Below are 52612 nucleotides of genomic sequence, written 5' to 3' on the forward strand. Positions count from 1 at the left end.
GCCCATATCATCCCTATGAATGGAGAAAGCTATCGTCTCAAAGAGACGTACTCGAAATAACAAGAGGGTGGTCAACTTTTATATGAGCGACATGGTCAACTTTTGGGTTGACGATTACATTATAAATACTAAGGCGAAAAATGAGTTATTTTTCTATATACAATTTTATATATTGTAATTAGACTGGTATTGAGGTGAATATTTTGCACAAGACATTTCAGGTAGTCAAAAAAATCATAGGCTTGGTTTTAATAATACTAGTTACAATCTCGCTAATGATGGGAAAGTTTAATATTGCTTTATTCTTTTGTTATATAATTATCTCTATATACAATGGGATACTTGGTTATGAATACTTTAGAGCCAACTCTTACAAAAAAGCATCTTTACACTCAGTACTCTCGGTAGGTTTTCTATATATTTTCTTTTCTAATCTTTAATTGGTTTAAATACTCGGCTTAATATTTATTTAAAATTTAAGCCTTATAACACTAACCTGTCCCTTTTATGAAATAAAAAAATTCCCCTGGTTTGGAAGCTGATCTGAAACGTAAGCACCCGTTAGCTTAAGAGCATCCCTTCAGAACTATGAAATCGGCACAAAAAAAAGGCTGCGCAAGCAACCTAATATTAGGAATATAAAGTGCTCTTACGCAGCTGCAGTAGTCGCCGCAGGTACATCATATACTTATAGATAAGGGAACTCCCAGCTCTCCTTATTATTTTTCTCCTTCGGTATGAATTAATATTCTTCCATATTAAAAACGCCTTCTTCATAAAGGATGTCTTCAACAGATGGTCCTTCTTTGAAATAGTAAATTTTTTCTGGCTTAATATCTTCATTACATCCAACAGTAAAATGGGTATATGAATACTCATATCCTTCCCCCATTGTTGAACCAATTCCACCAGACTCGATGCACCTCTTAGGAATTTCTTCACGTTTTCCCTTTTCATCAACATAATAGTATAAGTCCTCAATCAAACCCTCGCTTGGCGGCAAAGCGGTTACAGCATATCCTTTATTGTTTACGCTGAACACATCATACACCCCTTCTGTTACTGTTTCTGGGGCATACTCAAACTCATGCAAAATTGTTACTTGGCCAACATATCCTTTCGGTATTAAATACAGATCATTTGTCTTTTCTTCCATTTCGGCTTTCTCCTGCATCCAGATAAGCCCCATCAGCAGCAAACCAGGCAATAGGAATGCAGTGGCATTTATTACAGCTATTTTTCCAACAGGCATTTGCCGATCCCATTTCCTCCACTCATCCACTATAAAGAAAAATACTGATGCCAAAACAGCAAATAAAGCAAAGCTATCCATTATAAGATAAGTTAACGCTCCAAAAAACGTATGTATAAGTCCCGCTTCGGCAAACCTCCATTTGGTTAAACTTTTTGTTAGATAGTCGGATAGCAGTGAAACAGGAACTCCATAAATCACATTTCCAAATAGACAGTATAGGAAAATTACCATACCAAAGGAAAATAAATTCTCCCCATCCTGAATCAATCCTAACACCCAGAAACCAATTGTAAAAATTAAAGAAGCATATAATGCAGTCTTAAACTTGAAAGTTAGCACAAAATAACCCCCCTTTTTTATGTGAATTACTTCACATAAATTATAGCATCAAAAGGAAATTTTGAGCATTAAAGATAGCCAAAAGGTGGCCATAATATGGGGCTGTTAATTTCCGTTCCAGGCACTTCGCTTTCCGCGGGGCGACGCTGAGCCTCCTCCCGCTGCGCGCTGCGGGGTCTCAGCATTGCCGCTGCTTTCCCGCTGGAGTCTGCGTGCCTTGCACTCCAATTAACAGGTTTTTTTTACTTTGTGTGCGGTTAACTTCGGTTAAAGAACTATTCCAGATAAAAATCACTTGTTCATTTAGATTATTTCATACGGAGTAATGAACTACTTAATCATTTTCCCAATACCATAAAAAGTAAATTTAAAGTAAGATTGGTTAGTAGGAAAAATAATCCACATAATAATGGAGAGTTTCAACAAGGCTGGTGATTGTATTTGGGAGAGCAATATAAGTTTAATGCATTATCCAACTCAGCGTTTGACTGGAGCTTTATGAAGGATTTGAAACAAGGTGTAAAGGCGTATGAATAAGAGAGTAAGCATAATAGTAATTGCTTTAGGGACTCAGTCCTTGCAATCGAGCATTGTTTTCTTAACACTAGCTTGGTATTTCACTAATATCACTAATTCTCCTTTGGTATTTGGATCACTCATGGCTTTCCGTTACATACCGGGCATTTTATTAACTACTTTAAGCGGAATTGCCATTGACCGTATGAAAAAAATACCTTTAGGACTGTGGTCAAGCATCTGGCATCTTTTTTCTCTTTTGCTTTTGCTGGTGGTGGGATGGTTAAAAATTGATCCATCTGGGGCTAATTATTGGATATATGCTGGAGTCGTAATATTCATAGGGATCTCATCCGCTGTTCTCACTCCCTTAGAAAGGACTCTGGTTCCGTTATTGTGCAATCCTGGGGAATTAAAGTCCGTAAATAGTGTGATAACTGTTGTCACACAAGTGACCAATTTACTGGGAATCAGCGCAGCCGGGATACTTCTTCTGACAGGCGGTTTTACCTTATCCATGATTGCGGCTGTGATCCTGTCATTTCTTTCTGTCCTTTGCTATATCGTTCTGTTAGTTAAAGTAAAGATTCCTCACACCTCGCATCAAAATAATAGTGTGATGACTGCCTTTAAGACAACTGTCAGAGATCTGAAAGAACAAAAATGGATTTTCATTGCTATTTCTTCAGCTGTATTTACGAATATGTCATTCGTTATGATCATGGATGTTCTTTTGCCAACTCTATTTTCTGATCTGAAAATTAATGGCTCAGCTGCTTTAGGATTGTGCTTCACTGCAATTGGCGCTGGCACCTTGATAGGGGCAGCTTTAACCTACAAATTTAAACACATAAATTTTAATACCTCTATATTTTTATACATAGGATCAGCACTAGCGGCCATCATGGGCGGCTATTTCTTAGACTCAATCGTATTCAGTTTAATAGCTTTCGGCCTATTTGGATTGCTCGCGGCACCCATAACGATCATCTTTCAAACAACTCTGCAGGAAGCGATACCAGTTAACATTTTGGGAAGCGCAATGGGGGTATTATCTTCAGAAGCAACTATAGCGCAGCCAATTGGTGTTTTATTGGGAGGAGTTCTTTTATTAAAATTCGAAGGAGCTACTGTACTCACAATCACATGCTCATTTTCCATTATTGCGGTTTCAATCGGATGGTGGAGGTTAAGAGTGCAGCAAATGTAATCGCAAGATCGTTCTGAGCATACCATACAGAAAGTGAACTCGCCTTCAGTGTAGGCGGGTTTATTTTTTTTGATTATATCAGTAAAGGAAGGATCAATTTAAATTAAGGTTGAGCAACAGCGTATTTATCAAAGTGTAATGATGCACGGTAACGTATCTCGCTCTGTTCCTTCACTGTTAGTCCATAAATGCTGTCAGGTGCTCAGTTGAATATAGCAGCTGACAGATCCTGTTCAATGACTGTCAACTCCATTGTTGTTAGGAAAAAGTTTTTGCCCCTCATCACTCATGAGTGGTCAGCAACAGCAGCGATTTTTGCTCTCAGGACTTCTTCAGAGATGCTGTTGTTGTTGTTTTTATTCTTTCTATTCTTTCTTTATTTCTTTTCTCTATTGTGTATTCAGGTTCGATTCACGAGTCCTTCATGACCGATTCACTTTCAGGCGAAAAAAAAGGGCTCTGTCTGTTTTTAAGCTGTTCCCCGGCTGTACTTGGCTCTTTCGTTTCAGCCAGCTTTTGACCATATACAAAGACTCCCCCACACCAGGGGACGTAAATAAAAAACCATGCGGAAACAGCTCCGCCGTAAACAGACCAGGCTTTTTCCGCAGCTTTATCGAATGCTGAATCCGTGCATGAATATATAGATCCATCTTCTTCAAGTAAAAAAACCACAGGTCCTCCCGTAATAATTGAATAGAACGGATAAACTGCTTAGAATTAAGCATAATCCCTCCGCAAGCCACTCCCTCCTTCAACATCGCATCACTCCTCAGCAGCATGTATAACCACAAGACCACCACATGATGATACACAACACTCCACCGAACCAGACTTTTGAACTGAGTCCACCCTTTGATCTGCATATGCATTCCTATTCACTCCTATATGTTTGTTCATCTCTTATATATGGATTTGAAGAGGAAATGGACATGGTGTGAGAAAAATCTTTCTTGCTCCACAGAGGCAGGTCCCCTAGCTAATCTCTATTTTAGGTTCATACTCACTTAAAATCTCGTAAATAATTTCTGACGTAACAAACATATGATTCTGAATATGCGGATACTCCTTACTTCCTGGACCAGGTAAGGTATCATACCACTGCAAAAAGTCGGAGTTCTCCACCGCTTTATACAATGACCAAGGAGATGTGCGGGAACCTAATCCCCTTTCTCTTGCATCTGCAGTAAGATGAGAAATGTCCCCTCTTGTAAAATCATCAGTAAAGCGGCTTGCCCAAACCACCCTTCCATTAATGTTTTGATCATATATAAACTTTATCTTAGTTCCTTTTATGTCCTCAAAGATTAATGTAAGATGATTAGATAAAATAATTTCGACGTACTCCATTTCACCCACTATATTATTATGAGGTCTCCATACTTCAAGTTTCATTTCTTTCAAGTTTATCACTCCAGATATCTAATTTAAGAATAGTACCTGGCCCCGAACACTTTAAAAATCTAAAGAAAGTGGGGTCAGGCACCTATTTTCTGAAAATAATGACCGGCTTTTATCTAACACTTACTAATATTACTTCTTGAGCAACAATTCTCTCACCTTCATATATTCTACACGTCATAGTGTGATCACCTCTGTATTTGGTGGTCTCCACTACCGATTTACCTTCTTTTTTATGGTACGTATCCGCTTCTGCTTCATCTCCATAATTGTGTACTACCCATTCTACCTTTGTATAAGGCACTCGAGGTTCAGCACTAAACCTTATTGTAGAACCTTTCGGTATTCTACCCCCAAATTCATTAAAAGGAACCACTACCCTATCGGTAATATAGACATTTATATTTAATCCAATCAACGGAGTATTCTTGGATTCCAACATAGCATATGCAGTAGATTTTTGAATATCCGTTCCCCAAAAAGAATGGTTGAAAAAGCCTTTCCAAGCGTTCATAGCATCTTCTTCATTGCAATCATCTTGGAAAAGAATTTGCAATTTATCTATTCCGGACTCAAGTCGTTTGTAAAGGTTGTTAACCTTCTGTTCATCCTTTTTGTTATAAAGGATTGATTGGCCCAGTGTCGGATTGCAGACATCTCTATAATAATTCAACCTATTCTTTATAGCTTTAATGGTTTCATAGAACATTTCATCCAACCGCTCACGATTTTGTACTTGTTCTGCAACCAGAATTGATTGTACTAAACCTCCAGGCATTAGCCAACCAGAATTTGACTTACAAAACATCTTTAAGATTCTCACAACCTTTCTAATATTGTTATTAGAATCATCGTTCCTTCCTTTGAACCAACTGTTTATTGCCCTTGGATCTCTTTCTCTCCATTCGCTACCGCAATGTTCATACACATTCCCACCATATAAGCCCGGTTTTCTTCTATATATAGCGAAGTCAATATGATAACCAGAAGCGTACTCAACCGTAACAGCATTTGTTTTTGCTTTTGGAGCAGCTTTAAATCTAGTGCATTTCCTTTGTAAAGCATCTTCTACAATAGCCTTTACGTCTCTGGGGTTTTCAGGAATATCTGTTGCCTCAAATACTACAGCTACATCAATGTCATACTCTTTCTTATCGTGCTGGGTAACGGTTCTCATTGCCACACTCCCCTGCTCGATATCTTCGACAATTCTATAGTTAGTGTTATGTTCCGAGTTATATTCCGATAAGCCTTCTTTTAACCTATCAACATTCAATCTTTTTTTCTCTCTAAGCGAGTAAATTTCAGCATCCGAAAGCTTTACACAATCTGTATAAAATGAATTAAATTTAGCTCTTAAATCGAACATAGTTAATGTGCTCATTCATTATACCCCCACTTAGCATTGTAGAAATGTTGTTCCTTGACTATTAAAAGAAATTCCCCAGTTATAACAAGGAGTTGAACCAATTACATAATTGTAATTAATAACTTCTTTCATATACGTATCCGTTGTTAAAATCTTTCCTAATTCAAAAACCAAGCTACTTTGGCATGACAACAATAAATGGATTCTTTTAATATTCGGTTTCGCGCTAAGTTCTATTAGTGTTTTGAAGATGACTGTTTTATAATCTTGAATCTGATCTTCGTAAATAATGGCATTTTGTTTTGGGGTAGCAATCGAAAGTTCTACAAACGGTGCATTAAATTGTTGGACCTGATTAGTTTTAACTTCCATAGTAATACTCACACCCAATACCACCTCTGATGCTGTATCAATATGGCTTATGGCCGTTAATTGTTGTTTAAGCTTTAACTCTTCATAAGCCCTTTTTTTAGAAAATATATGTTTCTTTGATTTTCCAAGTTTCATATATTTACTATTTAATTTATGGTATTCAAAGAAATCTGTAGTAGGTGAACCCTTATCACAATATCCGGCATACAGAGTAAGTGGAATAGGAGCTGTCCCGGTATATCCTTTTTTGACTTCTTTATTTTCAGCATAAAAAGATTGCATTTTAAGTTTGATCAGTTCAGTAGCTTCGTCGTACCTGCTCTGATTCATCTTTTTCACATATCTACCTAAATCAATTTCTCTTTCTTTAAACTCAAATTGATTAAATCCCACATCACTCCTGTGCTCCTCAATCCTTCTTTCTTTGACACCAAGCAAATTTAAAATGCTTAATTTGTTTTTGATGTACTGTCTCATCCAAAGTCCAATAAATATCAGAATAAACCCAGTAATTAATTGCAGGATATTATTGGTGACTGATTCCCCAGTTAATAAACCAAACACCATATCAAGGAATGTCCCAAAAGAACCTGTAATTAAAGCCATTCCTGTAGTAATGAAACTTATTGAAAACCCCGATTCAATTTGTTTGTTTTTATTTTTGGAAAAAAGAAAAACCAAACCTATTAACACAATAATTCCTGAAACTATCATCCAAAACAATAAAATCTCAACCTTCCATATACATTTTAATTAATGCTTTTTCAATTTAAAGAAAAAATTAACTAATATAAATTATTCACCCAAACCAAATTTTACCATAAAACATCTGTAGTATACCTTTTTTTCTTTTTTAATTTTTTAAAGCCTAGGAGCCGATGCCAACACAAAGCAAAACAACAAACAAAATCCACACAGTCTCAATCAATGTACGGCACTAATATGAATATTAGGCGTAATCGACTAGGAATCAATCAATCCCAACTGAGCTGGCATGCGGGTCACGAGCGGTTTTGAATACCGTTATGTATTTTCGGCAGGTCAAGACGCTCAATCAACCGGAAGAATGGTGCCTAATCCCACACATTTTAAAACTTTAATGGATGTGGGGTCAGACAATACCGTCAACTTTCGGAGATTTAAAAATGCCAAAAACATTATAGGAATCGGGACACAAAAAAATTGTAGAAATTTTTAGATTTAATTTGTAAAAATTTTCACCTAGCAATTAAATATAATAGTGTCCCAACTCTCTAACTACCTGTCATGCACTTATGATACATTTATCTAAAAGGAAAAGGATGGATAATAGAATATGGATTTGGATATGTTAAAAGGACTTTTAAGCGAAGTAATTAATGAGATTAAAAGAATTGAACATTCTACTTTTGAATTAGAATTAGTGGGAGAAGATATATAAGCATTGAATCATTTGGCACAAATGAAATAAATCTGCTTTCTATGTTAGAGCCATATCAATTCAAACAACCACTTTTACTTTACACGAGTTACCAATGCTAGCAAGAGTTATGTCCTTATCACATCAAGCTTTAAATAATATAGTTAATAATCTGAAACAAAAGGCTATTTAACTAATACAAAAAGTGGTAGAACCAACCTATATGATTTTGATAGTCTATTAGGGATTGGTGACAAAATAATCAATGACCGTAACTGCGAAATGGAAGATCACCATAAAATACAAGAGAATCAAAAGACATCAGAACTTATGAGACTCCGTATGTTCCATAATAGTTTTTGAAATGTGGTTTTTAAAGAATAACAATTAAATCCCTTTTTAAACAATTGTTGCAGTTAATAACTAAGGAGAAAATTTATAATGATTAGAAAAAAGAAAGTGCAAGATAAAAAAGTTTTAGTAGATAGCACAATAATAGAGCACTTAGCAGTTTTAGAAGTGAACCGTTTAATATTGCAACCTCCATTTCGTCTGATTAGCAATATTTCATTGAATGATAAGGGAGTTTCATACGATGGTGACATTGAGGTTTATAATCAATCAAAAATAGAAAAAGTTAATTTAGTTAATAAGGTTCCAGTTCAGGTTAAAGGTACAACAATTGAAAAAACAATTTTTCAAAAGGAGAAAATTAGTCATCCGGTGCAAAAGAAAGACATAGAAGTTTATTACAATGGTGGGGGAGTGTTATATTTTGTCGTAACAGTTAACCCTGTTACTTATGTCAGGCAAGCATATTATCATATATTGGCTCCTTTAGAACTAAAAGGTCTTTTATCTCAGCTGGCTGCCAAAAAGCAGGATTCTATCAGTCTGCATTTTAAAAAGTTAGAAAACGGTAATTTGGAAGGAATCTGTAGAACCTTTATTAACTTGGTGGAAAAACAGCCGAAACACTATATAGAAGCTTCAAGAGATAAGGAATTTACACAGTATAAAGTTAATTTTGTTGATGTAAAGGGAGACTCATTCAACTTATTCGAAGAAACAGCTTACATTTATGGAGTATCATCAGACCATATAGAAATGCCCATAGAGGCAGTTAAAATTTCCGAATTAAGAAAAAGAAAAACTGAAATTCTTAATATAAATGACGACAAAATAGAAGTTTATTACGAAGTCACCAATAGTCAGAAAGATATTACAATCGTAATTGAAAATACTTTAACTATTAAAATAGATACACATAAGAAAAAGGGTGATTTAAAACTTGGAAGAGTGAAAACATTAGGGTCCTACATTAAATGCTTACAAATAATAAGTTTTTTAATGGAATACAACAAGTTGCCTCTTGAAAGCCTACCAATTGAAGCAACAATAGACCAGATAAATAAATTTAAAGATATTGAAGAAGACATTAAATCATATCGAGAATTAATTGAGGTATGCCGCCAAATTGGTATAAGCGAGCATTATATTTTTAACGACGAAGAAGATATAAATTGCTTGTTCACAACAATAATCGATATATTCAAGTATAATAAGCATCATTTACTGAGTATGCCACTAAGTAAACTTGAAGGTAAAATGTTAGTACATGTAGAACTTTCGAAATTTGTTAATCTAAGGCTAGTGTACTTAGATGGAAAATTCAGTAACTTTTATAGCGAAACAGTATTGAAAACAGTTGGTGGATTAATTCCTAAGGTTGATGAGAAGGATAATTCTTTAGATAAGGAGATGCCTAAGGATTTCCCGAAGAATTGGGAGAAATACTACCAAAAAGTAAGTATTTTTTCATCACAAGATATCGAAAAAATTAAAAATGATACAAATTTTAATTTCGATATAGTTAAATTATCTTTCACAGATGCCTACCATGATATAGAAGCGGACCTGACAATTAATGTTTCATTGAACTATGTAAATTATTATGATTCAACTTTAGATGAAAAGTATTTAGATTTTGCTCTTGAACTGAATAAAAGATACTTAGAGAAGTTTCCGAAAAATGAGATTGCTAAGATTAATATTTTTCTAATAACCCTTAAAAGACAAGGGGAATTGTTAGAATCAGAACAATCTGAGGTAACGGACATTCAAGAGAGGGCAGAGAAAAATGAGGACATAAAATTACGATTTGCAACTGAAGTTTTGTTAAAAAATAAAATTAAAGCCCAGCGTGTATTTAATACTTTTAAAGAAAAAGATAAAGAGGAATTTTTAAAATTTCCAATCTATCATTTCTATAAAAGTTTATAACCCACTCCGATTTATTACAAAGGGAATTTTCTTTGTTATATTAGCCAATTTTAGCAAATCCCTTTACCTTGCCGCAAATGGCATTATTGAAAGGAAGCTAATAAGAAACGAGTTTGGACTCTATATCGGGTATTCAGCAAGAAACAATTTGATGTTGTCGAAGACCTTCCCATGCAAAGCAACAGCTTGTCGTGAGTATGCTAAAAAGCATAGTGATTGGAAAATAGAAAAAGAATAGTAGAAAAGGGAATATCTGCTTGGATAACTTCCGTACCCAAGAGGAAGGCTTTAATTGAAAACCAGGAGGCAGCATCTAATCAGGTGACTGCCCCTACTTACTCTAACTCAAAAAACCGCACAGTCCTACCACTGTACGGCACTAATATGTATATTATGGCGGGACCGCCTGGGAATCGAACCCAGCTGACCTGGCACGCAGGTCACGAGCGGTTTTGAAGACCGTGAGGGACACCAGTACCCCATTCAGCCCCGTGGATAAAAGCAGTAATGTGCTGCTTTTGCTATTTGGCAATAATGATATTATGCCGGATTTAAGCAGACTTATCAAGCCTTTAGCTCCAGCTGCCGGTTCCTTTGCCTTTATTATGCACTTGATCTTCTTCCGCAATCTTTTTCAGCAGCTTTTTATTGTTCTTATTGATTTCAAATTGCACCTTGTATACCCGGAAAAGCTGCACCATGAATCGGATCCATAGAAAAACAGCCAGTGCGGCGAGGACAAAGAAGATGATGGTTTCGACGGCTCCTTCAATAGGGCTGAAAAAGCTCATAAAGAGACCGTAGGCGATACCTGCTGCAACGAGAAGAGCGAAGCGCAGGAAAATCTGTAATAATAACCCATCCTTTTGTTTTTGGAGCTTTTCTTTTTCCTGCTGCAGACTGTTTCTGCTTTCCATTATGTCCCCTCCTCTTTTTCCTTATTGTACCATTAAACAAGTTTAAATGGCTTGGCCATTTCCCCTATGTTTCACTTTTTATGCAGGATTCGGCTTGTCTCCTTCCCGTCATATGCTTATAATAAAATTAAATAAGTTAATGTAATGTAGGTGAATAGAATGACAACAGAGCTTACTGGCTGGTTTTTAGTGTTTATTTTGTTTTGGGTGGTTGTGCTGGTATCACTGTTTGCGATCGGCGGCTTTTTTATGTTCCGGAAGTTTTTGAAGCGGATGCCGAAAGAGGATGGCAAGTCGATCCTTGATTGGGAAGAGCATTATGTGGATCAGACGCGGAGCTTGTGGGCCCAGGATCAAAAGGTGCTGCTGGAGGATTTGGTGAGCCCAGTGCCTGAGCTATTCCGCGATGTGGCGCGGCAGAAGATTGCCGGAAAGATCGGCGAGCTGGCTTTGAATGAAAAGGCGAAGCGCATTACTGAGGATCTTATCATCCGCGGTTATATTCAGGCGACTCCAAAGCGTGACCATAAATTCCTGCGCCGCAAACTGACTGAAAGACAAATTGATATGGCTCCTTATGAGCATTTATTCTAGAAACCATTCCGCTGTACGTGGAGTGGTTTTTTTTCATAAGAAAAGCGCAAGCGCCTTGGTCACCTTTAAGGAACGCAGTCTAAGAACGCCACGTCCTGTGGCAACGTCTGCATGACCCCCATCATGGGGGCCTCAAGACGATCCTCCCGGAAAGGCGTTCTTTGCCTTTTTGGGAGGATTGGCTTGTGACCTCGAGGGGGTAGGCGCTGGAGCTAGACAGTAATCGAAGATAAAAAATATACTTTCTTATTTTATAAAAAAAACACCGAAAACGAATTCGATGTTTTTCACTGTTTATACGGTTGTTTTTGTATTCAATGACGTGCCATTCAGCTCATTGTAAAGCTTTTTGTAGTTCAGGTACATGGCGATCCGCCAAGGGACGATCATGCCAAATGCGAGGATCCAGAACATGCCGCTCAGCTGGCCGACGTCAATGCTTGAGCTGAGGATCAGCTTGGCCACAATCCGGACGACAAGGAGGCCGACCAGGATAAAGGCAAAGGCCTTTGATCTTTTTAAAAAAATATCATTATCACGCACTTCAAATGCCGAGGTTTTGATCAACAGGATTGAAAACAGCATGCCGACGCCGGCAGCTTCTAATATCTCAAGCGGTGTGACGCGAAAGTACGGAAAGACGAACATCAGGGCGCCAGTGCTCATGAAAAGCGGCGGCAAGATGATCTTTTTGGCTGAAGCAGGTTTCTTGGCTGCCCGCATCCGGATGAACATGACAAAAACAGCCATGCAGATGGCTCCGATCGAAGAAGCTACAACCATGTTCATAGCATTCATCCTTTGTATGTTTAATATTTACCATTATATTATATCCTAAATTCCTCTGTTTAGAAAATATTTTTCGGGACTTTGGGCATCGGTGCAAAAAGAAAAGCCATTTAAGCGAGCTTAAATGGCTTTGGGTCAGCTGAGGACCCGGTTGACTGCGTCGAGCACGCGGCCTTCATCAAATGGCTTTACGATAAAGTCTTTGGCGCCGGCTTCGATGGCTTCGACCACCATCTTCTGCTGGCCCATCGCTGAACACATGACTACCTTGGCGTCAGGAAATTCCTGTTTGATTTCCTTCATGGCTTCAAGGCCGCTCATTTCCGGCATGGTGATATCCATGGTTACAAGCTCCGGCTTGAGCTCGCGGTAAAGGTCAATTGCTTCGCGGCCGTTTTCGGCCTCCCCGACGATTTCATGTTCGGCTTTCTTTAGGATGCCGGTTAAGGTAAGTCTCATGAATTTTGCGTCATCTACAATTAATATTCTTGCCATGCTGGTTCCCCCTCGACACTGCAACAGAAATCAATCTATTATTATGTATCTTTCTATATTTTCACACATCAAAAAACAGTTTTAGATAAAAGAGCACATATTTCAATATAACGGAATATGAGGGAGAATTCAATCCAAACAATCCGACAAATTTCGCTTTTTGTTCATTTTTCAAGTTGTAAATTATGGGAAAACAAAAGAAAACCCGGCATTTTCGCCGGGCCTTCCTTTAGAAACCTTTAAATCCGCCAAACATAGCTGTCATTATAGAAATGATCTGCGTCATCCAGTCGAAGAACAGCACAATACCCATTACAATCATCACATAGCCGCCGATCTTCATGATTTTCACGTTATTGCGGCGGATCCATTGCATTTTGCCGATGAAGAAAGATAGAACAAAGAATGGAATTGCAAATCCGAGTGAATAGGCAATCATATAGACAAGCCCTGAGCCCGGGTTTGAGGCAGCGAGCGCCCAAACGGACATGAGGATCGGACCTGTGCAGGGTGTCCATCCTGCTGCAAATGCAAGACCGATCAGGACAGAACCCAGGTAGCCGCCAGGCCTGTTCTTGAATTCCAGGCGCCTTTCCTTCATGAGCGCCTCCGGTTTGAAAACGCCGACGACCATCAAACCGAAAATGACGATGAAGATGGCGCCGATCTGCCTGATCAGATCATTATGATCGCTGAATATTCTTCCGATAAAAGATCCCCCAAAGCCGAGGGCAATAAAAATAATGCAGAACCCGAGCAGGAAGAAAAGAGTATGCAGCATGCTGCGCTTCTGCAGCATCGCGTTTTCTTCTTTCAGCTCGCCCACTGACATGCCGGTTATGTATGATAAGAATGCGGGATACAATGGCAGGCAGCACGGAGAAATAAAGCTCAGGAAGCCCGCTCCAAGGGCGATGAATATATTGACATCTGTCATGCAAGACACCTACTTTTCCTTTATTCTTTACCATTTTAACAAAATACGGGCAAGAATGATAATGGACACCCTGTGAACACTTTGTGACCTACTATAACTATATTAGAATCATGTAAAGGACATGTTATAATTTTGATAATGTTTTTGCTTATCCCGGAAAGTTTCTTTTGAATTAATTACCATTATTCGATATACTGTATGAGTAACTAACATTATTTGTTATAATCTTTCATGTTTTTACATGGATTTGATTTGGAAACATACATAATGACAATAATAAAATGGGGCCTCTTTTAAATCCACAGGAAAGGACTATCAGCCGTGGCAGGAAAACAAGAACTACTGTCTTTGATTGAGAATAAGCGGGCTGAACTAATCCAAGTCGCCATGAAAAATGGCCTGCATTCAACTGCTGCGATTAAGTACAGTCAGGAGCTTGACCATCTCTTGAACGAATATAACCGCATTTTTATAAAAAAGGTTCAGACGCAATAGAAAAACAGCTTGGAAGCTATGAAAGCCCAAGCTGTTTTTATTTTGTCTTTATGCATTGCCTACTGCATCTTCCACCCTCTCGACAGAGCCGTTCTGCAGCAGGTACATTTTATGGTACAAGCCTTTTAATGCCAGCAGCTCCTGGTGGGTGCCCCGCTCAACGATTTCCCCCTGGTGGAGGACAAGGATCAGCTCGGCATCCTGGATGGTGGAAAGCCTGTGGGCGATGGCAATGGTTGTGCGCCCCTTCCTCATCTTCTCCAGGGCCGTCTGGATGGCCTCCTCTGTCTCTGTGTCGATATTGGCGGTCGCTTCATCAAGCACAAGGATTTTCGGGTTGGCAGCAATCGTCCGCGCAAAGGCAATCAGCTGCCTTTGTCCGCTGGAGAATGTCGACCCCCTCTCAACCACCTTGTGGTCGTAGCGGTCATCAAGCTTCTCAATGAAGGTATGCGCCTGAACGAAATGGGCAGCTTCCTCTATTTCCTTATCAGTCATCTCTGCATCATGAAGGCGGATATTGTCCTTAACCGTTCCATAGAATAAGAACGGATCCTGGAGGACAAGGCCGAGCTTTTCCCTAAGCTCCTCTTTTGGATAAGACTTAATCGACTGCCCGTCAATCAGAATGTCGCCCCTTGAGAATTCGTAAAACCTCATCATCAGATTGATGATCGAGCTCTTGCCGCTTCCTGTATGGCCAACCAGAGCCACTGTTTCACCCGGCTTGGCAGTAAAGCTGATGTTCTTCAGCACATCCCGCTTCCCATCATAAGAGAAGCTGACATCCTTGAATTCAATCTGTCCGTCGCCGATTGTAAGTTTCTCTTCCTTCTGGGCGGGGGCGAGCTCTTCTTCATCCAGGAGCCTGAACACCCTGGATCCGGCAATGATGGCCTGCTGGTACATGGAAAGCCGCTGCATCATATTATTGACTGGCTCGAAAAAGCGGTCCAGATAGCTGACAAATGCGAATAAAACCCCAACTTCAATCGGATTGCTGAATGATGTGATCCCGAAAAAACCCAGGACTATCACGAGCGCAAGTGTGTAGACAAGATCGATTGCCGGCCTCAGGAGCAGCCCATCGACCTTGATGTTCCTCATCCCTGCATCATAATGCTTTTGGTTGATGTCTGCGAATTCCTTGCGCAGGCGCTTTTCCTGCCTGAACACCTGGATGATCCCCATTCCCTGGAGTGACTCACTGAGCTTTGCATTCAGCTGGCTTAGCCTTTCCCTCATATCCTGATAAAAACGCGAGCTGTATTTGCGGTACATCTGCATGATCATAAAGATGATAGGCAGGATCACCAGACAGAATAAGGCCAGCTGGACATTCAGGGCAAACATCGCGATGAATATCCCGATCAGCAGAAAGCCGCTCTGGATAAAGATGACCAGGACGCTGACAAACATATCCTTAATGGCTTCTGTATCATTCGTAACACGCGAGACAATGCTGCCGGCCGGCGTCTGATCGAAGTATTTCAGGCCGAGCGACTGCACCTTTGAAAAAACGTCAATCCTCAGCTGCTGAATGATTTTTAAAGCGATCTCCTGAAACTTCAGAAGCTGGAAATAAGAGATTAGGACATTCATGACCTGGATGCCGATATAGCCTGCCCCGAGCAGGAACAATGGTTCAAATGCCAGGTTCCTTGGGGTCAGATAATCATCAATGAATATTTTGACAAGGATCGGTCCCATGATATCGCCAATCGTTGTCAGCAATAACAGGCTGAAGGCGAGGATGATCGTTGCTTTATGCGGCTTTGTATAAGCAAGGAGCCGGTATAGGACGGTCCGCTGTTCTTTCTTATTGATATCCTGCTGGTTATGCTCCATGACTTCTGCCTCCGTGCTCTACAAGTTCTTCAAGCTGCTGGCGGAGATACATGCTCTTATACCAGCCTTCCTCTTCCATCAGCTCATCGTGTGTGCCTTTTTGAGCGATCCTGCCTTCATCCAGCACAAGGATCAGATTCGCATGCTGGATGGCACTCAGGCGGTGGGCGGTGATGATCGTCGTCTTGCCTGCCCTGTTCTTCCTGAGGCCGTTCAGGATAGCTTCCTCCGTCTTCGCATCGACCGCTGACAGCGAATCATCCAGGATCAGCACTTCCGGATCCATCATGAGCGCCCTGGCAATGGAAATCCGCTGCTTCTGCCCGCCTGACAAGGAAACGCCGCGCTCCCCGACCACTGTTTCATACCCTTCCGTAAACTGGAGGATATCGTCGTGGATATTGGCCAGCTTTGCTGCCTTGAATACTTCCTCCCGCTCTGATGCAGGGTTCGCAAAGGCGATATTCTCTGCAACCGTGGCTGAAAAAAGGAAATGGTCCTGCGGCACATAGCCAATGGCCTCATGCAGCTTTTCAAGCGTATAATCATTAACAGAATGGCCGCCGAACCGGACGTCACCCTCAAAGCCGTCAAATTCCCTGATCAACAGCTTAAGGAGAGTTGTTTTTCCGGCACCTGTCTTCCCGACGATCCCTAAGGTTTCTCCCCGCTTCAGCTGAAAGCGGATATCTTCAAGGACAGGCTTTTCCTCGTTCGGGTAATGGAATCGGCTGAGTTCATAAACAATATCCCCGCTCGGCACAGCTTCAAGTGCCCCCTCTTTATCAGCCACCTCTGCCTTTTCAGCGAGCAGGCTCATGATCCTGTCATTTGAGGCGCGCCCTCTTTCGACAATATTAAAGAGCCAGCCAAAGGCAAGCATCGGCCAAATCAAGAGTCCGAGATACGTTGTAAATGATACAAGCTCCCCGATCGTCAATTCACCTGAAATCACGTATCTGGCGCCAAAAGCGACAGACAGGAAGAACGAAATGCCTACGATGATGCTGATTGTTGGATCAAAGAGCGAATCCACCTTGGCGACTGATATATTTTTTTCCACCACATCATGTGATTGCTTCCGGAAATCCTCGATATCTTCTTTTTCCTGGCCAAAGGTCTTGATGACCTTGATGCCTGTAATGCTTTCCTGTGTTTTATCATTCAGGGAAGAAAAAGCTTCCTGTGCCCCATGGAACCGCTTATGAAGAAGCGTCCCATACCAGCTTGTCAGAATCGCCATGAAAGGCATCGGGATCAGGCAGATGAGTGTCAGCTTCCAGCTGATCGTCGCAGCCATGGCGATGATGACAAATCCCCCTGTGGCAAGCGAGTCGACAAGGGTCAACACTCCTGAACCGGCCGTCTGCTGGACAGCCTGCAGGTCATTCGTCGCATGAGCCATCAGATCCCCGACCCGCCTTCTTTGGTAAAAAGATTGCGGCATCTCTGTAAAATGCCGGTACAGCCTGTTCCTCAGCTGCCTGGACAGCTTGACGGCGGATCCGAAAATCATGATCCTCCAGTAATAGCGCAATATGTACATCATTAAAGCAGCTCCGATTAATATCAGAAGCCAATTGACAAGGAGGCCGCTGGTCAAAGTATCGTTCTTGATATGATCCACGACGATTCCAATGACTTTTGGCGGAATCAGCTGCAGGAATGCCACAAACAGCAGCAGGACAATCCCTGTCACATACGATTTCTTCTCTTGCTTAAAAAACCACATTAAATCTGCGAATACTTTCATGCATGCTTCCCCCGGGTCTCGAATTCCTTAATTTTCCTCATTTATGCTCCAAATAGTTTATCAAATATTTTAAAAATAAGAAAGATTTTTTAAAAAGGTCCGACTTGCAGGCTTATTCACCAATTCAGCAAAACCGTGATATTCGCAGGGACAAGTAAGGAGGTCCAAGCATTAAATATAGAGATAAAATTAGAAATGAGGTGTTTCTTTGTCTGATTCAAAATGTATTATGCCTTCCCTGCCAACGGTTGTGACAATTTGCTGGTTCCGCAATCTGTTAAATCCTTCATCGCCGAAGCGGATTTCCCAGGCGACAGTTTTGGGGAATGATGCTGATGACTGCCAGGATAAACTTGAAACAGGAGACCTGTTCTCCCCTGCAGCCGATTGTCTGCTGGATAACGGCTTCCAGCTGGTAACCAAGATGGATTTCGGCTTCTCCGGATTTTCCGTTTTTACAAAAAAACCAAAAAAACATTGTTAAAAGAGGACAAGGGTTCCCTGTCTGGCAGGGGTGCCTGTCCTCCATCAGTGTCCCTCATGCAGCCGTACAAAATGCTTGTTCAGCTCTGCTTCTGAAATCTGAATTCGATGCTCCAGATCTTTCGTGCGCAGGACAAATTCCTTAACGCCGATAAACTCAGACTCAGCAATCAGCCAGAATATCGTCCCACGCTTGAATCTGCCGTTGAAGCCGGTTTTCAATCTGTATTTTTTCATGCTTCCCTCTGCTTTTATTGCTCATCTATCTAAAAAGCCGCTTTTCCTGTCATAATAACAGAAAAAGCGGCTTTCTTGATGTACAGTGATGGCCCCGTAATAGACTCTATTACAATCAGCAGCCCTATGTAAGCCTTACTTGCCGGACTGCTTGTTCATGGCAGCCATCATCTGATTGATTTTTTTCTGGGATGGTTTCATGCCCATTTGCATCATCATCATTTTAAGCATTTGTTCGTTGATTGGCGGATTTTTCTTTAAGTAGCTCATCATATATTTACGAGCGATGAAAAATCCTAGTGCTACACCGGCGATCAATGCCAGTATACCAACTAGAATAACGTCCCACATTCAAAACTTCCTCCTTCATGTTGTCTATCATACAGTGTACTAAACCAAAGGTTATTATACAATATTTGCACCTGTTTTTCCCCTATTTAAATAAATTTTCTTTCTTTGATCGGCTTCAGCCAGCCAAAGCGCCTGTTGGTCATATCGACCGCCAGATAAGAGGATTCATTTTTCCGGAGGATTTCAAAGAACACCGTTTCAGCATCATAATTCCCATGTGATTCGATCACTAAACATCGGTCATAGATTTCAAGCCGTGCCGAGCTGTTTTTTCCGTTCTGAATAACATAGGCCCCCTGATCGGCTGATGCTCCTTTTTTCCTTGAAAGCTGCTGTGTGAGATACTGGTGAAGCCTGAGGGCGGGGATCGGCCTTGTGATAAACTCAATCTGGCGTGACAGGATCGATTTCAGCTCTCCCTTAGAACGGCTGTATTCCTGAAAGAGCTGGTAGAACATCCGCTCTCTGCCAAAATAATGGGAAGCAAATTCGTCTTCTATTAAATAAAGCTGATAGGTTCTCACCAACATCTCCTCCAATATCTACTATATTGCTTCAAGTATAAGGGAACAGAATCAGTTACTTTGTCTTTCAGCGTCAAAAATAGGCACTAATTTTGTCGAACAGGCTTATTTGCCTATCAATTATACGAAAATATTATAAATATTCAATCAATTATAAGGAAATAAAAAAGAGAGCGTACTCTGACGCTCTCTTTATACCCTTTACAGAAGGGCCTTTAAACGTGCAACCACGTTTTCTACTGTGAAGCCATACTCTTCGATAATTTTCTCGCCTGGTGCAGATGCGCCGAATGTATCGATCGCCAATACATCCCCTTCATCACCCGCATAACGGTGCCAGCCGAGTGAAGAGCCCATCTCAATGGCAAGGCGCTTCTTGACTGCCTTCGGAATGACGCTTTCTTTATATTCCTTGGACTGTGCTTCAAAGCGGTCCCATGCAGGCATGGAAACAACTGCTGCGTCAATGCCTTCTTTCTTCAAAGCTTCCTGCGCTTTTACCGCAAGATGCACTTCAGATCCGGAAGCAAGAAGCAGGGCATCTGCCTGGTCTTTGCCGGCAGGTGAAACAACGTAAGCCCCTTTAGATACGCCTTCATACGCGTTTTTGTCTGTATCCTGGAGGGTAGGCAGGTTTTGGCGCGTCAGCACAAGAGCTGTCGGCTTATCCTGTGATTCTACCGCCACTTTCCATGCAGCAGAGGTTTCATTTCCATCAGCAGGGCGGATGACAGACAGATTAGGCATCGCACGAAGTGATGCAAGCTGTTCAACCGGCTCATGTGTAGGGCCGTCCTCACCAACAGCGATGCTGTCATGTGTGAATACATAAGTAACAGGCAGACCCATCAGGGCAGCTAAGCGGATTGCAGGACGAAGATAGTCAGAGAATACGAAGAATGTGCCTCCAAATACCTTTAATCCTCCGTGAAGGGCCATGCCGTTAAGGGCTGCACCCATGGCAAATTCCCTTACGCCGAACCAGATGTTGCGGCCTTCGAATGATGCTGGGGTAAAGTCCCCTGAGCCTTTGATCATTGTTTTGTTTGAACCGGCAAGGTCAGCAGATCCGCCGATGAAGAATGGAAGATTCTGTGCGATTCCGTTCAGTGCTTCGCCTGAAGATGCGCGGCTTGCCAGGCTTGAACCTGTTTCATATACCGGAATATCCTTATCCCATCCTTCTGGAAGCTCACCTTTCATGGCTCCATCAAGCTGGGCACCGAGCTCTGGGAATTCCTGCTTGTAGCTTTCCAGCATAGAGTTCCATTCCTGCTCAGTCTTTGCTCCGCGTTCTGCGATGTGCTTCTTGAAGTGGCTGTACACTTCATCCGGAACATGGAAATCTTCTTCGAAAGTCCATTTGTAAGCTTCCTTTGTCAGCTTAAGTTCGTCGGCTCCAAGCGGTGCACCGTGTACATCTGATTTACCTGATTTGTTAGGAGCCCCGAAGCCGATCACAGTTTTTACTTCGATCATGGTTGGGTGGTCAAGGTCGCCTCTTGCTTCCTCAAGCGCTTTTGCCACTTCGTGAAGGTCATTGCCGTCTTCAACACGGATATACTGCCAGCCGTAAGATTTAAACCTCTGCTCCACACTTTCAGAGAAAGAACGGTCAAGATCGCCATCAAGGGAGATATCATTTGAATCATAAAGGACAACGAGCTTGCCAAGCTTCAGGTGGCCTGCAAGCGATGCTGCTTCTGCGGATACACCCTCCATGAGGTCACCATCGCCGCAAATGCTGTATGTAAAGTGATCGACTACATTATACTTGTCTTTATTGTAGACGGCTGCCAAGTGGCGCTCAGCCATAGCCATGCCGACTGCCATTGAAATACCCTGTCCAAGCGGACCTGTTGTCGCGTCTACGCCCTTAGTATGTTTGTATTCCGGGTGTCCGGGAGTCTTGCTTCCCCACTGGCGGAATTCCTTCAGGTCGTCGATTGTGAGTTCATAGCCTGATAAATGGAGCAGGCTGTACAGAAGCATGGAACCATGTCCTGCAGATAAAACAAAACGGTCGCGGTTAAACCACTCAGGATTTGCCGGGTTATGGTTCATGAAACGGCTCCAAAGTGTGTACGCCATCGGAGCTGCCCCCATAGGCATGCCTGGGTGGCCGGAATTTGCTTTTTCAATAGCATCGATAGATAGAGTTCTGATCGAGCTTATGGACAAATCATCGATAGATTCAAACATATACTACATCCTCTCTTTATAAAAAATCCTACACAATTAATATTATAGCGGCTCTTTATTTTACACAACTGAGAAGCTTCTGTATATCTTGTGCATTTTGGAAACCTGTATGTAGAAAAGAACCAAAAATAAATCCAAAAAGGAACACAGATTGGTGTATTCCTTTTTGGCCTGATGCATTAATGAAGGCGCTTCTTCTCGTCCTCACGCAGCTTTTTTATCTTTTTCGGTGTGACATCGTTCCCTTTTGGATCCATGATGGTTACACCTTTTAAGGTTGTGAGCATATTGGAACGGAAGGTCTGCAGATACTCGCTGCGAAGCGCTGTCTGTTCCTTCGCCTCTTCGTTCGTGAGCCCTGTGGTCTTAGCTTTGTTTGCCAGCTCATTAATTCTGGCCATTTTATCTTTAGGCAGCATAATAACGCTCCTTTTTCATTCATTTCATTTAGCCTTCCCTAGTCGTCTTCCCCTTAAAACACTGGTCTAAACGGCTGGAGAATACATCACATATTACTATAAAAAAAAGCGTTTGCCAAGGCAAACACTCTTACTCTTCCTGTGCATCTATGTACTCCTGATAGCGCCTGTGCACCGTCGCCTTGGAAATAGGATAGCCGAAGCCTCTGAGAGTTGCTGCAATCTCAGAAAATGTAAGCTTGCTGGCTCTCAGGCGGACAATTTCTTCTATAGGAACCTCGATCCGCTCCCTTCCAGAGTGCTCCCCCAGATTCTTAAGGTTCTTCTCAGGCCTGAACCCTCTGTCCACTGCCCTTTTCATGCCTCTTTTGATCTTGATATTATGCAGCTTGCGCTGATATTCCTCTACCATTGACACGATATTAAGAACCATGGAATCTGATTCGGAGAGCTGCAGCTCCCCATTATGGGAAATGCTGTAGAGCACAGCTCCTTCTTTATATATGAAATGAAGCAGGGCGATTTTGGCATTGCCCCTTCCGAGCCTCGTTTCATCCTGAATAAGGACCGCTTTGATCCCTTCATCCTTTATAAGATCAAGAAGCTCAAGCACACCGTCCCTCTCCAGGTCATAGCCGCTGGCCTGCTCCCTGATGACCTTTGCTACTTCAAAGCCCTTTTCCCCGGCAAGTGCAGTCAGTTCCTCTTCCTGCCTTTCCAGCGATGTTTCCTGCGCTTCTTTAGTTGTTGATACCCTGCAATAGATTACGGCTTTCATATATGCTCCTTTAAATCACTCACCTGCAAAGTTCTGCAGATCATCCTGCAGCTGTCTTGTATGGCTGTCCGCTTTTACCGGGATGATGATCTGCTCTCCCGCTTTGATTGCACTGCCGGCAATTCCGTTCTCATCTTCCACCCACATCACAAAATCTTCTGCAGACAGATTATGATTGTCCGAAAATTGCTGGGACAGCCCCCATAATGTATCTCCTTCATTAACCGTTACCTTCATATAATCTTCTTCCCCGAATATCTTATCATATCCGGTAAGCAGCAAAGCCGCCCCAAAGCTCAAAACGATAAGTATAATAGCATATGAGTATTGATTCCACAATTTTTTCATACAAGACACCCCGCAGCAAGAATATATGTTCGTATTTCGTTAAATTTATTATAAACCGAACATGTGTTTTCCGTCAACGAAAATTCGAACTTATGTTTGTATCTGTTCCGGGTACATGCTATAATTTAATCAATAATAACCATACGGGGTGCGAATACATGGCTAAAATATCAAAAAGGCAGCAGGACATACTTGAATTTATCAAGGAAGAAGTTAAAGCGAAGGGCTATCCACCTTCAGTCAGGGAAATAGGGGAAGCAGTCGGCCTGGCCTCCAGCTCGACTGTGCACGGGCATCTGGCCCGCCTCGAAAGCAAGGGGATGATCAGACGGGATCCGACAAAGCCCCGTGCTATTGAAATCCTGGAGCTCGATGAAACATCGCATATTCCAAGGAACAATGTCGTCAACGTTCCTATCCTCGGGAAAGTTACAGCAGGACAGCCGATCACTGCGATCGAGAATGTAGAAGAGTTCTTCCCGCTTCCAGAAAGCATGGCACCTGCAGCCGAGCAGGTCTTCATGCTTGAAATTATGGGTGAAAGTATGATTGAAGCCGGCATCCTTGACGGCGACTATGTCATCGTCCGCCAGCAGCAGTCCGCCAACAATGGCGATATCGTCGTTGCGATGACAGATGAGGATGAAGCAACTGTCAAGCGGTTCTTCAAGGAAAGGGATTATATCAGGCTTCAGCCTGAAAACTCTACAATGGAGCCTATCATTCTCAGAAATGTTTCCATTCTTGGCAAGGTCATTGGCGTCTACCGCCATATCCACTGATTATATGATTCTCTCAGCCCAGGCCCTTTGCCGCCTGGGCTGTTTTCTGCCCGAAAAGCCTTGCAGGCACTAGAATAGTCGCATCTTTGCTGCTTATTTTTTCCTGAAGAGTACATATGTACCATTATTTAAATGCTGAAAATTCAGTCGATTTATGCATATCTTTCTCCTTTTGGTCTGTTATATAATAGAAGCAGCACCATGATTGACCTAAGGTCGCACCAAAAATTCCGGCTTTAGGAGTGTGAGGCAAATGTGGCAGCATGTCGTCTTCGCAATATTCATTGGTGGCCTTGTCGGCGCGGTTGGGCATCTTAAGAAACACGGGAAGCTGATCATGCCGAAAAGAACGAAGCAATTCATCTATCTCGGCTTTTTGGAGGAAATGGTATTGGGATCACTCGCCTCAGCGCTGCTTGTGCTTTCATCGGATGCAAGCTCCCTCTTGAAGGTAGCATTCCTGTCCATGCTGGCGGGACTTGGCGGTGAAGCTCTGATCCGCAGCCTGGACCTCATCAGGGCCGAAAAGAAATGAAACAGGAGGAAAAGCAGAAGCTATGCTCAAAACAGCAAAAGTAAAGACGTAAGAAGCCTCTCCCGGGAAATTGGGCAGAGGCTCTTTTTATGTCTGAAAACTGTAAACAATCATCTGCATTTTGGTAACCTTTCTGTAATTCTTTCGAGGAGAAGTGAAGGTAATATAAGGATAGCAAGTGAATAATCTTATTGGAGGCTTTAAAATGAAAAAATTATTAACCACCCTGTTAGCTGCTGTCGCTTTGTTTACTTTCAGCCTTGGCGCCTCGGCAAAATCCGCGAGCGGCGATTTAAGCAGCAAGAAAGCAATCGAACTGGCGCAGAGCGCACGTGTCCATCACTGGAATGCTATGAATGGACATATCCCATCCAAGAAAAATACAGCCTGCTCCATCAAAACATTTCAGTACAAAGGCACGGAATACCGCTACCTCTGCAGTGAAATCAATACGAAAGCAAAGCTGACCAAGTACCTTAATGAATCTTTCACCTTGAATGCGATCAATAAAGGCTATAAGAAATACAGATTCATTGAGTATAAAGGAAAAATGGCACAGCCAAATGCTGATGGCGGCAGCCTGCTGGAGTGGAATAAAGCCAAGGCAAAGCTCATTTATTCCAGGAAAGATATCCGCCAGTTCGAATTTACGGTGCCTTACGGCGAAAAGCAGCATGAAAAGAAAAAAGTTACTTTTGTAAAGGTCCGCGGCAATTGGCAGATCAATGCTTTTGATGCGGTGAGATAGAATAAGAAAAGGGAAATGCCCTGGACGCTTGTTCAAGGCATTTCCCTTTTTGATGTATTTCTTCTGCTAGTTCTGTTTGTTTATGGCCATTTCAAAAAACTGCGCATCAAAATCATCCAGAACAATTATAAACCTAACGCATTTATTTTAATCCCGAATGTCCCAATGCCAATTAATTCGCCTTCTTCTCCAAGCAGGGGATATCCTACTATATAATGCGTGTGTACTTCATTGTTATATTCATATTCTGCAAATGTTCCTGATGTTTCTTTTGTATCAAGCACCCTCTGTTTAAGCGATATCAATTTTTGAGAATCGATGCAAAAGCTTAATTCATCATCCCTCGCACCAATAAACTGATTGACTTCCTCCTGATTGGCCGAATCAAAAATCCATGTGTACCTCATATCAAGATCACTGTGAGCCAGCATGCATTGCGTCCGGGTGAACACCTCTTGAAAGGCAGCTAAATCGGATAATAATAATGATGGATTTATATTTAAGACCTTAGCAAGGTTCCTGCTTATATCTACACTGGGATTTCTTGTACCAGATTCAATCTGAGAATAATAGGCCCGGTCGATAAAAATCGAGTCTGCCACATCCGCTTGAGTCAGATTTTTGTTTTTTCTAAGCGTTATCAGCCAGTCGCGTTTCATACTATTCCTCCCTTTTTATCATAATAATGCTCTATTGGTGAAAAGAGAAGGAATAGAACTTAGTGAATGTGTTATTTCAATGAAAGACCAGCTGGAAGCTGCTGGCCTTTACATCCAAATAAGATCCATAATTTTGATTTAGATTAAAAAATCTTTCCATATGAATATTTTCGTGACTTTCTTTATTGTCTGAGTGACTCATATTCTCCTCTTGGGACACTCTGCCCAGCTTTCCCCACTTCAGAGTGACTCATAACTCCCTCTTAAGGCACCATGGTCAAATATATGAAGAATGTCCTCAAATAAGTTTTTCCGCAAAAAAACCAGGCACCTCTTAACACAAAAAAAGCCCCTCAATACCAATGGTATCAAGGGGCCAAATCTATTAATACATCTGCAGGTACTGCTCGCGCTCCCAAGGGTGAACTTGTGTGCGGAACATATCCCACTCAATTTCCTTCGCTTCGATAAAGTGTTCGAAGATATGCTCGCCAAGGGCTGAAACCATGATTTCGTTGCTCTTCAGCTGGTCAAGAGCCTGGGCAAGTGTTGCAGGAAGGTCTTCGATGCCTTCTGCTACGCGCTCTTCTTTGTTCATCACATAGATATTGCGGTCAACTGGTGCTGGAGGAGTCAGTTTGTTCTTGATTCCATCAAGACCTGCTTTTAACAATACAGCCATAGCCAGGTATGGGTTTGCTGCCGGGTCAACGCTGCGGACCTCAACACGTGTGCTCATGCCGCGTGATGCCGGGATGCGGATCAGAGGTGAACGGTTCCTTGCAGACCATGCCACATAGCAAGGTGCTTCATAGCCAGGCACAAGGCGCTTATAAGAGTTGACAGTCGGGTTTGTTACAGCTGTGAAAGCTGGAGCGTGCTTGATGATGCCGGCGATGAATTGGCGGGCAGTATCGCTTAGCTCAAGGTTTCCAGTTGTATCATAGAAAGAGTTCTTGCCTTCATTGAACAGGGACATATTGCAGTGCATCCCTGATCCGTTTACGCCGAACAATGGCTTCGGCATGAATGTTGCGTGCAGGCCGTGCTTGCGGGCGATCGTTTTGACAACAAGCTTGAATGTCTGGATCTGGTCGCATGCAGTCAGTGCATCAGCATATTTAAAGTCGATTTCGTGCTGTCCTGGAGCCACTTCATGGTGGGAAGCTTCGATTTCAAAGCCCATTTCCTCAAGCTCAAGCACGATGTCGCGGCGGCAGTTCTCGCCAAGGTCTGTCGGCGCAAGGTCGAAATAGCCTCCGTTATCATTCAGCTCAAGAGTAGGTTCACCCTGCTGGTCAAGCTTGAACAGGAAGAATTCCGGCTCAGGTCCGAGGTTGAAGTTTGTGAAGCCTAATTCCTTCATCTCATCAAGGATTCTTCTCAGGTTGTTGCGCGGATCTCCATCAAATGGAGTAAGGTCCGGATTATAGATGTCACAGATCAGGCGGGCAACCTTGCCTTTTTCAGCTGTCCAAGGGAATACAACCCAAGTGCTGAGGTCAGGATACAAGAGCATATCAGATTCCTCGATGCGGACGAAGCCTTCGATGGAAGAGCCGTCGAACATCATTTTGTTGTCCAGCGCTTTTTCAAGCTGGGAAATCGGGATTTCCACGTTTTTGATTGTTCCGAGGATATCCGTAAATTGAAGTCGGATAAATTTTACGTTTTCTTCTTCAGCAATACGTTTAATGTCATCTTTTGTGAAGTTAGCCATTAGTTTTTCCTCCCTAAGACATATCAATTTTATTTTTAATGGAAAAAGCGGGACATATCTCCCTGGCGGAGTGAATGCCGGTTGAATCGGCCGGCCTGCATCATTTCCTGCCTCAGGAGCTTTCTCAATTCATCATCAGACAAATCGCGCCTTACTTTTTCTGCTTGCTGCTGTACTTCAGCTGTTAATGTTTGTTCCTGCATGGCGAATAATTGCTTGATTCCCGCCATATTGACTCCCTGATCAATCAAATCCTTGATCTCCAGGAGCTTATCAATATCATTCAGGGAAAAAAGCCGTCTATTTCCGTCAGTTCGTGCTGGAGAAATCAATTGGTGCTCTTCGTAATAGCGGATCTGCCTGGCTGTCAGCTCAGTCAGCTGCATTACAGTCCCAATTGGAAATAGCGGCATGGAACGGCGTATTTCACTGCCTTTCATCCGATTTCTCCTCCTTTGCAATCATTTCTTGTGTTTATTATATGTAATGTCAGATTTGTTGTCAACCTTATGTGAGGTTTTATAACATTAAAAACACAAAAAATTTTTCCCTGACAAAAATTAAAAAGGACAGCCATGCTGCCCTTTTATATATTCACCTATTAAAGTTGTATTAAACCCTTTTTTGCCAAAGAGCTGATGGCAGTGCAAATGGCAATTTTTACATGCGAGTAAGTGAGGCCGCCCTGGACATAGGCAACATACGGCGGACGGGTCGGTCCGTCGGCGGTAAGCTCAATGCTCGCCCCCTGGATGAATGTGCCTGCAGCCATGATCACGTCATCTTCATAGCCCGGCATATAAGCAGGATACGGGGTTACATGTGAATTGATGGGAGAAGCGTATTGAATGGCCTGGCAGAATGCCACCATCTTATCCCGGTCATCAAATTGGACGGATTGGATCAGGTCTGTCCTCTCCGCATCCCATTTTGGCGAAGAATTCATCCCGAGCATTTCAAGCAGCGCTGCAGTGAATACGGCCCCTTTCAGCGCCTGGCCGGCAACGTGCGGAGCAAGGAAGAATCCCTGGTACATCTCCTGGAGGCTGTACAGTGAGGCCCCCGCTTCCGCTCCGATACCGGGGGAGGTCATCCTGTAAGAGCATGCTTCAACCAGTTCCTTTTTGCCGACAATATAGCCGCCGGTTTTGGCAAGGCCGCCGCCTGGATTCTTGATGAGGGATCCGGCCATCAGGTCAGCGCCAACATGGCATGGCTCCATTTCCTCTATAAATTCCCCGTAGCAATTGTCCACAAAGACAACCACGTCCGGCTTGATTTCTTTTACAAACTCAATCATTTCCTTGATCTGGGCAATGGTAAAAGAAGGCCTGACAGCATAGCCTTTGGACCGCTGGATTCCAATCATCTTCGTATTCGGCTTAATGGCGCTCCTGACGGCTTCAAAATCGACATGGCCATTTTCACCGAGAGGAACGCTGCTGTAGCTTATGCCGAATTCCTTCAGGGAGCCTGTCCCTTTCCCTCTGATGCCGACGATTTCCTCAAGGGTATCATAAGGTTTCCCGGTCATATAAAGCAGTTCATCCCCTGGGCGGAGGATGCCGAAAAGAGCGGTAGAGATGGCATGTGTTCCTGAGATGATCTGCGGCCTTACAAGACCCGCTTCCCCGCCGAACACCCTTGCATAGATTTCTTCAAGTGTATCCCGGCCGATATCATCATAGCCATAACCGGTAGAAGGAATGAAGTGGGAATCGCTTACCTTGTAATGCTGAAAGCTTTCAAGCACCCTGAACTGGTTGGATTCGATCCTTTGGTCAATTTTCTTATGAACGGATGCAATTTTTTCTTCTGCCTGTGAAGCCAGTTCTTGAATCCGGCTTCCGTATTCTAAATGCTGAAACATGCTGTTCTCCAATCCAAGAGCCGGAGGGTTCATCCCCTCCGGCCTTTTTTATACTGTGTATTTGTTTAGTTCTCCTGAGATCTGGTGATCTTCAAGGGCATACCCTTTGCAGAGATAGACCTCTGTCTCTTCCTGGAATGAGAGCTCCCTCAATATGGTCTCATTTTTCAGCTGCGACAGAATCCTGCCTTCAGTTGACGGGATTTCCACCTGATAAGGCTTCATCATGCCAAGGACCAGCTCCTCGATTTTCCGCTTCAGCATGCTGCGGTCCTGATCCGCAAATGCGCTGATCACAACGGATTCGGTCTTTGCCGTTGGAACGAAATCCGGATGCACCTGGTCACTTTTATTATAAACCGCCAGCTGCGGGATGTGCTGGATATCAAGATCCTCGAGCAGCTTGTTCACGGTCTGTTCATGCTGAAAATAATCCGGATTTGATGAATCGATGACATGAAGCAGCAAATCTGCTTCACTTACCTCCTCTAGCGTCGACCTGAAGGCCGCAACAAGGGTTGTCGGCAGATCCTGGATGAACCCGACCGTATCCGTTGCAAGCGCCAGATAGCCGCTTGGGAGGATGAGCTTTCTTGTCATCGGGTCAAGCGTAGCAAAGAGCTGATTCTCTTCAAAGGATTCAGCTTCGGCAAGCCGGTTGAACAGGGTCGATTTTCCGGCATTCGTGTAGCCGACAAGGGCAATCTGGAACGCTTTATTCTTTTTGCGGCGCTCGCGGTATCTGTCCCTGTGCTGCACGATCACCGACAGCTGCGATTTGATATCATCAATCTTCCTGCGGATATGGCGGCGGTCGGATTCAAGCTTTGTTTCACCCGGCCCCCTCGTCCCGATCCCGGCACCGAGCCTGGAAAGCTGGAGGCCCTGTCCGCCAAGCCTTGGAAGCAGGTACTGCAGCTGGGCAAGCTCAACCTGCAGCTTCCCTTCCTTCGACCTTGCCCGCTGTGCAAAAATATCAAGGATCAGCTGAGTCCGGTCAATGACCCTGCTGTTCACTTCATTGGAAACATTCCTGACCTGGCTTGGTGAAAGCTCATCATTGAAAATGATCAGATCTGCTCCAACCTCTTCCTCAAGCAACTTTAATTCTTCAACCTTGCCTTTTCCTATATATGTAGAAGGATGGATTCTTTCTCTTTTCTGGGACAGCTCGGCCAGCACTTTGCCGTTGGCCGTTTCTGTCAATGATGCAAGCTCTTCCATCGAATACTGGAAATGCCTGTCGTCCTCCCCAGTCTGGCAGCCGACGAGAATAACCCTTTCGAACTCCGTTTTATTTTCCAAGGAATCCCTCTTTTCTATAAAAAATCGCCTTACTGGAATACGTACTTCCGACCTTAAAATATCATACCAAAAATATGCTCTCCATCCTACTATTTTCACCAGTCTGAGCGCTTTAAAACCCTTCTCCACCCTATTCTTCGCAGCTGCTGGAAAATAATGATTGAAAAATCATTTTTGCGTGTTAAAATCATATTGTTTGAGGTAAAAAGACGCTGTGGAGAGTTTAGCCTTTCCGCTGATATAAAAGAAAAAACCAGCCTGGTTCCAGGCTTCACCAGAGGAGAAATGCACCATGACATGGGAAGTATTGAGCATGATTGGCACGATTGCTTTTGCAGTAAGCGGCGCGATCATTGCCATGGAAGAAGAATATGATATTTTAGGGGTTTATATACTCGGGATTGTGACAGCGTTTGGCGGAGGCGCCATCCGTAACCTCCTGATCGGGGTGCCGGTTTCAGCCCTTTGGGAGCAGGGGATGTTCTTCCAGATAGCCCTTCTGTCCATTACAGCGGTATTTCTGTTCCCCAATAACCTGTTAAGGCACTGGCAGAAATGGGGGAACTTTTTTGATGCAATCGGCCTTTCTGCATTTGCGATTCAGGGCGCAATTTACGCATCAGAAATGGGCCATCCTCTCAGCGCTGTCATTGTGGCTGCCGTCCTGACCGGGAGCGGCGGAGGCATCATCCGCGACCTTCTGGCCGGGAGGAAGCCGCTGGTGCTGAGATCTGAAATATACGCAGTCTGGGCGATTCTCTGCGGCTTTGCCATCGGGCTTGGGCTGGCAGACTCGGCCGTCGCATTATACAGCCTTTTTGTGTCCATCACCCTTCTCCGGGTGCTGTCATACACCTATCACTGGAAGCTTCCGGCGAGGCGGCTTGGCACAGCAAGGCAATAATACGCAAAAAATGACGTATGGATTGGCATACGTCATTTCTTATTTTTAGCATTTGTTTGTGAAACAGAGACTTACAGATAAGGGACAGCATACAAAAAGCAGTACCCATTTTTAAAAAAGTGCATGGCTTAAACTAGATCTTCAAAGCTGAAAGCTTAATGAGATTTTAGACACTGTCTTCCACATGGAAAGAAACATAACGATTCCTAAGATATTTGAAACAATAACACCATATCCGATAAATAAATGCTCGTAATGGAATAGCGGGGTATTGTAAATGGCAATATAAAGCGATATTAAAGAAAAAATCAGACTCAGTTTATACTTAGTCAATTTAAAGAATCCGTATAAAAGTGCAGTATAAGCCCAGAATTGCGCGTCATACCAAGCATGTGAAAGCCTTATCCATTCATTATTATGGAAATATGATAAAACTAATACAGACAAAACGAGCACTGCGAGAACTGGAGTGAATTTAACAATTTGTAACAGAGTTAAAATTCGCTTATTGAAAACTTTTGAGTCTTGTTTTGTTGTTACTCTCTTCAAAACAGAAATATTTAAAAATATAAATCCCAAGCTGCAAGCAAAAATTAAATATTGCATAATTACCCCACTTTTACCATTTTACCTATAAATTAACATATAACTCAGAAGAGATAAATAACTTTTTAAACGAAGGAAAGCATTTTCGAACGGATGTGAATATGCCGGGACTTTCAATGAAAATCAAAAATGTAAAGATTAATTTTCTCCATCTGATCAAAAAACTCGCCTTATTATGGCGAGTTTTTGCTTTTTATGTTCCTGGCAATGTACAAGCTGATGCCTGCTTGCTCAGATTCCTTGTCACTTATATATCTTCTTCAAAGATCAGATCATTGCTTCTGATCGTCATCAGCTCATGGCGGTCGAAATGGCTTTGCATCAGCAGCCTCATCGCCTGGGCACGTATTGATTTTTCAAGGATATTGCGGATATAGCGCCCATTGGAAAAAGCGGTTGTGCTAATATCCGATTTTGCCCATACCAGATGCTCCCTCAGCTTTTTCTCTGCTTCATGGCTCAGGGAATATTCCTTTTCCACCAGCATCTTTTGGGCGATTTCCATCAGCTGCTCGATTGTATAGTCAGGAAAATCGATGACGAGCGGGAACCTTGAATGAAGGCCGGGATTGAGGGTTAGGAAATAATCCATTTCCCTGGAATAGCCGGCAAGGATCAGGATGAACTCGTGCTGCCGGTCCTCCATATGCTTGACAAGCGTATCAATCGCTTCTTTGCCGAAGTCTTTTTCTCCTCCCCTGCCGAGTGAATAGGCCTCATCTATGAAAAGAATGCCGCCGATTGCCTTCTTGATCAGGTCACGGGTCTTTTGCGCGGTGTGGCCGATATATTCACCGACAAGATCGGCCCTTTCCGCCTCGATCAGATGGCCTTTCGCAAGGACATTCATCTTCAGGAAAAGCTTGCCGATCAGCCTGGCGACCGTCGTCTTCCCTGTACCCGGGTTGCCCTTGAACATCATATGCAGAGCCTGCTTCCCGGACTTCAGGCCTGTTTCTTCCCTTTTCTTGTTTACATATATCCATGCATAAATTTCTTTTATCATCCGTTTCATTTCTTCCATGCCGACAAGGGCTGCGAGCTCTTCCTCAATTTCCTTAAGTGCTGCATGCTCCTGAGGCAGTGCCCTTGGAACAACTTGAATGTCCGGGCTTTCCTTAGTAAATGGCTTCCTTTTCTGCGAATTGAGCACAATGCTGATCTGGCCATTATTTTTCATGCGTATCGGCTGGTCCAAAGCTTTCACCTCACTATTTCCCACCAGTATACTCCTTGAAGCTGATTCATGTGACAAATGCCTATCTTTCAGGCAGAAAAGCTGTCACATTTACTGCTGAAGCGACAAAATACCGGGTTTTTCTCCCTGCAGGAGCCAGCAGATGTCATATTCTGCGGTTTCCCGAGAAATAACCGTTATTTTTATATATATTCACAAGCCTTCAAAATCATTAAAGAAAGTTGCTGAAAAGGTAAGTTTCTCTCCATATAAAAAGCCCGCTTCCCGGAAGAAGCGGACTTTGCTTTATAGTAAGGACTATTGCTGTCCTTCAAGATCGATCTGGACGTTGCGCTGCGGAGAAAAAGTGGAAATGGCATGCTTATAAACCAGCTGCTGCTTCCCTTCTGATTCAAAAAGCACCGTAAAGTTATCAAACCCTTTGATCTGGCCGCGCAATTGGAATCCGTTCAAAAGGAATACAGTCACCCCTGTGCCGTCCTTGCGAAGCTGGTTTAGAAATTGGTCTTGAATATTAACGGATTGTTTCATTGATAAATCCTCCTCTTTTGTCTCTAATATTATGTATTCGATTTTATTTGAAGCTTTCCTTCAATATACGCAGAAATTTCCGCGATTTTTTTTTCAAGCAAGCCTGGATCGGATACATGTGTCATATCAAACCATTCCACATTCATCTTGTTTCGAAACCAGGTCAGCTGCCTTTTTGCGTATCTGCGTGAATTTTGCTTCAGATTTTCGACCGCGCCATCTAAAGAGATGCGGCCGTTTATGTACTCGTAGACTTCCTTATAGCCGATTGCCTGGATTGACTGGCAGTCTTTCAGCCCCTGTCTGTGAAGGGCTTCCACTTCTTCCAGGAGGCCATCATCCACCATTTTATCGACCCGGCTGTTGATCCGCTCATACAGCCTCTCCCTGTCCATGGAGAGCCCGATGATGCTTGTATCATACAGCAGTTCAGCTGCCTGCTGTTCCTGGTACTGGGTCATGGTCTTTCCTGTACAATGGTATACCTCAAGCGCCCGGATGACCCTTCTTATATTGTTGGGGTGCATTTTCCCGGCACTGGCAGGATCGATATTCAATAGCTCCTTATAAAGCACTTCTGCCCCTTCGGCTTCAAGGCGCTGTTCGAGCTCCTCCCTGAAGGCATCATCTGATGGGGCATCGGAAAATTGGTAGTCATATATGACAGATTGTATGTAAAGGCCTGTTCCCCCGACAATCATAGGCATCTTCCCCCGGGAAGCGATGCTTTCGATTTCCTTTCTGACAAGCCCCTGAAATTCAGCTGCGGAAAAAGGTTCATTTGGAGCTTTAATATCAATTAAATGATGGGGAATCCCTTCCATCTCATTCTCTGTAATTTTGGCTGTCCCTATATCCATGCCTTTATAGATCTGCATAGAATCGCCGCTGATGATTTCAGCATGGAACCTTTTGGCCAATTCAATGCTGAGCTTGGTTTTGCCGACAGCTGTCGGGCCGATCAGCACGATCAATTTCTGCTTTGTGTTTGTATCCAATCCATTCACACTGCCTTTATCTTTCATTCTCTGCGCCATAAGAGCTTAAGACCCTATTGGCTTTTCTATATCCTACCATAACTTGCCTGCGCAGTTGAATATCTATGCAGTATTGCCAGCAAGGTTTTTCTTTATTCAGCCAATTCCTCCCTTTTATTTTACCATTTATGATAAAAATTTCATCAATCATTACATTTATTTAACGATTCGATAACATTCGTCAGAAGACCCCCTTTTTCGTGCTAATGTTACAGAAGATTATTAGGCAATCATAATGAAAGAATAGGTGATAGGATGATTTCAACTTCTGAAATTGGAATTGACTTAGGTACTGCAAATATACTGGTATACAGCAAAAATAAAGGCATCGCCCTTAACGAACCTTCTGTTGTGGCCATTGACACAGATACAAGGAAGGTTCTTGCTGTCGGCAAGGAAGCAAAAGAAATGATCGGCAAGACGCCGGGCAAAATTGTTGCCATCCGTCCTTTGAAGGATGGCGTTATTGCAGATTATGATATTACGACCGAGCTGCTTCGCCATGTAATGAGGCAGGCATCGAAAAAGCTTGGCTTTGCCATCCGCAAGCCGAATGTGGTGGTCTGCACCCCGTCAGGCTCTACTAGTGTTGAAAGAAGAGCCATCCATGATGCTGTCCGGAATGCTGGAGCAAAGAAGGTTCATCTGATTGAAGAACCGGTAGCTGCAGCGATCGGGGCAGGGCTGCCGGTCGATGAACCGGTAGCGAATGTGATTGTGGATATTGGCGGAGGATCGACAGAAGTGGCGATCATTTCTTTCGGCGGCGTCGTAGCCTGCCATTCTGTCCGCATAGGCGGAGACAGGCTTGATGACGATATTATCCAATATGTACGCAAAGAGTACAATGTCCTGATCGGTGAAAGAACAGCCGAACAGGTCAAAATGGAAATCGGCTATGCCCTCATCGACCATGAAGAAATGAAAATGGATATACGCGGCAGGGATCTGGTAACAGGACTGCCGAAGACCATTACCCTTACTTCCTATGAAATCAGGGATGCGATGAAAGAATCCCTGCTTCATATCCTCGAAGCCATCCGGGCCACTCTTGAAGACAGCCCGGCAGAACTTAGCGGCGATATCGTCGACCGCGGCGTTATCCTTACAGGCGGAGGCTCTCTGCTGAACGGCATGCAGGACTGGCTTTCACAGGAAATCGTGGTTCCTGTCCACCTTGCCTCCAGCCCGCTAGAATCTGTGGCAATCGGCACAGGCAAGGCGCTAAAGTTTATTGATAAGCTGCAGACCGCGGTGAGATAAATAACTTTTGTTAAAAAACAGCCTATAAAACGGACTTTCTTCTAAGCCGTTTTGTAGGCTGTTTTGCTTATAGTGCAGTCCCTCCCTGCTGCATAATTTTGCGCCTCAATGGAAATAATCAACCATTAGATAACATGATGGGAGGCGCGCAAGATGTTCAAAATGGTCCAGGACCTGAATGAAAGAGCCAGCCGGCTGGAATTGGAATACTGGCGGAATGAAGATCTATTCAGTCCGCACTGGTGGTTCATTGCTATCTTGAATTTATTATTCATTGTTCTGCTATTTGTTCTGATTGACCGCTGCCGGCTGATGCAAATGAGCCTTGCTTTCCTTATTAGTTTTATCCTTGTCGGGATTGTAGATGAATTAGGCTACTTTTTTGGCCTATGGACCTATCCCCATCAGTTTATAACCGTCCTGCGCTCGTTTAATGCTGTTGATTTTGCGGTTGTCCCCGTAATGATCACCTTGACCTATCAATATTTCCGCAAATGGAAAAACTATGTGATAGCCAATACTGCCATTTTTCTTTTCGTCTCATATCTCATGATTCCATTGTTTGTGCATTATCGTTTATACATTTTGTATAAATGGAATTATACTTATTCTTTTTTGTCACTATTTGTTTTATGCTTGGTGGTAAAAGCATGCTCCGACTGGATCTGCAGGCTTGCAAAAAATCCTTAAGAGACAGGCCTCCTTGCCTTTTTCCATTACTTTCCCTCTGTTTCCCTCAGCGCTGCAATCCTTTTCACAAAGCTTTCCTTGTAATCTGTATATTCTTTAATGCCTGTGGAGGTCTTCTTAATATAATCGAGCTTCAGCTGTACATATTCTTTCCTTGCGTCTTCGTTCTCATTTAAATAATCTCTGAAAAAAAGGAGATTATTCCATAATTCTCCTTCATATTCGACAAGATGCAAAAAATGGGTTTTGATCTTATAATCATGATCACCAAATCTGGCAAAAACCACTTCCCCGGGCCGTTTGACTTTCAATTGAAGAAATCCTGCGGCTTTCAGTCCTGCAATCAGGGATGGATCAAGTGCAGCCAGGTCTTCAATAGCTGCCATGATATCTATGATGGGTTTGGCTGGAATACCTGTGATTGCCGTGCTGCCGATATGCTCGATATGGCTGCCAGGTATTTTTGTGTTTTCCAGCAAATCTTTCCGCACCTTTTGAAATTCTGTCTTCCAGCCAGGTGAATGGTCTGCCAGCCTAACTTCGTCAGGATTTAAGCCGAGTAGCATACAAACTCCTCCCCCTTCCTATGCTCTTCACTATTTCGCTGTTATTGCCTTATTTTCCTCCTATAACAGGCATATGGCCGAAAGTGAGTAAAACAGATGAAAGCATGCTAACTCTGAAAGTCAGTATCTTTGTTTACATAATATTATTATTAACAACCTAAAAAGTATGTCTCTCATTGACAAATTGTTCTGACACTATACACTATGAATAACCAATTGAAAGGATGATAGGATGAAATTTTACATCGGCTCAAGTTTTGCCAATACTCCTCAGGTCCGAGAGCTTGCGGCATTCTTAAAGGAGCAGGGTTTTCGGCAAACCTATGACTGGACCAGCAATAGCCGGGCTGAAGATGCGGGGAAGCTCCGCTCAATCGGGGAAGCTGAAATTTCAGCAGTGAAGGAAGCTGACTTTGTTGTCATTCTTCTTCCGGCAGGTAAAGGAAGCCATATTGAGCTCGGGCTCGCCCTTGGCTTTGGAAAACGGGTGTATCTATATTCAGAGGAAGATCTAAAGGATAATCCTGCTGAGGCTTCCACTTTCTATTTTTTGCAGCAGGTTATCCATATCAGCGGCACATTTGAGGAATTAAAAGAGGAACTTATCGAAGCAGAGTGTGTAACAGAAAAACGATAAGACTGAAAAATCCGGGGTCCGTACGCATGGCTGCCCTTCCTGCCAGAAGGGCACAGTTTTCATTCTTCCTCCGCCATATTATCCAGCCTCATGGCGATGGTGCCTACCCCTATCAATACGCCTGACTGATCGACCAGAGGATAGCCGATAAAGCAATAATTATAAGATTCTCCGTTGTGGAAACAGCTGTCATAGACGGAGACGGTTTTTTGAGTATCGATGACCTTCTGTTTCAGGTCGAGTATTTTCTTTGCATCAATCGTGTAATTAAGCTCATCATCCCTGGCACCGATAAAATGCTGGACCTTCTCCATGCCGGTCGGATTATACACCCAAGTATAGCGGAGGTCCAGGTCGCTGTGGGCAAGAATGCTTCCGGTCTGGAAAAATGCATCCTGAAAAGCATTGGTATCAGAGAAAAGGAGCAAGGGGTCAATGTTGAGCACCCTGCCGATCGATCTGCTTATTTCTTCGCTGGGATTTCTCAGGCCTGATTCAATTTGTGAATAATAAGCCCTGTCTATATGAATAAGATCTGCAATTTCTGACTGGGTCAGATTCCTGTTTTTCCTGAGTTTTACGAGCCAATATCTTTTCATTTCACTTCGCCTCCTTTTCTATCATATAGAAAGCCCTTCCTCTGTGGGAAGGGCTTTCTGGCATAGTTCATAAATATTTAAATAAAAGATAGATTTACATGACTCTTTTAAACATCTTTTCCATTTCATAGGTAGAATAATGGATGATAATCGGACGGCCATGCGGGCATGTGAACGGGTCCGATGATTTGCGGAGCATATCCAGCAGAGCCTGTATCTCATCATTGCGCAAATGGTGGTTGGCTTTAATAGAGGCTTTGCAGCTCATCATGATGGCTGCCTCTTCCCTCAGCTTTTTCACATCGGCCTTTTTCATGCTAAGCACCTGCTCGATCATATCCTCAATGATCTGCTGCTCTTCTCCCCTAGGGAACCATTGGGGATGGGACCTGACAATGAATGTGTTCTGCCCGAAAGGCTCGAGGAAGATTCCTACTTTTTCAAGCTCCGTAACATGTTCATTGATTTTAATATATTCATCTGCAGCATATTCGAATGTCAGCGGAACGAGCATTTCCTGAAGCTCGCTTTCCACCTGGCCGACTTTGTCCCTGAAATATTCGTACTTGATCCGCTCCTGGGCAGCATGCTGGTCAATGATATAAAGGCCGCGGTCATTTTGCGCGAGAATATAGGTGCCATGCATCTGGCCGATCGGATAGAGCGGCGGCACCCTGTGAACGGCAGCCGCTTCCGGCTCAGCCGTCCCCCCGATCACCTCTTCTTCATCATCTTCCATAAAGGCTTGGCTGCCTGCAGGCTGTTCAGCTCTGAATGGAAATGCTATGCCATCAGTCCGCAGTATATCCTGCGGCTTAAATGCAGGTGCTTCCTCGCGCTCCTGGACAGCCATTTCCTCTTTGATGAACATTGGCTGTCCGGATTCAGAGGGTGCCTGCCTGCTTTCATTCTGCACGTGCTGAGGCTGTTCTCCCCTATGTTCCATCACTTTTTCCGGAAGATGGTCTAGTTCAAAAAAGGTCTGCTCTGACTTTGGCTTTTCCGCCCTTGCCGGGGCAAAGCCGGCAGGAATCAGTTCCTGTGATTTGAAAGCATCCTTAATGGTACCTGCTACAAGCTCATTCAGTTCATGCTCCTTGCTCAGCCTCACCTCCATTTTGGAAGGGTGGACATTGACATCCACAAGCAGCGGATCCATCTGGACATTCAAAAGCACAATCGGATAACGCCCGATCGGCAGCAGGGTATGATAGCCTTCCTGGATCGCTTTGACGAGCGGGTAATTCTTGATGAACCTGCCGTTGATCATCGTAGAAATATAATTGCGCGAAGCACGGGTGATTTCCGGGAGCGCGATATAGCCATGAACATGGAAATCGAGCGAGCTTGCCTCGACAGGAATCATCTTTTTGACAATATTCATGCCGTAGATAGAGGCCAGCACCTGCTGCACATTTCCGTTCCCTGCCGTATGCAGGAGCTTCCGCCCATTATGGACAAGGCGGAAGGATACCTCCGGATGGGCAAGGGCGAGGCGGTTCATCACGTCAGTAATGTTGCCAAGTTCTGTATGGATCGTCTTCATGTATTTCAGGCGGGCCGGTGTATTATAAAACAGGTCGGAAATGGTGATATCCGTCCCCTTCCGGCTGGCGGCCTTTTCAAATTCCGCAACCTTTCCGCCTTCAATCAGGATCCTTGTGCCTGCATCGCCTGTCGAGGTCTTCAGCTCCAGCCTGGAGACAGAGGCGATGCTGGGCAGCGCCTCACCCCTGAAGCCGAGCGTCCGGATGCGGAACAAATCATTTTCATCCTTGATCTTGCTTGTGGCATGGCGCTGGAAAGCCGTCATCACATCGTCTTCTTCAATGCCTTCCCCGTTGTCAATGATGCGGATTTTTGCCAGGCCCGCCTCTTCTGCATCAATTTCGATTATGGTGCTTCCCGCATCAATGGAATTCTCAACAAGCTCTTTTACGACAGATGCCGGCCGTTCGACCACCTCACCTGCGGCAATTTTATTGGAAAGGGCATCATCGAGCTGAACTATCTTCCCCACGAGCAACACCTCCTCTTTCTATTTCTTCGTGCTTTTTGCCGTTTTTTGCAGTTCATATAAAGTGTTCATCGCATCAAGCGGCGTCATTTCAAGAATATCCATCTTGGCCAGCTTGTCGAGGATTTTCTTTTCGGCCGGGCTCAAGCTTGCTTTCTTCGGCTCTGCCGGGCCATCAAAGAATGACAGCTGGGCATCGTGAACTTCTGGAGCCGGTGCAGGTGCTGAGTCTGCCGCGGGCAGTTCCTGTATGCCTGCCGCGACTTTTTCGCGGACGGGCTTTTCAGCGGGTTCCCCCTCTTTCCTTTCAAGCTGCTCAAGTATTTCATTTGCCCGGTCAATCAATTCTGCCGGCAGCTCTGCCAGCTGGGCGACGTGAATCCCATAGCTTTTGTCTGCCGCTCCTTCTTTAATTTTGTGAAGGAACACAACCTTGCCATTTTGCTCAATGGCACTAACATGGACATTCTGCAGATCAGGAAGCTCTTCAGCCAGAACCGTCAGCTCATGATAGTGGGTTGAGAACAGTGTCTTGGCCCCGATCCGTGAATGGATATACTCAATGATCGCCTGGGCCAGCGCCATTCCATCATAGGTGGAAGTCCCGCGGCCGATTTCATCGAAAAGGATGAGGCTGTTCTGTGTTGCATTGGCAATCGCATTTTTTGCCTCAAGCATTTCAACCATAAAGGTACTTTGGCCGGAGATCAGATCATCCGCTGCCCCGATCCTTGTGAATACCTGGTCAAAAATCGGCAGCACCGCCTCTGATGCCGGAACATAGCAGCCGATCTGTGCCAGGATGCTTGTCAGGGCAACCTGGCGCATATAGGTGCTCTTACCGGACATATTCGGTCCTGTGATCAGGAGCAGCTCACGGCCGTCTCCCATCACACAGTCATTCGGTACATATTCCTGGCTGTCCATCACTTTTTCCACGACAGGATGGCGCCCTTCCTTCACGCTGATTTCCCGATTATCGGAAAAAACAGGGCGGACATAGTGGCGGTCCTCGCTGATCTGTGCAAAGCACTGCAGCACATCAAGCTCACTGACCGTCCTTGCGAGTGCCTGCAGCCTAGGGATATATTCCTTCACATGGTCGCGGACATGGCAAAACAGCTCATACTCAAGCTCGGTGATGCGCTCTTGCGCTTCGAGAATCAGTGTTTCCTTCTCCTTCAGCTCCGGGGTGATATACCGTTCGGCATTGGCGAGGGTCTGTTTCCGGTCATACCGCCCTTCCTCAAGAAGATGGATATTGGCCTTCGTAACTTCGATATAATAGCCGAATACCCGGTTATAGCCGATCTTTAAAGACTTGATGCCCGTACGTTCCCGCTCCTGGGCCTCAAGCTTTGCAATCCAGGTCTTGCCGTTCCTGCTCGCGTCGCGGTACTGATCCAGCTCATCATGGTAGCCATCCCGGATCATATTCCCGTCCTTTACGGAGATCGGCGGATTATCGACAATCGCGCTTTCAAGAAGATCCGTGATTTCTTCACATGCATCGAGCTTCTCAGCCAGTTCCTGCGCGTCCGAATTCTGCATGCTTCCGACAAGCTCCTTCAGCAGCGGGACCTGAAGAAGCGAGCTTTTCAGCTGTATCAGATCTCGGGCATTCACATTGCCGAACGCCACACGCCCTGCCAGGCGCTCAAGATCATAAACCTCTTTCAGCTTTTCGCGCAGGTCCTGCCTGGCAAAGTAATCGTCCAGCAGGGATTGGACGAGCGAATGGCGCCGTCCGATTGCCTTCCTGTCAATCAAAGGGCGGTCGATCCACTGCTTGAGCATCCTTGCTCCCATTGCCGTCTTGGTTTCATCCAGAAGCCATAAAAGCGAACCTTTTTTCCCTTTCGACCTGATCGTCTCAGTCAGCTCCAGGTTCCTTTTGGAAAAATAATCAATCTTCATGAATTGGTGCACCTGGTATGTGGCAAACGGCTGCAGGTGGTCAAGGCTCCGTTTCTGTGTCCTGAACAAATAATTAAGCAATCTTGCCGCTGTCTCCCTGAGCTTGTCCTGATTGAGGGCATCCAATAGAGGAGCGCTCATCTCTGTTATGCCTGCATCCTGTTCATAAGATACAGCCGCAACAGAACGCTCCCTGAACTTGCGCTCCATTTCCGGGTCGAATCCGGAAGAAACAACCACTTCCTTTGCCCCTGACATCGAAAGCTCATTCAAAACCTCTTCCTGGCCAACAAGCAGGGTGATTTTGTTCTCACCCGTGGAAAGGTCATTGCAGGCAAATCCAAACGAGCCGTCTGAAAAAGCGGAAATGGACGCAATATAGTTATTTTCCTTTTCATTGAGCCCGCGGCCTTCCATCAGGGTACCGGGAGTGATGAGCTGCACCACTTCCCTTTTTACGACACCCTTTGCCTGGCGGGGGTCCTCTGTCTGTTCGCAGATGGCTACTTTATAGCCTCTTTCCACCAGCTGCTCTATATATTGCTGGGCAGAGTGGTAGGGAACCCCGCACATCGGGATTTTTTCTTCCACTCCGCCATTCTTGCCTGTTAATGTAATCTCAAGCTCCTGTGACGCCCTGATGGCATCTTCAAAAAACATTTCATAGAAATCCCCGAGCCTGAAAAATAAAAAGGCATCAGGATAGTCTGCTTTGACTCGTAAATACTGCTGTATCATCGGCGTGTAAGCTGCCATAATATCCTCCAAATAACATCTCTCATTATTTCTCTTCAGCTATCTATTATAGCATAAGCGAAGCTCCCGTTGTTTGCTGAGGGGCATTATGACAGCAGGCAGAAATACGGGTTTAAGGGGATATCTGGCATTGTTTTTTAAAATTATCTCAGATGCCAGCTGTATTCATCAGGACAATCCGCCAGCCGTCAGGATCTTCGATGGTAATGCCGCCCCTTCCCCAGTAGGGATTCTCCGGCTCAACTTCCTGATAGCCCATCTCAATCAGCCGGTCTGCAGCTGAGTTTAGCTTATGAAGATCAGGGATATACAGAACGAGCAGATGGTCTTTTGCAGGGCCGGGAAGCTCGTGCTTTTCATCCGTCTCTGTGAACTCAAGGTGGTATTCCCTTTCCGGAAGACCGTACATTACACCTTTATATCCTTCATGGTGGAATCCTCCCAGCTCCCTGAGCCCAAGCCCTTCTCCATAAAAATGCCTGATTTTTTCCAGCTGGTTTGTCGGCCGGGCGATCCTGACTTGAACGGCAGATACCGGCTGCTGCCACTCCCCTCTGACCTGTATCTCGTACGGAAGGTCATCGTCCATATAATGGGCATCCCTGCTGCCTGAGACGATTAATTTAATCGGATGGATCTCGGCCCTCCGGTCTGTGGGGTACCAGCAGCGCCCTTCTTTTACGAGGACAAGGACACCTGCATCATCACCATAAAACGCGAATGAACTGCTATCTGCCCCTTGCTTATCAGCAAGAATCGGCATCAGCTTTGCCTGCATTCCGGCAACGTCAGCTGAAGGGAAGCCGACTTCCCCGACATCATGCCAGCCCCCGGCTGTTTGGCTTCGGGATGCCGGCCGCTCAAGGCACTCCAGTATATTGCCGTCCGGATCAGTGAAATAAGCCTGCTTCCCTTCCCAAAAGAGGCTGTATTCACCTTCTTCATTGGAAAGCAGGCAGCTTTCTGCTCCAAGCCTGCTATAAATATGGTCAAAATAAGCTGCATCTGTCCGGAAGCATAGATGATAAAAAGGGACTGTTCCCCCTTTTTCAAAAAAAAGCTTTGTGCTTCCCGCCCTGACGGAAAACCACCTCTCAGTCTGGTGGATCAGCTCCATCTCCAGTACTTCCGTATAAAAGGCGCACATCTCTTCAAGATGGAAGCACTGCAGGTTAACCTGATAAATCTGCATTAGAATCTCTCCTTTGTCTGCCAGTTCGGCCTCAGCTTCATTATAAGAGAAACAGCATGCAGAAAATTCAGCCTTATGACGGAGACTGCCTTCGTCTTTTTGACTGGCTGCTGCGGCAGAAAACAAAAGAAAACTAGGAAGCGGAACCTTCCTAGTTTACGATTATTCTTCTTCTGTTCCGACCAGGAAGTGCGGATTCAGATCCTCGAATTCCTCATCCTCGACATCGAGGCCCCATACTTCGTCATCATCGCAATCGCATTCGCCGTGGTACACAGCTACACAGACTTTCGTCTCGCCGATTACTTCCACAAGGAATTCCCTTTCCACGTGGACGATGATTTTGTTCCCGTTCGGGGAAATGACTGCTTCAACACAATTCGGCTGCTGCAGTACTTTGGCAATGACATCCTGATCATCTAAGCAGTCCTGATCACGGTATTTAAGTTTGATGACATCTTTATAGTCAACCCGTTCAGTAACGACTTCCGTCTTCGTATTATCGTTATAGGAATACCAAACGTTAATGTCATAATAGCCGCAGATTTCAACTGTCTTGCCGACCTTTTTCGCCTCATACTTGTGGTTTATAATCCAACAGCCAAGGATGCTTGACGGGTGGTGTGCCGGGCATATCGTATGATTGGACTGGGTGAATTTGCGTCCCTTCGCTACGACGGCTTTTGTAATTATCTCTCTGTATTCTCCCATTGCGAGCGAACCCTCCTCATTCATTTTCAATTCATCCTATGCGGGATATTAGACTAGTGTGATTACAATTTTAAGGGTGCATGCAGAGCTTCTTGTAAGGTGCGATATACGGTATTCTATGCGGATACCCATGGTTTGGTGTCATGGTTGCCCGGACTGGGGGGACACGGGCTTTGAGGAGGCAGAACTCCGCTCATTTTTAAATTGGCAAAAAAAAGACCCCTGCATCCAAAAGGGATGCAGGGGTCACCAGCATTAATGCTGGCAGCCGTTTTTGTTTTGCAGTTCTGCTCCTGTTTCACCGCTCAGGATGTTGCCTCCAGTAGAAACGAGGATTTCATCTGTAACTTTGTTGCTGATCGTGGTAGCTACAAGCTGCAGAAGCTCATTCACTTCCACCTGGGACTGCTTGAATTCCTGGACAACCGGAATCTCGTCAAGCTGGCGCTCAAGCTCCTCTATTTTGGCTTCGGTCTTTTTTAAAGCTTCTTCTTTGCCAAAATGCTGCAGGTTAACTGCCTGCTTCTGAAGTCCTTTTATGCTTGTGATCGCAGTGCGGACCTTTTCATTGCTGTGGATCTGCGCTTCCGCTCTTTTGAAAAAGTCCACTTCTTCTGTTTCTGCTATGATTTGTGCAAGCTCCCTTGCACGTGCAATGATATCGTCTTTTGTATATTTCCCCATTATTTCACCTCAGCTGGTTGAAGCTCTTCAACCATTTCTCCATTTAATGACCATGTTTTCGCATCTGTAATTTTAACAGAAACAATCTTTCCAATCGCTGACTTTGGTCCTTTAAAGTTTACAAGCTTATTCTTTCTAGTATACCCTGCCAGAACCTCAGGATTGTTCTTGCTTTCGCCTTCAACCAGGACCTCTACAGTCTGGCCGTGATATTTCTTCATCGCTTCAGCCGACATTTCATTAACGAGGGCATTCAGGCGCTGAAGGCGCTCTTTCTTGACCTCCATCGGCACATTATCCTTCATCTTGGCCGCTGGTGTGCCTTCACGCGGAGAGTAAATGAAAGTATAGGCAGACTCGTATCCGACTTCCTTATAGAGAGAAAGAGTTTCCTCGAACTGCTCTTCTGTCTCATTCGGATAGCCGACAATGATATCTGTTGTAAAAGTTGCATTCGGGATGGCTGCCCTGATTTTCCTCACAAGCTCCAGATACTGTTCGCGCGTATATTTCCTTGCCATGATTTTCAGGACATCTGTGGAGCCTGACTGGACAGGGAGATGGATATGCTCAAGAAGATTGCCGCCTTTGGCAAGCACTTCAATCAAGTGATCATCGAAATCACGCGGATGGCTTGTTGTGAAGCGGATTCTCGGTATGTCAATCTTCCTGATTTCATCCATAAGGTCGCCTAGGCCGTACTGGAGGTCTGTAAAGTCCTTCCCGTACGCATTGACATTCTGGCCAAGCAGGGTGACTTCCTGATACCCCTGGGCGGCAAGCTGGCGCACCTCCTGGATGATTTCTTCAGGGCGGCGGCTCCGCTCCTTGCCCCTTGTGTAAGGGACGATGCAGTAGGTGCAGAATTTATCGCAGCCGTACATGATGTTGACCCAGGCCTTGATATTGCCTTTGCGGACTTTAGGAAGATTCTCAATGACATCTCCCTCTTTGGACCACACTTCAACGACCATCTCTTTAGACATATAAGCTTCCTGCAGAATGTTTGGAAGTCTGTGGATATTGTGCGTGCCAAAGATCATATCCACCTGGTCATATGTCTTCAGGATTTTATTGACGACTGATTCTTCCTGCGACATGCAGCCGCATACGCCAAGCAGCAGGTCAGGGCGTTCTTTTTTCAGATGCTTCAGATGGCCAAGCTCGCCGAACACTTTGTTTTCGGCATTCTCACGGATAGCACATGTGTTCAGGAGAATGACATTCGCATCCTCGACAGTGTCAGTCGGCTCATAGCCTAGACTGAGGAAGATGCCGGCCATGACTTCTGTATCATGCTCATTCATCTGGCAGCCGAATGTCCTGATATAGAATTTGCGGTTATTCCCCATGCCCTGGAATTCAGCCGGAATATTGAAATCTTTATGATAGCGGACCTCTTCCTTCCCGCGTTTTTTTGCATCTTTCAAGGAAGGTGGCGCATATACGGTTTCAAAGTAAAGGCTGTAGTCCTTTTCGGATTTTTTGTCCGAAGGATTTGCTGCAGCAGCCTGCTGGCCTTCCATCCGCTGTTTTTCGTTCATAGAAAGTACCCCTTTCTTCTGTATAACCAAACGGTAATCGCTGTTTTCATTTTTTCATGTAAGCGCAGTTAGAATGTTGTACACATTATAATAGTATAAGGGTTTAAAACGCTGAAAACAATAGAAATCCTGTAAGGATACTGACTCTATTGGCACTTTGGCAGCTGAGGCTGATGGATGGATTAAACGGCAGGGGCTTTTCAGGCAAGTAGTTCACTTTCCGTGGAGAAACACTGAATATGGCATATGAGTCCGCTTTGAGTGCATACTTGCTCTTAGCAAATACAGCAGATGGAAAGCCGAAGAGTGAGTAACCAGTGATAGAAAAATAAGGGGAGATTTTACTGCTAATCGCAGATTAGAGCGGTTTTTGGGTAAAATATGAGGCGTTTTTCCCTCTATTAAAAGAAAAGCCCTCTATTTTCACACTTCCAAGTCCAATAAGAGGAATTTCTCCCTCTATTTAAGGAGTTTTCAGTGCTATTTTTCAAATAAGGTGAATTTCTCCCTCTATTTTTCTCCATCAGCAGCGAACCTGGTTTTACTAATAATAACCCGGCAGTTCAATTATCCAGACGATGGGGGCATAAGTAAAATAGCCCGGGATATCCCAGGCTATTTTGGTGTATTAATTACCATGCTATTTCCATTACAAAACGTGTGTTGTTCAGGCTGCTGGCTCCATATTATCTGAACTATTTACTTTGCAGGGCCCCAGCTCTTCGCAGGTAGTCTGTTATTTTCCGTTCCAGGACCTCCGCTTTCCGCGGGGCGGCCCAGCCGTGTTCCAACTCACATAAATTCAGCTGTCAGTTTGCCGAAATGCTCTTCATCGATCTTCAGGTCGGCATGTGCAAGCGGTGTTTCCGAATAGCCAGGAAGCATTTCCTGATAGGATTTGCGCTCTGTATCCTGGTAGATCAAGCCTGTGACAAGTCCGTCATGCTTCATCAGCGTCTGCATGGCCATTGAGCGGTCTGAAGAGTCATAGCCTTCTACATCGGCGAGCTTTGTCAGGTTTTCTTTGAACCAGTCGTACGTATTCACTTTATTATAAGTAACGCACGGACTGAACACGTTGATGAGCGAGAAGCCTTTATGCTTGATGCCTGCTTCGATCAGCGCTGTCAGGTCCTTCAGGTCAGTTGAAAAGCTTTGGGCCACAAACGTTGCCCCCGCTGTCAGCGCCATTTCCATCGGTGAAATGGCTTGCTCGACAGAGCCGTGCGGCGTGGACTTTGTTTTGAATCCGGCTGCAGACCTTGGTGAAGTCTGCCCTTTTGTCAGACCGTAAATCTGATTGTCCATTACAATATAGGTAATATCGACATTGCGGCGGATGGAATGGACAGTATGCCCCATTCCGATGGCAAAGCCGTCTCCGTCACCGCCGGAAGCGATGACAGTCAGATCGCGGTTCGCCATTTTAAGACCCTGGGCAATCGGGAGTGCGCGCCCGTGGATGCCGTGGAATCCATATGAGTTGATATAGCCGGAAATCCTGCCGGAACATCCGATGCCGGAGACGACTGCAAGGCTGTCAGGCTCGAGCCCTACATTGGCAGCTGCCCGCTGGATGGCGGCCTGGACAGAGAAGTCTCCGCATCCAGGGCACCAGTTAGGCTTGACGTTATTGCGAAAATCTTTAAATGTGGCCATTTAGAACAGCTCCTTGCAAGTGGTATGGATTTCATTCGGCAGGAACGGATTCCCGTCATATTTCAGTATTTTATTGATTTTCTGATGCTGGCCCACATTCATTTTAATGATATTTGCCAGCTGGCCTGTTGCGTTATTTTCAATAACAGCCACCTTTTTGGCAGACTCCATCAGCGGTCTAAGCTCTTCAGACGGAAACGGATGGATCAGGCGGATATGTGCATGATTTACCTTCAGGCCATCCTTTTCAAGGCGGCCCATGCTTTCCTCAATAGCTCCCCTTGTGGAGTTGAAGCCAATAATCAGGAGGTCTGCTTCATCATGCGGAGCATTTTTATGGACCGGATTGCTGAATTTGATATTCTCGACTTTCCGGAAGCGCTTGTTCATCTGATCTCTCCGGTTTGCAGCAGATTCAGAAGGCTTTCCGGTTTCGTCATGTTCCACGCCGGTTACGTGATGGATGCCGTTCTTCATGCCTGGCACCACGCGCGGGGATACCCCGTCTTCTGTCACTTCATAGCGCTTGAAATAACCCTTGTTTTCAATTTCCGGCAGCTCTTCGTCCACAAGCTTGCCTCTGCGGATTTCAACTAGGCTGAAGTCCAGCGGCTCAACTGTCTGTTTGCCGAGAGACAGCTGCAGGTCAGAAAGCATGATGACAGGGCACTGGTATTCTTCTGCCAGATTGAATGCTTCTGCTGCATCATAGAAAGCTTCCTGGACCGTGCTTGGCGCAAACACGATTTTTGGGATTTCCCCATGTGTTCCATAAATCATCGCCATCAGGTCAGACTGCTCCTGCTTTGTAGGAAGGCCTGTAGAAGGTCCTCCGCGCTGTGTGTCTATAATCACAAGCGGTGTTTCGGTAATGCCGGAAAGGCCGATTGCTTCCATCTTCAATGACAGCCCGGGTCCTGCCGAAGCAGTCATTGCACGGACACCGCCATAATTGGCGCCGATCGCCATGGTAACAGCCGCAATTTCATCTTCTGTCTGGATAACGCTGCCGCCAAGCGGAGGAAGCTTCTTAATCAGGTACTCCATGATTTCAGATGCCGGAGTGATCGGATAAGCTGCCATGAACCGGCAGCCGCCTGCAAGCGCACCAAGTGCAATGGCATCATTGCCGATCATGAACATGCGTTTTTTCCCATCAGCTTTTTCAAGCTCCATCAGCTCAGCGCCTTCGCCAGCCAGTTCCTTCATCCGGTCAAATCCGGCTTTGATGGCTTCCATGTTCTTATCAACAACCTGCTGCCCTTTTCTGCCGAAGATTTCCTGGACAACTTCCTCAAAAACCTTGATATCCAGGTTGAGAATGCTGCAAGTCGCGCCGACAGCGACCATATTTTTCATCAAAGAAGTCCCCAGTTCAGTGGCAAGCTCAGTAAAAGGTACAGCAAAGAGCGATGCATTCGTATCCTCAGGCTTCTTCGGATCAAATTTTGCATCGGCGATGATGACGCCTTTATCATGCAGCTCTTTATAGTTCACATCAATCGTTTCCTGATCAAAAGCTACTAAAATATCAAGATCATCGGAAATGGAGCGGATCTGGGACGTACTGACCCGTATCTTATTATTCGTATGCCCCCCTTTAATCCTTGAAGAAAAATGCCGGTACCCATATAAATAATAGCCAAGGCGGTTAAGAGCTATAGAGAAGATTTCCCCAGTACTCTCAATTCCTTCTCCCTGCTGGCCGCCTACTTTCCAAGAAAGCTGTTTTAACATTCATTACACCCCTTCGGATTGTTCTATATATGTATAATTGTATGGTCTATTAATAAACCCCCGCAGCCTATTAAACAACGGAAAACAGCTTCAAAAAAGGTGCAAAAGGGTACTAAACGCTTTCAATTCTAGACCGAACCCCCGAAAAAAGCAACCCTTTCCAAAGAATAAATCCACGGTAGCAAGGCTTGCGCAGTCCTGTCCTGAGCCCCTGTGTGAATAGTATTTTTGAAGGAAGTCCCTCATCCGCCAAACTCGTTTCTTCCGGCAGGAGGCAGCCTTTTTTCCATATTGCGAAAAAGGAATTTTTCCACTTGTATCTCAGAATAATGTTTTTGAAGTTCGTTTACTAGGTTCCCATAATATTTAAAAGAAGACAGCCCATCTACTGTATCATCGATGCCGTCAAAATCTGATCCAAAGCCGGTATGGTCTTCTCCTCCCAGGGAACAGACATGTTCTACATGCTTAAGGATGTCAGAAATCGCGGATTCTTTGGTCCCTGTCAAAAATTCCGGAACAAATGTCAGTCCGATGACGCTGTCCCGCTCAATCAGCGCCTTCAGCTGATTATCGTTCAAATTCCTTGGCACAGGGCAGAGGGCATGGCAGTTGGAATGGGAGGCAAAAGGTAATTCGGCCAGTTCCATCACATCCCAGAACCCTTTCTCAGAGAGGTGGGATACATCGCATAAGCACTGCTTTTCATTCAGGATCCCGACCGCTTTTTTTCCAAATGAAGATAGTCCTGCCCCTCTTTCCTCAAGGGCGCCGTCTGCTGCATAATTGCTGTAATTCCAGGTGAGCCCGACAGAAGATACTCCAAGCCTTAACAGAGTTTTCAGCTTAAGAAGATCATCCCCGATGCAGTCGCACCCTTCAAGCGTAAGAACTGCGCCGATTTCATCCTCTTTCAGCCGGTATGCCTGCCCTCTTTCCTTAATATGCTTCATCTTCGGAAACGGCTTGAGCACCCTATCGTAAAAAAGCTCAATCATATATAGCGCGGCATGGAATTTCATATTCGGATGGACGGATTCCGGGACATAGACGGCAAAGCACTGCACCTTGGAACCTGCTTCCTGGAGTTTTTCGTAATCTACATGCAGCCCGCTGCTGCTCCTGAAATCAATTGAAGGATCAATAAACATTTTATAAAGAACGTCACAGTGAGAATCAAAAATGTTCATGCTTCCTCCCCTTTCAATATATCTGGATAGCATCTATATTCGATGGATGCTATTATATTTCCTTTATCCCTGCAGCAATCGACGCAAAAATAAAATGGTGCAAACCCTTCCCCAGGATTAAAAAAAGCCTGTTTGCTTTCAATAAGCAAACAGGCAAAGATGATGTGCTGCCGGCTATTTATTGCCCAAAGCAAAGGGCATTTTTTTTATATGCCACTGCTTTTCCCCTTTTGTTATCTTG

49 protein-coding genes, 1 tRNA gene and 1 pseudogene are annotated in these 52612 nt (G+C 44.4%); 12 read left to right on the forward strand and 39 right to left on the reverse strand.

What is annotated here, in order from left to right; translation table 11 throughout:
* Positions 1-742 precede the first annotated feature (742 nt).
* Positions 743-1594 carry a DUF6843 domain-containing protein gene (locus LCM00_RS23255; protein WP_224906492.1) on the reverse strand — a complete coding sequence of 284 codons (852 nt, stop codon included), beginning with the start codon at positions 1592-1594 and terminating at the stop codon, positions 743-745.
* Positions 1595-2123: 529 nt separating this feature from the next.
* Between LCM00_RS23255 and LCM00_RS23260 the strand changes: the two genes are divergently transcribed.
* The gene (locus LCM00_RS23260; RefSeq protein WP_224906494.1) at positions 2124-3320 is read left to right on the forward strand and encodes an MFS transporter; all 1197 of its coding nucleotides are present in this window, start codon (positions 2124-2126) and stop codon (positions 3318-3320) included.
* 411 nt (positions 3321-3731) lie between these two features.
* Here the strand turns inward: LCM00_RS23260 and LCM00_RS23265 are convergent, their stop codons facing one another.
* The 4 genes from LCM00_RS23265 to LCM00_RS23280 all read right to left on the reverse strand — a co-directional run bounded on the left by LCM00_RS23265 (position 3732) and on the right by LCM00_RS23280 (position 7176).
* Positions 3732-3995, reverse strand: a complete 264-nt coding sequence (locus LCM00_RS23265) for a hypothetical protein (protein WP_224906496.1) — start codon at positions 3993-3995, stop codon at positions 3732-3734.
* A 300-nt stretch (positions 3996-4295) separates the two neighbouring features.
* Positions 4296-4724 carry a hypothetical protein gene (locus LCM00_RS23270; RefSeq protein WP_224906498.1) on the reverse strand — a complete coding sequence of 143 codons (429 nt, stop codon included), beginning with the start codon at positions 4722-4724 and terminating at the stop codon, positions 4296-4298.
* A 109-nt stretch (positions 4725-4833) separates the two neighbouring features.
* A complete protein-coding gene (locus LCM00_RS23275) occupies positions 4834-6105 on the reverse strand; it encodes a nucleotidyltransferase (protein ID WP_224906499.1) in 1272 nt (423 codons plus the stop codon).
* A 15-nt stretch (positions 6106-6120) separates the two neighbouring features.
* Entirely contained in the window at positions 6121-7176 is a 1056-nt protein-coding gene (locus LCM00_RS23280; RefSeq protein WP_224906559.1) for an SAVED domain-containing protein, read from the reverse strand.
* Between the two features lie 1126 nt (positions 7177-8302).
* On the opposite strand from LCM00_RS23280, the gene LCM00_RS23285 reads away from it, so the two are divergent.
* A complete protein-coding gene (locus LCM00_RS23285) occupies positions 8303-10144 on the forward strand; it encodes a DUF4365 domain-containing protein (protein ID WP_224906500.1) in 1842 nt (613 codons plus the stop codon).
* Between the two features lie 394 nt (positions 10145-10538).
* Here LCM00_RS23285 and LCM00_RS23290 read toward each other — a convergent pair.
* Together LCM00_RS23290 and LCM00_RS23295 are read right to left on the reverse strand one after the other, a co-directional pair.
* Positions 10539-10635 (reverse strand) — tRNA-Sec (locus LCM00_RS23290).
* 81 nt (positions 10636-10716) lie between these two features.
* On the reverse strand, positions 10717-11061 hold the full coding sequence (locus LCM00_RS23295) for a hypothetical protein (RefSeq protein ID WP_224906502.1): 345 nt from the start codon (positions 11059-11061) through the stop codon (positions 10717-10719).
* Between the two features lie 159 nt (positions 11062-11220).
* Here LCM00_RS23295 and LCM00_RS23300 point away from each other — a divergent pair, with 159 nt between their 5' ends.
* Complete coding sequence (locus tag LCM00_RS23300; protein ID WP_148950285.1) at positions 11221-11655, forward strand: DUF2621 domain-containing protein; 435 nt, start codon at positions 11221-11223, stop codon at positions 11653-11655.
* Between the two features lie 294 nt (positions 11656-11949).
* Here LCM00_RS23300 and LCM00_RS23305 read toward each other — a convergent pair whose 3' ends face one another.
* The 3 genes from LCM00_RS23305 to LCM00_RS23315 form a co-directional block, all read right to left on the reverse strand.
* A complete protein-coding gene (locus LCM00_RS23305; RefSeq protein ID WP_224906504.1) occupies positions 11950-12444 on the reverse strand; it encodes a CcdC family protein in 495 nt (164 codons plus the stop codon).
* Positions 12445-12579: 135 nt separating this feature from the next.
* The gene (locus LCM00_RS23310; RefSeq protein ID WP_009790952.1) at positions 12580-12939 is read right to left on the reverse strand and encodes a response regulator; all 360 of its coding nucleotides are present in this window, start codon (positions 12937-12939) and stop codon (positions 12580-12582) included.
* Between the two features lie 229 nt (positions 12940-13168).
* Positions 13169-13876, reverse strand: coding sequence for a cytochrome c biogenesis CcdA family protein (locus LCM00_RS23315; protein WP_009790950.1), 708 nt, complete (start codon positions 13874-13876; stop codon positions 13169-13171).
* A gap of 321 nt (positions 13877-14197) precedes the next feature.
* On the opposite strand from LCM00_RS23315, the gene LCM00_RS23320 reads away from it, so the two are divergent.
* Positions 14198-14371 (forward strand): aspartyl-phosphate phosphatase Spo0E family protein, encoded by a 174-nt coding sequence (locus LCM00_RS23320; RefSeq protein WP_009790949.1) that lies wholly within the window; start codon positions 14198-14200, stop codon positions 14369-14371.
* A 48-nt stretch (positions 14372-14419) separates the two neighbouring features.
* On the opposite strand, the gene LCM00_RS23325 is transcribed toward LCM00_RS23320, so the two are convergent.
* A complete protein-coding gene (locus LCM00_RS23325; protein WP_224906507.1) occupies positions 14420-16219 on the reverse strand; it encodes an ABC transporter ATP-binding protein in 1800 nt (599 codons plus the stop codon).
* Positions 16209-17972: an ABC transporter transmembrane domain-containing protein gene (locus tag LCM00_RS23330; protein ID WP_224906509.1), complete on the reverse strand. Its 1764-nt coding sequence runs from the start codon at positions 17970-17972 to the stop codon at positions 16209-16211. Before LCM00_RS23330 ends, LCM00_RS23325 begins: the two co-directional genes overlap by 11 nt.
* A 208-nt stretch (positions 17973-18180) precedes the next feature.
* Between LCM00_RS23330 and LCM00_RS23335 the strand changes: the two genes are divergently transcribed.
* Complete coding sequence (locus LCM00_RS23335) at positions 18181-18456, forward strand: hypothetical protein (RefSeq protein ID WP_224906511.1); 276 nt, start codon at positions 18181-18183, stop codon at positions 18454-18456.
* A gap of 44 nt (positions 18457-18500) precedes the next feature.
* On the opposite strand, the gene LCM00_RS23340 is transcribed toward LCM00_RS23335, so the two are convergent.
* The 7 genes from LCM00_RS23340 to yneA form a co-directional block, all read right to left on the reverse strand.
* A complete protein-coding gene (locus tag LCM00_RS23340) occupies positions 18501-18692 on the reverse strand; it encodes a hypothetical protein (RefSeq protein WP_224906513.1) in 192 nt (63 codons plus the stop codon).
* 135 nt (positions 18693-18827) lie between these two features.
* The gene (locus LCM00_RS23345) at positions 18828-19043 is read right to left on the reverse strand and encodes a YneF family protein (protein ID WP_224906515.1); all 216 of its coding nucleotides are present in this window, start codon (positions 19041-19043) and stop codon (positions 18828-18830) included.
* An 86-nt stretch (positions 19044-19129) separates the two neighbouring features.
* The gene (sirA, locus tag LCM00_RS23350) at positions 19130-19567 is read right to left on the reverse strand and encodes a sporulation inhibitor of replication protein SirA (protein WP_022543749.1); all 438 of its coding nucleotides are present in this window, start codon (positions 19565-19567) and stop codon (positions 19130-19132) included.
* A 201-nt stretch (positions 19568-19768) separates the two neighbouring features.
* Entirely contained in the window at positions 19769-21769 is a 2001-nt protein-coding gene (gene tkt, locus LCM00_RS23355; RefSeq protein WP_224906517.1) for a transketolase, read from the reverse strand.
* Between the two features lie 179 nt (positions 21770-21948).
* The gene (locus LCM00_RS23360) at positions 21949-22188 is read right to left on the reverse strand and encodes a DUF896 domain-containing protein (protein ID WP_224906519.1); all 240 of its coding nucleotides are present in this window, start codon (positions 22186-22188) and stop codon (positions 21949-21951) included.
* Between the two features lie 130 nt (positions 22189-22318).
* Positions 22319-22966 carry a YneB family resolvase-like protein gene (locus LCM00_RS23365; RefSeq protein WP_224906521.1) on the reverse strand — a complete coding sequence of 216 codons (648 nt, stop codon included), beginning with the start codon at positions 22964-22966 and terminating at the stop codon, positions 22319-22321.
* Positions 22967-22981: 15 nt separating this feature from the next.
* On the reverse strand, positions 22982-23314 hold the full coding sequence (yneA, locus tag LCM00_RS23370) for a cell division suppressor protein YneA (RefSeq protein ID WP_224906523.1): 333 nt from the start codon (positions 23312-23314) through the stop codon (positions 22982-22984).
* A 158-nt stretch (positions 23315-23472) separates the two neighbouring features.
* On the opposite strand from yneA, the gene lexA reads away from it, so the two are divergent.
* The 3 genes from lexA (at position 23473) to LCM00_RS23385 (ending at position 25379) form a co-directional block, all read left to right on the forward strand.
* Positions 23473-24096, forward strand: coding sequence for a transcriptional repressor LexA (gene lexA, locus LCM00_RS23375; RefSeq protein WP_009791598.1), 624 nt, complete (start codon positions 23473-23475; stop codon positions 24094-24096).
* A gap of 253 nt (positions 24097-24349) precedes the next feature.
* On the forward strand, positions 24350-24631 hold the full coding sequence (locus LCM00_RS23380; protein WP_094767396.1) for a DUF4257 domain-containing protein: 282 nt from the start codon (positions 24350-24352) through the stop codon (positions 24629-24631).
* Positions 24632-24836: 205 nt separating this feature from the next.
* On the forward strand, positions 24837-25379 hold the full coding sequence (locus LCM00_RS23385) for an IseA DL-endopeptidase inhibitor family protein (protein WP_224906525.1): 543 nt from the start codon (positions 24837-24839) through the stop codon (positions 25377-25379).
* A gap of 125 nt (positions 25380-25504) precedes the next feature.
* Here the strand turns inward: LCM00_RS23385 and LCM00_RS23390 are convergent, their stop codons facing one another.
* The 5 genes from LCM00_RS23390 to hflX all read right to left on the reverse strand — a co-directional run bounded on the left by LCM00_RS23390 (position 25505) and on the right by hflX (position 30933).
* Positions 25505-26038 carry a helix-turn-helix domain-containing protein gene (locus tag LCM00_RS23390; RefSeq protein ID WP_224906527.1) on the reverse strand — a complete coding sequence of 178 codons (534 nt, stop codon included), beginning with the start codon at positions 26036-26038 and terminating at the stop codon, positions 25505-25507.
* 385 nt (positions 26039-26423) lie between these two features.
* Positions 26424-27758, reverse strand: coding sequence for a type I glutamate--ammonia ligase (gene glnA / locus LCM00_RS23395; RefSeq protein ID WP_224906529.1), 1335 nt, complete (start codon positions 27756-27758; stop codon positions 26424-26426).
* A gap of 35 nt (positions 27759-27793) precedes the next feature.
* Positions 27794-28198 (reverse strand): MerR family transcriptional regulator, encoded by a 405-nt coding sequence (locus LCM00_RS23400; RefSeq protein WP_224906531.1) that lies wholly within the window; start codon positions 28196-28198, stop codon positions 27794-27796.
* Between the two features lie 161 nt (positions 28199-28359).
* Positions 28360-29628 carry a methionine gamma-lyase family protein gene (locus LCM00_RS23405; protein ID WP_224906533.1) on the reverse strand — a complete coding sequence of 423 codons (1269 nt, stop codon included), beginning with the start codon at positions 29626-29628 and terminating at the stop codon, positions 28360-28362.
* A 48-nt stretch (positions 29629-29676) separates the two neighbouring features.
* Positions 29677-30933, reverse strand: a complete 1257-nt coding sequence (gene hflX, locus LCM00_RS23410; protein ID WP_224906535.1) for a GTPase HflX — start codon at positions 30931-30933, stop codon at positions 29677-29679.
* Positions 30934-31225: 292 nt separating this feature from the next.
* Between hflX and LCM00_RS23415 the strand changes: the two genes are divergently transcribed.
* Positions 31226-31837, forward strand: a complete 612-nt coding sequence (locus LCM00_RS23415; protein WP_224906537.1) for a trimeric intracellular cation channel family protein — start codon at positions 31226-31228, stop codon at positions 31835-31837.
* A gap of 853 nt (positions 31838-32690) precedes the next feature.
* Here LCM00_RS23415 and spoVK read toward each other — a convergent pair.
* The 3 genes from spoVK to miaA form a co-directional block, all read right to left on the reverse strand.
* On the reverse strand, positions 32691-33641 hold the full coding sequence (gene spoVK, locus LCM00_RS23420; protein ID WP_224906561.1) for a stage V sporulation protein K: 951 nt from the start codon (positions 33639-33641) through the stop codon (positions 32691-32693).
* A 297-nt stretch (positions 33642-33938) separates the two neighbouring features.
* The gene (gene hfq / locus LCM00_RS23425) at positions 33939-34172 is read right to left on the reverse strand and encodes an RNA chaperone Hfq (protein WP_022543740.1); all 234 of its coding nucleotides are present in this window, start codon (positions 34170-34172) and stop codon (positions 33939-33941) included.
* Positions 34173-34201: 29 nt separating this feature from the next.
* Positions 34202-35209, reverse strand: coding sequence for a tRNA (adenosine(37)-N6)-dimethylallyltransferase MiaA (gene miaA / locus LCM00_RS23430; RefSeq protein WP_224906539.1), 1008 nt, complete (start codon positions 35207-35209; stop codon positions 34202-34204).
* Positions 35210-35464: 255 nt separating this feature from the next.
* Here miaA and mreBH point away from each other — a divergent pair, with 255 nt between their 5' ends.
* Together mreBH and LCM00_RS23440 are read left to right on the forward strand one after the other, a co-directional pair.
* Positions 35465-36472, forward strand: coding sequence for a rod-share determining protein MreBH (mreBH, locus tag LCM00_RS23435; RefSeq protein ID WP_224906541.1), 1008 nt, complete (start codon positions 35465-35467; stop codon positions 36470-36472).
* Between the two features lie 153 nt (positions 36473-36625).
* Entirely contained in the window at positions 36626-37162 is a 537-nt protein-coding gene (locus LCM00_RS23440) for a CBO0543 family protein (protein ID WP_224906543.1), read from the forward strand.
* A gap of 26 nt (positions 37163-37188) precedes the next feature.
* Here the strand turns inward: LCM00_RS23440 and LCM00_RS23445 are convergent, their stop codons facing one another.
* A complete protein-coding gene (locus tag LCM00_RS23445) occupies positions 37189-37728 on the reverse strand; it encodes a GrpB family protein (protein ID WP_224906544.1) in 540 nt (179 codons plus the stop codon).
* Positions 37729-37960: 232 nt separating this feature from the next.
* Between LCM00_RS23445 and LCM00_RS23450 the strand changes: the two genes are divergently transcribed.
* Positions 37961-38365, forward strand: a complete 405-nt coding sequence (locus LCM00_RS23450; protein WP_224906545.1) for a nucleoside 2-deoxyribosyltransferase — start codon at positions 37961-37963, stop codon at positions 38363-38365.
* Between the two features lie 59 nt (positions 38366-38424).
* On the opposite strand, the gene LCM00_RS23455 is transcribed toward LCM00_RS23450, so the two are convergent.
* From LCM00_RS23455 to LCM00_RS23505, 11 genes and pseudogenes are all read right to left on the reverse strand, one after another.
* Entirely contained in the window at positions 38425-38964 is a 540-nt protein-coding gene (locus LCM00_RS23455) for a helix-turn-helix domain-containing protein (RefSeq protein ID WP_224906546.1), read from the reverse strand.
* Positions 38965-39058: 94 nt separating this feature from the next.
* Positions 39059-40984: a DNA mismatch repair endonuclease MutL gene (gene mutL, locus LCM00_RS23460; RefSeq protein ID WP_224906547.1), complete on the reverse strand. Its 1926-nt coding sequence runs from the start codon at positions 40982-40984 to the stop codon at positions 39059-39061.
* 18 nt (positions 40985-41002) lie between these two features.
* Positions 41003-43654, reverse strand: coding sequence for a DNA mismatch repair protein MutS (gene mutS, locus LCM00_RS23465; protein ID WP_224906548.1), 2652 nt, complete (start codon positions 43652-43654; stop codon positions 41003-41005).
* Positions 43655-43802: 148 nt separating this feature from the next.
* The gene (locus tag LCM00_RS23470; protein ID WP_224906563.1) at positions 43803-44243 is read right to left on the reverse strand and encodes a VOC family protein; all 441 of its coding nucleotides are present in this window, start codon (positions 44241-44243) and stop codon (positions 43803-43805) included.
* Between the two features lie 291 nt (positions 44244-44534).
* Positions 44535-44846, reverse strand: a pseudogene (locus LCM00_RS23475) (VOC family protein); the annotation flags it as partial.
* A gap of 162 nt (positions 44847-45008) precedes the next feature.
* Complete coding sequence (locus LCM00_RS23480) at positions 45009-45557, reverse strand: outer spore coat protein CotE (RefSeq protein ID WP_224906565.1); 549 nt, start codon at positions 45555-45557, stop codon at positions 45009-45011.
* A gap of 255 nt (positions 45558-45812) precedes the next feature.
* On the reverse strand, positions 45813-46241 hold the full coding sequence (locus tag LCM00_RS23485) for a RicAFT regulatory complex protein RicA family protein (RefSeq protein WP_224906549.1): 429 nt from the start codon (positions 46239-46241) through the stop codon (positions 45813-45815).
* Positions 46241-47785 (reverse strand): tRNA (N6-isopentenyl adenosine(37)-C2)-methylthiotransferase MiaB, encoded by a 1545-nt coding sequence (gene miaB / locus LCM00_RS23490; RefSeq protein WP_224906551.1) that lies wholly within the window; start codon positions 47783-47785, stop codon positions 46241-46243. Before miaB ends, LCM00_RS23485 begins: the two co-directional genes overlap by 1 nt.
* Positions 47786-48577: 792 nt before the next feature.
* Positions 48578-49444, reverse strand: a complete 867-nt coding sequence (locus LCM00_RS23495) for a 2-oxoacid:ferredoxin oxidoreductase subunit beta (RefSeq protein ID WP_224906553.1) — start codon at positions 49442-49444, stop codon at positions 48578-48580.
* Positions 49445-51181 carry a 2-oxoacid:acceptor oxidoreductase subunit alpha gene (locus LCM00_RS23500; RefSeq protein WP_224906556.1) on the reverse strand — a complete coding sequence of 579 codons (1737 nt, stop codon included), beginning with the start codon at positions 51179-51181 and terminating at the stop codon, positions 49445-49447. It abuts the gene before it with no gap.
* A 242-nt stretch (positions 51182-51423) separates the two neighbouring features.
* On the reverse strand, positions 51424-52371 hold the full coding sequence (locus LCM00_RS23505; protein ID WP_224906557.1) for a dipeptidase: 948 nt from the start codon (positions 52369-52371) through the stop codon (positions 51424-51426).
* Between the last annotated feature and the right edge of the window lie 241 nt (positions 52372-52612).

It is taken from the genome of Bacillus infantis, from assembly GCF_020171945.1.
In the GTDB taxonomy this organism is placed as follows: Bacteria; Bacillota; Bacilli; order Bacillales; family Cytobacillaceae; genus Bacillus_AB; species Bacillus_AB infantis_A.

Coding starts and splice junctions, on each gene's coding strand:
- LCM00_RS23260 (WP_224906494.1), top strand. CDS start 2,124: ATGAATAAGAGAGTAAGCATAATAGTAATTGCTTTAGGGACTCAGTCC.
- LCM00_RS23275 (WP_224906499.1), bottom strand. CDS start 6,105: ATGAGCACATTAACTATGTTCGATTTAAGAGCTAAATTTAATTCATTT.
- LCM00_RS23280 (WP_224906559.1), bottom strand. CDS start 7,176: ATGATAGTTTCAGGAATTATTGTGTTAATAGGTTTGGTTTTTCTTTTT.
- LCM00_RS23285 (WP_224906500.1), top strand. CDS start 8,303: ATGATTAGAAAAAAGAAAGTGCAAGATAAAAAAGTTTTAGTAGATAGC.
- LCM00_RS23295 (WP_224906502.1), bottom strand. CDS start 11,061: ATGGAAAGCAGAAACAGTCTGCAGCAGGAAAAAGAAAAGCTCCAAAAA.
- LCM00_RS23300 (WP_148950285.1), top strand. CDS start 11,221: ATGACAACAGAGCTTACTGGCTGGTTTTTAGTGTTTATTTTGTTTTGG.
- LCM00_RS23305 (WP_224906504.1), bottom strand. CDS start 12,444: ATGAACATGGTTGTAGCTTCTTCGATCGGAGCCATCTGCATGGCTGTT.
- LCM00_RS23310 (WP_009790952.1), bottom strand. CDS start 12,939: ATGGCAAGAATATTAATTGTAGATGACGCAAAATTCATGAGACTTACC.
- LCM00_RS23315 (WP_009790950.1), bottom strand. CDS start 13,876: ATGACAGATGTCAATATATTCATCGCCCTTGGAGCGGGCTTCCTGAGC.
- LCM00_RS23325 (WP_224906507.1), bottom strand. CDS start 16,219: ATGGAGCATAACCAGCAGGATATCAATAAGAAAGAACAGCGGACCGTC.
- LCM00_RS23330 (WP_224906509.1), bottom strand. CDS start 17,972: ATGAAAGTATTCGCAGATTTAATGTGGTTTTTTAAGCAAGAGAAGAAA.
- LCM00_RS23340 (WP_224906513.1), bottom strand. CDS start 18,692: ATGAAAAAATACAGATTGAAAACCGGCTTCAACGGCAGATTCAAGCGT.
- LCM00_RS23345 (WP_224906515.1), bottom strand. CDS start 19,043: ATGTGGGACGTTATTCTAGTTGGTATACTGGCATTGATCGCCGGTGTA.
- tkt (WP_224906517.1), bottom strand. CDS start 21,769: ATGTTTGAATCTATCGATGATTTGTCCATAAGCTCGATCAGAACTCTA.
- LCM00_RS23360 (WP_224906519.1), bottom strand. CDS start 22,188: ATGCTGCCTAAAGATAAAATGGCCAGAATTAATGAGCTGGCAAACAAA.
- LCM00_RS23365 (WP_224906521.1), bottom strand. CDS start 22,966: ATGAAAGCCGTAATCTATTGCAGGGTATCAACAACTAAAGAAGCGCAG.
- yneA (WP_224906523.1), bottom strand. CDS start 23,314: ATGAAAAAATTGTGGAATCAATACTCATATGCTATTATACTTATCGTT.
- lexA (WP_009791598.1), top strand. CDS start 23,473: ATGGCTAAAATATCAAAAAGGCAGCAGGACATACTTGAATTTATCAAG.
- LCM00_RS23380 (WP_094767396.1), top strand. CDS start 24,350: ATGTGGCAGCATGTCGTCTTCGCAATATTCATTGGTGGCCTTGTCGGC.
- LCM00_RS23385 (WP_224906525.1), top strand. CDS start 24,837: ATGAAAAAATTATTAACCACCCTGTTAGCTGCTGTCGCTTTGTTTACT.
- LCM00_RS23390 (WP_224906527.1), bottom strand. CDS start 26,038: ATGAAACGCGACTGGCTGATAACGCTTAGAAAAAACAAAAATCTGACT.
- glnA (WP_224906529.1), bottom strand. CDS start 27,758: ATGGCTAACTTCACAAAAGATGACATTAAACGTATTGCTGAAGAAGAA.
- LCM00_RS23400 (WP_224906531.1), bottom strand. CDS start 28,198: ATGAAAGGCAGTGAAATACGCCGTTCCATGCCGCTATTTCCAATTGGG.
- LCM00_RS23405 (WP_224906533.1), bottom strand. CDS start 29,628: ATGTTTCAGCATTTAGAATACGGAAGCCGGATTCAAGAACTGGCTTCA.
- LCM00_RS23415 (WP_224906537.1), top strand. CDS start 31,226: ATGACATGGGAAGTATTGAGCATGATTGGCACGATTGCTTTTGCAGTA.
- hfq (WP_022543740.1), bottom strand. CDS start 34,172: ATGAAACAATCCGTTAATATTCAAGACCAATTTCTAAACCAGCTTCGC.
- miaA (WP_224906539.1), bottom strand. CDS start 35,209: ATGGCGCAGAGAATGAAAGATAAAGGCAGTGTGAATGGATTGGATACA.
- mreBH (WP_224906541.1), top strand. CDS start 35,465: ATGATTTCAACTTCTGAAATTGGAATTGACTTAGGTACTGCAAATATA.
- LCM00_RS23440 (WP_224906543.1), top strand. CDS start 36,626: ATGTTCAAAATGGTCCAGGACCTGAATGAAAGAGCCAGCCGGCTGGAA.
- LCM00_RS23445 (WP_224906544.1), bottom strand. CDS start 37,728: ATGCTACTCGGCTTAAATCCTGACGAAGTTAGGCTGGCAGACCATTCA.
- LCM00_RS23450 (WP_224906545.1), top strand. CDS start 37,961: ATGAAATTTTACATCGGCTCAAGTTTTGCCAATACTCCTCAGGTCCGA.
- LCM00_RS23455 (WP_224906546.1), bottom strand. CDS start 38,964: ATGAAAAGATATTGGCTCGTAAAACTCAGGAAAAACAGGAATCTGACC.
- mutS (WP_224906548.1), bottom strand. CDS start 43,654: ATGGCAGCTTACACGCCGATGATACAGCAGTATTTACGAGTCAAAGCA.
- LCM00_RS23470 (WP_224906563.1), bottom strand. CDS start 44,243: ATGGACGATGACCTTCCGTACGAGATACAGGTCAGAGGGGAGTGGCAG.
- LCM00_RS23480 (WP_224906565.1), bottom strand. CDS start 45,557: ATGGGAGAATACAGAGAGATAATTACAAAAGCCGTCGTAGCGAAGGGA.
- LCM00_RS23485 (WP_224906549.1), bottom strand. CDS start 46,241: ATGGGGAAATATACAAAAGACGATATCATTGCACGTGCAAGGGAGCTT.
- miaB (WP_224906551.1), bottom strand. CDS start 47,785: ATGAACGAAAAACAGCGGATGGAAGGCCAGCAGGCTGCTGCAGCAAAT.
- LCM00_RS23495 (WP_224906553.1), bottom strand. CDS start 49,444: ATGGCCACATTTAAAGATTTTCGCAATAACGTCAAGCCTAACTGGTGC.
- LCM00_RS23500 (WP_224906556.1), bottom strand. CDS start 51,181: ATGTTAAAACAGCTTTCTTGGAAAGTAGGCGGCCAGCAGGGAGAAGGA.
- LCM00_RS23505 (WP_224906557.1), bottom strand. CDS start 52,371: ATGAACATTTTTGATTCTCACTGTGACGTTCTTTATAAAATGTTTATT.